At 61.8% G+C, this 57,671-nt stretch carries 33 protein-coding genes (2 of these 33 cut by a window edge); 23 read left to right on the plus strand and 10 right to left on the minus strand.

Going from position 1 to position 57,671, the window contains the following annotated elements:
* From BLU78_RS10685 to BLU78_RS10695, 3 genes are all read left to right on the plus strand, one after another.
* On the plus strand, window positions 1–443 hold the 3' portion of the coding sequence (locus tag BLU78_RS10685) for a response regulator transcription factor (RefSeq protein ID WP_010265346.1). It extends 238 nt beyond the left edge of the window; only the last 443 of its 681 coding nucleotides appear in the window; its start codon lies off the left edge, out of view; it ends in the stop codon at window positions 441–443.
* Window positions 421–1,869, plus strand: coding sequence for a sensor histidine kinase (locus BLU78_RS10690; protein WP_010265348.1), 1,449 nt, complete (start codon window positions 421–423; stop codon window positions 1,867–1,869). Before BLU78_RS10685 ends, BLU78_RS10690 begins: the two co-directional genes overlap by 23 nt.
* 97 nt (window positions 1,870–1,966) lie before the next feature.
* The gene (locus BLU78_RS10695; protein WP_010265350.1) at window positions 1,967–4,192 is read left to right on the plus strand and encodes an inorganic phosphate transporter; all 2,226 of its coding nucleotides are present in this window, start codon (window positions 1,967–1,969) and stop codon (window positions 4,190–4,192) included.
* A 190-nt stretch (window positions 4,193–4,382) separates the two neighbouring features.
* Here the strand turns inward: BLU78_RS10695 and BLU78_RS10700 are convergent, their stop codons facing one another.
* Entirely contained in the window at window positions 4,383–4,778 is a 396-nt protein-coding gene (locus BLU78_RS10700) for a DUF2721 domain-containing protein (RefSeq protein WP_026020819.1), read from the minus strand.
* Window positions 4,779–5,094: 316 nt separating this feature from the next.
* On the opposite strand from BLU78_RS10700, the gene pflB reads away from it, so the two are divergent.
* Window positions 5,095–7,323, plus strand: a complete 2,229-nt coding sequence (gene pflB, locus BLU78_RS10705) for a formate C-acetyltransferase (protein WP_010265355.1) — start codon at window positions 5,095–5,097, stop codon at window positions 7,321–7,323.
* A gap of 2 nt (window positions 7,324–7,325) precedes the next feature.
* A complete protein-coding gene (gene pflA, locus BLU78_RS10710) occupies window positions 7,326–8,051 on the plus strand; it encodes a pyruvate formate-lyase-activating protein (protein WP_010265358.1) in 726 nt (241 codons plus the stop codon).
* 77 nt (window positions 8,052–8,128) lie between these two features.
* Here the strand turns inward: pflA and BLU78_RS10715 are convergent, their stop codons facing one another.
* Complete coding sequence (locus BLU78_RS10715) at window positions 8,129–9,040, minus strand: endonuclease/exonuclease/phosphatase family protein (protein WP_044106664.1); 912 nt, start codon at window positions 9,038–9,040, stop codon at window positions 8,129–8,131.
* A gap of 23 nt (window positions 9,041–9,063) precedes the next feature.
* A complete protein-coding gene (locus tag BLU78_RS10720) occupies window positions 9,064–12,447 on the minus strand; it encodes a DUF5689 domain-containing protein (protein ID WP_044106666.1) in 3,384 nt (1,127 codons plus the stop codon).
* 243 nt (window positions 12,448–12,690) lie between these two features.
* On the opposite strand from BLU78_RS10720, the gene BLU78_RS10725 reads away from it, so the two are divergent.
* The 4 genes from BLU78_RS10725 to BLU78_RS10740 all read left to right on the plus strand — a co-directional run bounded on the left by BLU78_RS10725 (window position 12,691) and on the right by BLU78_RS10740 (window position 20,907).
* Window positions 12,691–15,813 carry a SusC/RagA family TonB-linked outer membrane protein gene (locus BLU78_RS10725; RefSeq protein ID WP_231290957.1) on the plus strand — a complete coding sequence of 1,041 codons (3,123 nt, stop codon included), beginning with the start codon at window positions 12,691–12,693 and terminating at the stop codon, window positions 15,811–15,813.
* Between the two features lie 24 nt (window positions 15,814–15,837).
* A complete protein-coding gene (locus tag BLU78_RS10730; RefSeq protein ID WP_010265371.1) occupies window positions 15,838–17,724 on the plus strand; it encodes a RagB/SusD family nutrient uptake outer membrane protein in 1,887 nt (628 codons plus the stop codon).
* A gap of 82 nt (window positions 17,725–17,806) precedes the next feature.
* Entirely contained in the window at window positions 17,807–19,957 is a 2,151-nt protein-coding gene (locus BLU78_RS10735; protein ID WP_244886507.1) for a DUF6259 domain-containing protein, read from the plus strand.
* A gap of 2 nt (window positions 19,958–19,959) precedes the next feature.
* Window positions 19,960–20,907 carry an aldose epimerase family protein gene (locus tag BLU78_RS10740; protein WP_026020821.1) on the plus strand — a complete coding sequence of 316 codons (948 nt, stop codon included), beginning with the start codon at window positions 19,960–19,962 and terminating at the stop codon, window positions 20,905–20,907.
* A 15-nt stretch (window positions 20,908–20,922) separates the two neighbouring features.
* On the opposite strand, the gene BLU78_RS10745 is transcribed toward BLU78_RS10740, so the two are convergent.
* The 6 genes from BLU78_RS10745 to BLU78_RS10770 form a co-directional block, all read right to left on the minus strand.
* The gene (locus BLU78_RS10745) at window positions 20,923–23,754 is read right to left on the minus strand and encodes an FAD-binding and (Fe-S)-binding domain-containing protein (RefSeq protein WP_010265381.1); all 2,832 of its coding nucleotides are present in this window, start codon (window positions 23,752–23,754) and stop codon (window positions 20,923–20,925) included.
* A gap of 77 nt (window positions 23,755–23,831) precedes the next feature.
* The gene (locus tag BLU78_RS10750) at window positions 23,832–24,746 is read right to left on the minus strand and encodes an ROK family protein (RefSeq protein ID WP_010265384.1); all 915 of its coding nucleotides are present in this window, start codon (window positions 24,744–24,746) and stop codon (window positions 23,832–23,834) included.
* Window positions 24,727–26,586, minus strand: coding sequence for a class I mannose-6-phosphate isomerase (locus BLU78_RS10755; protein ID WP_020692134.1), 1,860 nt, complete (start codon window positions 26,584–26,586; stop codon window positions 24,727–24,729). Before BLU78_RS10755 ends, BLU78_RS10750 begins: the two co-directional genes overlap by 20 nt.
* 21 nt (window positions 26,587–26,607) lie before the next feature.
* A complete protein-coding gene (locus BLU78_RS10760) occupies window positions 26,608–28,053 on the minus strand; it encodes a hypothetical protein (protein ID WP_010265392.1) in 1,446 nt (481 codons plus the stop codon).
* The gene (locus BLU78_RS10765) at window positions 28,046–29,308 is read right to left on the minus strand and encodes an MFS transporter (RefSeq protein ID WP_010265395.1); all 1,263 of its coding nucleotides are present in this window, start codon (window positions 29,306–29,308) and stop codon (window positions 28,046–28,048) included. Before BLU78_RS10765 ends, BLU78_RS10760 begins: the two co-directional genes overlap by 8 nt.
* 15 nt (window positions 29,309–29,323) lie before the next feature.
* Window positions 29,324–30,796 (minus strand): GH39 family glycosyl hydrolase, encoded by a 1,473-nt coding sequence (locus BLU78_RS10770; protein WP_010265398.1) that lies wholly within the window; start codon window positions 30,794–30,796, stop codon window positions 29,324–29,326.
* 161 nt (window positions 30,797–30,957) lie between these two features.
* Here BLU78_RS10770 and BLU78_RS10775 point away from each other — a divergent pair, with 161 nt between their 5' ends.
* From BLU78_RS10775 to BLU78_RS10790, 4 genes are all read left to right on the plus strand, one after another.
* Window positions 30,958–31,992 carry a GntR family transcriptional regulator gene (locus tag BLU78_RS10775; RefSeq protein ID WP_010265401.1) on the plus strand — a complete coding sequence of 345 codons (1,035 nt, stop codon included), beginning with the start codon at window positions 30,958–30,960 and terminating at the stop codon, window positions 31,990–31,992.
* Window positions 31,993–32,003: 11 nt separating this feature from the next.
* Window positions 32,004–33,158, plus strand: coding sequence for an acyltransferase (locus BLU78_RS10780; protein ID WP_010265405.1), 1,155 nt, complete (start codon window positions 32,004–32,006; stop codon window positions 33,156–33,158).
* A gap of 279 nt (window positions 33,159–33,437) precedes the next feature.
* Window positions 33,438–36,173, plus strand: a complete 2,736-nt coding sequence (locus tag BLU78_RS10785; protein WP_231290965.1) for a PCMD domain-containing protein — start codon at window positions 33,438–33,440, stop codon at window positions 36,171–36,173.
* Window positions 36,174–36,190: 17 nt separating this feature from the next.
* Window positions 36,191–37,018: a porin family protein gene (locus BLU78_RS10790; RefSeq protein ID WP_010265584.1), complete on the plus strand. Its 828-nt coding sequence runs from the start codon at window positions 36,191–36,193 to the stop codon at window positions 37,016–37,018.
* 58 nt (window positions 37,019–37,076) lie between these two features.
* Here BLU78_RS10790 and BLU78_RS10795 read toward each other — a convergent pair whose 3' ends face one another.
* The gene (locus tag BLU78_RS10795; RefSeq protein ID WP_044106679.1) at window positions 37,077–41,033 is read right to left on the minus strand and encodes a hybrid sensor histidine kinase/response regulator transcription factor; all 3,957 of its coding nucleotides are present in this window, start codon (window positions 41,031–41,033) and stop codon (window positions 37,077–37,079) included.
* A 202-nt stretch (window positions 41,034–41,235) separates the two neighbouring features.
* Between BLU78_RS10795 and BLU78_RS10800 the strand changes: the two genes are divergently transcribed.
* The 10 genes in view from BLU78_RS10800 to BLU78_RS10845 are tightly spaced (at most 56 nt apart) and all read left to right on the plus strand, a layout consistent with a single transcriptional unit that may run on beyond the window.
* A complete protein-coding gene (locus tag BLU78_RS10800) occupies window positions 41,236–43,077 on the plus strand; it encodes a hypothetical protein (protein ID WP_010265588.1) in 1,842 nt (613 codons plus the stop codon).
* A gap of 10 nt (window positions 43,078–43,087) precedes the next feature.
* The gene (locus BLU78_RS10805) at window positions 43,088–44,947 is read left to right on the plus strand and encodes an alpha-1,3-galactosidase-related protein (RefSeq protein WP_010265590.1); all 1,860 of its coding nucleotides are present in this window, start codon (window positions 43,088–43,090) and stop codon (window positions 44,945–44,947) included.
* Window positions 44,948–44,955: 8 nt separating this feature from the next.
* A complete protein-coding gene (locus tag BLU78_RS10810; RefSeq protein ID WP_010265591.1) occupies window positions 44,956–46,068 on the plus strand; it encodes a glycoside hydrolase family 43 protein in 1,113 nt (370 codons plus the stop codon).
* A gap of 56 nt (window positions 46,069–46,124) precedes the next feature.
* Window positions 46,125–49,202, plus strand: a complete 3,078-nt coding sequence (locus BLU78_RS10815; protein ID WP_010265593.1) for a SusC/RagA family TonB-linked outer membrane protein — start codon at window positions 46,125–46,127, stop codon at window positions 49,200–49,202.
* Window positions 49,203–49,205: 3 nt separating this feature from the next.
* A complete protein-coding gene (locus BLU78_RS10820; RefSeq protein WP_010265597.1) occupies window positions 49,206–50,813 on the plus strand; it encodes a RagB/SusD family nutrient uptake outer membrane protein in 1,608 nt (535 codons plus the stop codon).
* A gap of 18 nt (window positions 50,814–50,831) precedes the next feature.
* A complete protein-coding gene (locus BLU78_RS10825; protein ID WP_010265599.1) occupies window positions 50,832–51,950 on the plus strand; it encodes an FISUMP domain-containing protein in 1,119 nt (372 codons plus the stop codon).
* 19 nt (window positions 51,951–51,969) lie between these two features.
* On the plus strand, window positions 51,970–53,673 hold the full coding sequence (locus BLU78_RS10830) for a right-handed parallel beta-helix repeat-containing protein (RefSeq protein ID WP_010265601.1): 1,704 nt from the start codon (window positions 51,970–51,972) through the stop codon (window positions 53,671–53,673).
* A gap of 11 nt (window positions 53,674–53,684) precedes the next feature.
* Window positions 53,685–55,832 carry a SusE domain-containing protein gene (locus BLU78_RS10835; protein WP_010265604.1) on the plus strand — a complete coding sequence of 716 codons (2,148 nt, stop codon included), beginning with the start codon at window positions 53,685–53,687 and terminating at the stop codon, window positions 55,830–55,832.
* Window positions 55,833–55,882: 50 nt separating this feature from the next.
* Complete coding sequence (locus BLU78_RS10840) at window positions 55,883–57,076, plus strand: SGNH/GDSL hydrolase family protein (RefSeq protein ID WP_010265608.1); 1,194 nt, start codon at window positions 55,883–55,885, stop codon at window positions 57,074–57,076.
* Between the two features lie 13 nt (window positions 57,077–57,089).
* Window positions 57,090–57,671, plus strand: the beginning of a protein-coding gene (locus BLU78_RS10845; protein ID WP_010265611.1) for a beta-N-acetylhexosaminidase. It continues 996 nt past the right edge of the window; 582 of the gene's 1,578 nt are visible here — the first part of the coding sequence; it begins with the start codon at window positions 57,090–57,092; its stop codon lies beyond the right edge, outside the window.

The raw sequence follows: 57,671 nt of genomic DNA on the forward strand, positions 1-57,671 counted from the left end.
TCTTCTGCACGGCGAAGGACACCGAGGACGACACGGTCGCGGGGCTGAACCTCGGGGCCGACGACTACATCGCCAAGCCGTTCTCGGTACGCGAGGTGCTGGCCCGCGTGCGGAGCGTCCTGCGCCGCACGGCCGAAACCCCGGCGGAGCAGGAGACGATCGCCTTCGAAGGGCTCGAAATGGACCTCCGGCGCAAAGTCTGCACGCTGGACGGCAAAGAACTCGCGCTCACCAAAAAGGAGTTCGAAATACTGGCCCTGCTGCTCACGCACCGGGGCGTGATCTTCTCGCGCGAGGAGATGCTGCGCCGCATCTGGAGCGACGAGGTGATCGTGCTCGACCGCACCGTCGACGTCAACATCACGCGCCTGCGCCGCAAGATCGGCCCCTACGGCGAACACATCGTAACACGGCTGGGCTATGGTTACGGCTTTGAAGAATAGGCTCTCCTACCACCGGCGGCTGTTCCTGCTGCTACTGGCCTTTTCGTGGACGCTGGTGGCATGCTTCGTCCTCTTCCAGTACGGCCGCGAAAAACATTTCAAAGCCGAGCAACTCAACGCGCGGCTGCAGCTCCTCAACCTGCGGATGCTCGACGCCGTGGACGAGGGAACTCCCCCCGAGGCTTTCATCGCCCGCCAGAACAATGACTTCGGCGACCTGCGCGTGACGGTCATGGACCGCAACGGGAGCGTCCTGTTCGACAACTCGCTCGACTCGCTGCCCGCTTCGAACCACCTCGACCGGCCCGAAGTGGCCGAAGCCGTGGCCCGCGGCACGGGTTACACCATCCGCCGCCACTCCGAGAGCACCCATCGCAACTATTTCTACTCCGCCATGCTCGGCGAGGAGCATATCGTCCGCACGGCCGTACCCTACTCCCTGCCGCTGAGCGAGGTGCTGGCCGCCGACCGTGAATTTCTCTGGTTCATGCTGGGGGTCACGCTGCTGATGAGCGTCGCGGGGTATTTCGCCACCCGGCGCCTGGGGCAGAACATCACGCGGCTCAACGAGTTCGCCCAGCGCGCCGAACGGGGCGAGCGGATCGACACGCCCGGGGCATTCCCACACGACGAGCTGGGCGAGATTTCGAGCCACATCATCCGCCTCTATGCGCGGCTGCAGAAGACCACCGCCGACCGCGACCGCGAGCACGCCCTCGCCCTGCACGAGGAGCAGGAGAAGATACGCATCAAAAAACAGTTGACGAACAACATCAACCACGAGCTGAAAACCCCCGTGGCGGCGATTCAGGGCTATCTGGAGACTCTGCTGGCCAATCCCGGGCTCAATGCGGAAAAGCGCACGGACTTCCTGGAAAAGAGCGCCGCGCAGACCGGGCGGCTGCGCAGCCTGCTGGCCGACATTTCGACCATGACGCGCATGGACGAGGCGAGCGAGCTGATCCGGAAGGAGCCCGTGGTGCTCAATGACCTGATTGCCGAAACGGCCGCCGACATGGAGCTGAAGCCCGCCGAACAACGGCTGCGGGTGAACGTCGACTTTCCCCGGCAGGTCGAGGTCGTGGGAAGCCCCTCGCTGCTGGCATCGGTGTTCCGCAACCTCGCGGACAACGCCGCCGCCTACTCCGGGGGCCGCGACATCTTCATCCGCCTCGTCGACGACACCCCCGAGGAGTGCACGATCCTCTTTGCGGACAACGGCATCGGCATCGGCGAGGAACACCTGCCGCATATTTTCGAACGCTTCTACCGCATCGACAAGGGGCGTTCGCGCAAGCAGGGCGGCACGGGACTGGGGCTGGCGATCGTCAAAAACGCCGTCGCCATCCACGGCGGGACCATTACGGCACGCAACCGCGACCGCGGCGGGCTGGAGTTTGTCTTTACGCTGAAAAAACAGGGCTGACCCGTTTCATTTCACAAACCCGCAACACTCCTGTAACATCTCTGTAACATCCGTTTCGGACCTTTGCAACGACAAGGAACCAAACCGGATAAATCATATGTCCCCACTTTTCACCGCAATCGTCGTCATTCTGGCCCTGCTGGCCGTGATGGGCATCGTCGTAGGCGTCGCCAACGACGCCGTCAATTTCCTCAACTCGGCCCTCGGCTCGAAAGTCGCACCGCGCCGCGTGATCCTCTGGGTCGCGGCTGCCGGCATCCTCGTCGGCACGCTCACCTCGAGCGGCATGATGGAGGTCGCCCGCAGCGGCGTCTTTTACCCCGGGCAGTTCTCCTTTCAGGAGATCATGATGCTCTTCCTGGGCATGATGCTGGGCAATGTGCTGCTGCTGGACCTCTACAACACGCTGGGACTGCCCACCTCGACCACCGTGTCGATGGTCTTCGGACTGCTGGGCGCCGCCGTCGCCGCCGCGCTGTTCCGCATCGCCGGCGACCCGGGAACCTCGCTGCAAGACCTCTCGCAGTTCATCAACACGGGCAAAGCAATGGTCATCATCGCGGCGATTCTGTTGTCGGTGGCGCTGGCATTCATCGCGGGAACGCTCTTCATGTACATTTCGCGCCTGATCTTCTCGTTCCGCTACGCCGCCGTGTTCCGCCGCTGGGGCGCCGTATGGTGCGGCATCTCGCTGGCCGGCATCCTCTACTTCGCACTGTTCAAAGGACTGAAAAGCTCGGGGCTGATCCCGGCACACATCTCGGAGTATGTCGGCGAGCATGTCGTGCTGACGCTGCTGGCTTTCTGGGCCGCAACGTCGCTCGTCCTCTACGTCTTCCAGCGCATGCGGCTCAACATCATGCGCATCACCATCCTCTCGGGCACCTTCTCGCTGGCGCTGGCCTTCGCGGGCAACGACCTGGTGAACTTCATCGGCGTGCCCCTGGCCGGCTACGACGCCTGGCGGATCGCCGGCGAAGCGGGCAGCGAGACGATGATGATGGGAGCGCTCGAAGCCCCCGCCCGCGCGAACTTCCTGCTGCTGGGCGCCTCGGGAATCATCATGGTGCTGACGCTCTTCTTCTCGAAAAAGTCGCAGCATGTCACCGAGACCGAACTTTCGCTCGCCTCGCAGCACGAGGGCGACGAACGCTTCGGCTCGACCCTCATCTCCCGCAGCCTCGTGCGCGCCACGCTGGTGTTAAACTCCATGTGGACCGGCCTGATTCCGGCGCAGATGCAGAAAGTCATCGACCGCCGTTTCGAACCGCTGCCCGTCGAGGAGCGCTCGTCGGCCCCCTACGACATGATCCGCGCCATGGTGAACCTCACCGCCGCGTCGATCCTGATCGCCATCGCCACCTCCTACAAACTGCCTTTATCTACGACCTACGTGGTCTTCATGGTGGCGATGGGATCGTCGCTCGCCGACCGCTCGTGGGGCCGTGAAAGCGCCGTCTACCGCATTACGGGCGTGATGGCCGTGATCTCGGGATGGTTCATCACGGCGCTCGGCGGCTTTCTCATCGCGCTGGCCGTGACGGCCCTGCTGCTGTGGGGCGGCTGGATCGCCGTGACGGCGCTCACGCTGCTCTGCTTCTGGCTGCTCGTCCGCAGCCACCGCAAGAGCCCCGAACTGAAAGAGGAGGCCGACAAGGAACTGCTGCCGCTCGACACCGCCGAGACGCCCGACGAGGTGCTGTGCGCCTGCATCGGCGAGGTCTGCTCGACAATGCAGGAGGTCACGCGCATCTACAACCGCACGCTGGTCGCCGTCTTCAAAGAGAACCGCAAGGTGCTGAAAGAGATGGTCCGCGACTCGAACAAACTCTTCGAAGACGCCCGCGCCCGCAAATACAACATCATGCCCACGCTGCGCCGCCTGCAGCGCTGCGACATCGACACCGGACATTTCTACGTGCAGGTCACGGACTACCTTTCGGAAGTGACCAAGGCCCTGATCCACATCACGCGCCCCGCATTGGAACACATCGACAACAACCACGAGGGGCTGTCGAAAGAGCAGATCGTCGACCTGATGCGCGTGAACGACCAGGTGGAAGCCATCTTCGACAAGATCAACGACATGCTCTCGAGCAAAGACTTCTCGGACCTCGACCTGGTGCTCGTGATGCGCGACCAGCTCTTCGACACGATCGTCGAGGCGATCAAAAGCCAGCTGCGGCGCATCAACAGCAACCCTTCGGGCAGCACCCGCGCCAGCGTGCTCTACCTGACGATCCTCAACGAGACCAAGACGATGATACTCCAGTCGCGAAACCTGCTGAAATCACAACATTATTTCCTGGAACAGCAGAAGTAACACGAATGTAACGGGGCCGTCATTCCGCTGAAACGACGGCCCCGTATCTTTGCCATGTGAAAACCGGGGAACCGGATTCACAAGTTGGTTTTAGGTTACATAAGTAGGTTAGTGGGAGATGCAGTGACGGGACGTCGCGGCATCTTCGTTTACCGGGGATATCCCACAAACTCCTCTAAAATCCCGCTTCTTAAACGGACTCCATATCTTTCAGGTGAATGTCGAGCGCCCGGACCGAAATCTGAATCTCCCAGAGCGACACGCCCAGCGAGGCGATCAGCAGCAGCAGCGCCGCCCCGAAGACATAAGCCGAAAGAAGAAACATCCCCACATAGATCAGGAACATCGTCACCACGCAGAGGAACAGGCTCGAAACGCCCAACGCCTGCATCGAGCGCGTGAGGTGAAGCCGCCGGCGCAGGTTGTCGATCTGCGCGCGCGTCACTTTCGAGGGGTGCTGCAAATGCTGCTCTTTGAGCGTGCGCACCAGTTGTGCGTAGGAGAGAAACCGGTTCGTGTAGGCCAGCAGGATCAGCGATACGGCCGAGAACAGCAGGGCAGGGGTCGTCAAAGTCAATTCTTCCATCGTCATCGGGATTTTATGCGGTAAAGATACGCAATTTTGCCGAACAAGAAAGCCGTAAAAACGCAATATCCGCTTCCGAAGCTCTCCGACCTGCCATCGCCCCCTAAACCCCGGTGCTTAGCCGGGGCAAAAGCGGAGCCGCAACCGCCCGAAATAACGATCATATCCGAATCCGGATGCGCGGAATACCTGATCGTAGGTATTTTTTCAAAAATTTTAAGAAAATGTAAGCGTCCTTTCGTTATTGTGAAAAAAATAACATATCTTTGCGGCCGAAAAGCGACAATTTCAATCTCAATTCGAACAATAACAAGCTATGGAACTGAACAAAACCTTTATCGACGGGCTTTGGAGCAAGGAAATCAACGTTACGAGCTTCGTGCAGACGAACATCACCCCCTATCTGGGCGACGCCTCGTTCCTCCAGGGACCGACCGAGCGCACGAAACACATCTGGAATCTCTGCCTCAAGGCCCTCGAGGAGGAGCGTCAGCATAACGGCGTCCGTTCGCTGGACAACAAGACCGTCTCGACCATCACTTCGCACAAGGCCGGTTACATCGACCGCGAGAACGAGCTGATCGTGGGTCTGCAGACCGACGAACTCCTCAAACGCGCCATCAAACCTTTCGGCGGCATCAACGTCGTATCGCGCGCCTGCAAGGAGAACGGCGTGGAGGTCGACGAAAAGGTCAAAGACATCTTCACCCATTACCGCAAGACCCACAACGACGGCGTATTCGACGTCTACACCGAGGAGATCCGCTCGTTCCGCTCGCTGGGCTTCCTGACGGGACTGCCCGACAACTATGCCCGCGGCCGCATCATCGGCGACTACCGCCGCCTGGCCCTCTACGGCACCGACCGCCTGATCGAAGCCAAGCAGGAGGACCTCCGCAGCCTCACCGGCCCGATGACCGACGCCCGCATCCGCCTGCGCGAAGAGGTCGCCGAGCAGATCAAAGCCCTGAAGGACATCCGCACGATGGGCGAATACTACGGATTGGACCTCAGCCGTCCCGCGCACTCGGCACAGGAGGCCGTGCAGTGGGTCTACATGGCCTACCTGTCCGCCGTCAAAGAACAGGACGGAGCCGCCATGTCGCTGGGTAACGTTTCGTCGTTCCTCGACATCTTCATCGAATACGACCTGGCGCACGGCACGATCGACGAGTCGTTCGCCCAGGAGTTGATCGACCAGTTCGTCATCAAACTGCGCATGGTGCGCCACCTGCGCATGCAGTCCTACAACGACATCTTCGCCGGCGACCCCACGTGGGTGACCGAGGCCATCGGCGGACGCTTCAACGACGGCCGCACGAAGGTCACGAAGACCTCGTTCCGCTTCCTGCAGACGCTCTACAACCTCGGTCCCTCGCCCGAGCCCAACCTCACGATCCTCTGGAGCCCCGAGCTGCCCGAGGGCTTCAAAGCCTTCTGCGCCAAGGTTTCGGCCGACACCAGCTCGATCCAGTACGAGAACGACGAGCTGATGCGTGAGGTCCGCCACTCGGACGACTACGGCATCGCCTGCTGCGTGTCGTTCCAGGACATCGGCCGGCAGATCCAGTTCTTCGGCGCCCGCACCAACCTGGCCAAAGCCCTGCTGCTGGCCATCAACGGCGGCCGCTGCGAGAACACCGGCACGCTGATGGTCAAAGGCATTCCGGCTCTGTCGGAGGGTCCGCTGCGCTTCGAGGAGGTGATGCGCAACTACAAGATGGTGCTCTCGGAGATCGCCCGCGTCTATAACGAGGCAATGAACATCATCCACTACATGCACGACAAGTACTACTACGAGAAGGCCCAGATGGCGTTCGTCGACACCGATCCCCGCATCAACCTCGCCTATGGCGTGGCAGGTCTTTCGATCGCCCTCGACTCGCTCTCGGCCATCAAATATGCCAAGGTGACGGCCCGCCGCAACGCCGAGGGGCTCACCGAAGGTTTCGACATCGACGGCGAATTCCCCTGCTACGGCAACAACGACGACCGTGTCGACCACCTGGGTGTGGACCTCGTCTACTATTTCAGCGAGGAGCTCAAAAAACTGCCCGTCTACAAGAACGCCCGCCCGACGCTGTCGCTGCTCACGATCACTTCGAACGTGATGTACGGCAAGAAAACCGGCGCGACGCCCGACGGACGCCTCAAAGGCGTGGCCTTTGCCCCGGGAGCCAACCCGATGCACGGCCGCGACAAGAGCGGCGCCATCGCATCGCTCGCCTCGGTGGCCAAGATGCGCTACCGCGACTCGCAGGACGGTATTTCGAACACCTTCTCGATCGTTCCGAAATCGCTGGGCCCGACGGCCGAGGACCGCATCGAGAACCTCGTGACGATGCTCGACGGCTACTTCACCAAGGGTGCCCACCACCTGAACGTCAACGTGCTGAACCGCGAGATGCTGGAGGATGCCATGGAGCACCCCGAGAAGTATCCGCAGCTGACGATCCGCGTGTCGGGCTATGCCGTGAATTTCACGAAGCTGAGCCGCGAGCACCAGCTGGAGGTCATCAGCCGCAGCTTCCACGAACGAATGTAATCATGCTTCGTGTACATTCCTACGAATCGATGGGAACTTTCGACGGGCCGGGACTCCGGCTCGTCGTTTTCCTGCAGGGTTGCAATTTCCGCTGCCTCTACTGCGCCAACCCCGACACGATCGAGGCCGGGGAGGGCAAACCGACCGACCCCGCCGAAATACTGCGCATGGCCGTCGACCAGAAACCGTTTTACGGCAAACGCGGCGGCGTGACCTTCTCGGGCGGCGAACCCACGTTCCAGGCCGCGGAACTCGTCCCGCTGGTCCGCGCGCTGAAAGAGGCCGGCATCCACGTCTGCGTCGACACGAACGGCGGGGTGTGGAACCCGGCCGTCGAAGAGCTGCTGGGGCTGGTCGATCTGGTGCTGCTGGACGTGAAGCAGGCCGATCCGGAACGCCACCGCGCACTCACCGGCCGCGAGAACGCCCAGACGCTCCGCACGGCCGCCTGGCTCGAAGCCCACGGAAAACCGTTCTGGCTGCGCTATGTGCTCGTCCCGGGTTACAGCGATGCCGAAGCCGACATCCGCACGCTGGGCGAACGCCTCGGAGGTTACAAATCCGTGGAGCGGGTCGAACTGCTACCCTACCACACCCTCGGGGTCCACAAGTACGAGGCAATGGGGTTGGAATACCGGCTCCGCGACGTGCGGGAGAACACCCCCGAACAACTCGACCGCGCCGCGGCCCTGCTGCGGGAGTATTTCCCGACGGTCATCGTCAACTGATTCCGTCACGAAAACACGCAAACTCCCCGGCTCTTTGAAAGAGCCGGGGAGTTTCTCATTCATATGCGTGCTTCGGGTCAGAACAGCACCGTCAGCAGGATCGGATAGTGGTCGGAAACATACGTCACGCCGTAATTGTCGGTCAGCGTGCGGAACGATACGGCCATCTTCGTATTGCGGTGGAAGATGTGGTCGAGATTGCGGGTCGGCGCCGCCGTTCCCGAACCGAAATTGTTGAAACTGTAAGCATCCCCCGCAGGAGCGATGTCGCGGCCTACTTTCATCCAGTCCCGGTAAGGCTTCAGCGCCTTCTTGCCGTCGTCGTTGGCCTCCGCGCAGTTCATGTCGCCGACGATGAAGCACATCCCCGACTCACCCGCAAGCTTCTTCATCCGCTCGACATTGAGGTTCGCGCTGTTGATACGCGCCTGGATGTACGGCTCGTTGGGAAAGCTGGAATTGGTGCGCACGGGCATGTGCGTCGAGAGGAACCAGAACTCCTTGCCGGTCTCCTTCTCTTTCAGGTGAACCCAGACTGAAGTCCGCCATTGCGTATCCCCCACATCCCAGCAGCGGGACGGCTCGTCGGGCGTCGGGCTGAGGAAAAAATAGCCGTTGTCCACCAGCGTGAACCGGTCCTGACGATAGATCAGACAGGTGTTGCCGCCTTTTCCGTCACCCGTTCCGGGAACCTCCATATAGGCATAGTTCGGGAGGTTGTTCTTCAGGAAGGTACGCTGTGCCGTGCGCGGTTCCTGCAGGCCGACCACATCGGGCTGAACCGTGTTGATCATCTTCACGACGGCCGCTTTGCGCACTTCCCAGTTCTTATCGCCCTCGTCGTTGGCGCTGTTGTAGCGAACGTTGAACGACATCACTTTCAGTGTGTTCGACGCACCTTTGCCGGGTCCGTCCCCGTCATCCTTGCTCGACGAGCACGCCAGGGCGCACATTGTAATTCCACAAAGCAGATACTTCAGTGTTTTCATAGCTTTTTTTATAGTTGTTTAGGTTAGTCCTTGGTAATCACGATGTCGTCGATAAAGTGGCGTCCGGTGCCTCCGATCGTGATCCGGGTATCTTTCGTCGCTCCGGAGATGGGTACCGAAACTTCATGCCAGCGATGGTAGGCATTCTCATACTCGGGAGCCGTCGCGTTGGTGATCTCCGTCAGATCGCTCTGAGGAAGCAGTGTGCTCAAATCCGGAGTCAACGTACCGGCAGTACCGCTACCTGTTGTCGTGATCGTAACCGTGCAGGGATCGGGAGCGTATTCGTTCTTACCTCCCAATCCGATGCCGATTTTGAATTTCAGGGTGACATTGGCAGTTGCATTGCCCAGGGCGGTCAGCGCAGGCGTGGTGATGCTGCTCGCATTATCCGTGGCACTCTTGCCGACCCGGATATAACCCGTTCCCTCGTACACGCTGCCGGCCTTCTCCCAGCCGTCGGGCATCGTGTATTCATTCGAAAGGTTGGTCCACATCTGCCATGAGGGGATGAAATAGTCGTGTGCCAGGAAAGCATCATCGAAACCTTCGGTCAGCAGCACATTCTCGCCCGAAGGCAGCATCGAAGTATGGTAAGCACGTTTTTCATGGGTTGCCAGATAGAACCCGTGCTGGAAAAGAAGCTGTCCCGCCGTAGAAATCGTCTTACCGGAAGCATGGCAGGTCGTATTGTCTGCCTGCATGATCTTGACATAGAAAAATCCACCTTGGGCAACAGCCTTACTCTCCGGAACGTTGAAATAAGCCATCCGATAGCCACGGGTATTGGCTGCAGTAGTCAGTGCAAATGTCTCCGAGCCCTCTCCCGTGAAAGGCATCTCCAACACACGCACACCATCATTCCAGGAGACATTGTCATGGCTCCAAACAACCTTCCAATTCTTGGGAACCGCTTGAGTGCTTGCCGCAAACAGGCCGAATCCGAAGCGTAAGTTACCTACAATGCGCGACGTAGCCTTAATCTTGAATACCAGCCCGTTATCCTGCCAGTTATCGCCGCCCCAGCCAGTCGTAAGAAAACGACCGTCGTAAATCGTGGCAGACCCCGTATTGGCTAAGGTACAACCTGCCACACTCTCGTTACCGATCTTGGTGATCGTACATCCCTCGGGCGACGAATAAGTCACGGTATTGTCTGCATAGGTAACATTGCGGAATCCATACACACTACCCTCTCGAGAAACCTTGATAAGTCCCGAGATCGGCGTGATGGCGTAGACGGCTTCGCCGAAGCGGGTGCCGGTCATGGCCGCGAGGTCATCCGCGGAGGTCGGCAGCAGGAACGACGCCCCGGCAAGTCCCTTCACCGCGCCGCGTTTCTGCGGAACCGCCGTCGAGGCGAACGACGCCGAAGCATAGGTCTTCATTACATAGGTGGTGCGGTCCTCGAGTTCGAGCGTAATATTGCCGCTCATGTTCTTCGCCAGATCGGCGTCGACCACCTGCGATTCGGGCAGCGAGACGAGCATCGCCTCATAGGTTCCGGCCGTCAGGTCGGCCACCGAGACGGCCCGTGCGGCGGGCACCTCGGAAGCGGCTTGGGTCTTGGTCACCTTGTCGGCGGCCGTCGGCGTCACCACCAACAACCCGTCGGCATCGGCAGCGAGCCGGGCGTCCTTGACGACCACTTCGACCTGATCGCCCACGGCAAGGCCGTGGCCTGCCAGTTTGACGAAGATACCGGCATCGGCATCCTGCACGGCGAAGCAGTCGGCCGGAACGTTGTCCACAGCCACCACGCGGGCCTGTATATAATAGTTGTCGCTGATCGTCACCTCTCCGGGGCCCTTCAGGGCGCGGATGGCCGAAACTTCCGCCTTCACGGGATCGTCGGCGCTCGGACGCTCGGGTTCACCCTCCACTTCGAGCAGAATGTCGTCGAGGAAGAAACGCACGTCGTCCGTGCTGTTCGCCATGTCGGCCGAAGTGATGGTGATCTCCGTCTCGGGTTTCGCATTGCGCACATAAACCGTGAACGGTTTGAACTCGTTGTTCGCTACGCCCGCAAGCGTACCGCCCTCGACCGTGGCGCCGCTTGCAGCGTCGGCCTTCACGACCACGCCGGGATCGGTCGGCTTGCCGTAGGCATCGATCATCGCCGAAGCGAGGAACGTGAGCTTGAGGTCGGACTTCGAAATGCGCATCGCCTCGAAACGCGGCGCCAGTTTGATCGTATAGGCGCCCTGCGTGTAGCGGGTGATGAGCGCCTCGTCGCCGCGGCCCACCTGCAGGAAGCCCGGACGGGTCCAGCAGGAGACCACGCTCACGATACCGGCCTGTTCCTTGGGAAGTGCATAGGTTCCGTCGTTCCACGACGACATGAAATCGAGCGGCAGGTCGATATACGCGGCTTTGGCGTCGATCACGTCGTCGAAACCGGTCGAGAAGACCACCTTGTCGTTGTCCATCGGCGGAACCGCAGTCGGCTCGGCCGAAGCCTTCGTGATGCAGAACGCACTCTGGTAAGCCACGGTCTTATTCGTTGCCGAGGTGCTCGCCTTGGAGCCGTCGGTGCAGCGGTGGCGAATCCACAACTTGCCGCCGGCCGGAATCTTCTTGTCTGCCGGAATCGTGAAGTCGATCGTCTTCCAGGTGGCGTCCGAAGCTCCGCCGGAGCAGGTGCCGTCGAACTCCGCCCAGTTCTCACCGTCGGCGCTCCATTCGAAGACCCACGCATGACCGGCGTTCTGGGTGCCGTCGCGGCGGCTGCCGTAGGAGTAGCGCAGGTCGCCCGAAAGCTCCTCCTTCACCGGAATCTCGAGCTGCAGGGCATCGCCCGTCTCCCACGACCCGATAACGACGCCGCGCTGGAAATACCAGTTCGACGTGGGATTGGTGTGGGTCTTGGTGCTGAACTCCAGGTTCACGGGCGAGCCCGTCCGGCGCAGGATCATGCCGTCGTCGAAGTAGCAGGCCGCTCCCTCGATAAAGGCATTGTCCAGTGCGAGGTTGGCGTCGATGCTGAACCGCTGGGCGATCGGGAAATCATACCCGTCGCCGCCGCCGACCGTGCCGGCTCCCTGCGACAGCAGGATCGAAGCCGTCGAGGACTCCGAATCGGTGGTCACGTTCACATAGGCCGAACGACCGTTGGTCGAGCGGTTGCGGGCCACGGTGAGTTTCACGTCGGCATTACCCATGCCGGTGCTCTCGTTGGGAAGCACCCAGCGAATCGATTCGCCCGTGGCGGCATCGACGAATTCGAGATGCCAATAGGCGTTGCTGGTCACATTGAGGGTCAGCACTTCACCGTCGCCGGAGGCGGTCAGGCTTTGCTGCTGAATCCCCACCCGGCCGACGCTGTCCACTTCCGGATCGTCGGTGCAGGAAGTCCCGGCAGCCAGCAGAGCCGCCGCCGTGCATATCCATAACAAATACTTTTTCATAACTGTAAGATAAGGTTCGTTTAAGGTTTCAACAATCCGGACGAAGTGCGGAAGCATCCCCGGCCCGGCGGTCCTCGTTACATTTGGATGACATTCAACGAAAAAATTCAAAAAAAATCGTCTTTTCTTTGGAATATCAAATATTACATTTATTTTTGTACCACACCAAACCACACTAATCCGTCCATCCTATCTGTTGTGTGGTGTGGTGTACAGCGCAAATATACTACTAATTCTAAAAAGATGAAAAAAAGTTACGATGAATTTCAAAGAAAGTGCGATTTTCGGATGATTGCGGCTTTCTGTGCGCTTCTGGCAGCGATTCTATTTTCGCCATCGTACGCTTCGGCCCAGAACTTCACCCTTCAGGGAAGCGTAAAGACCGAGAAAGGAGAGCCGGTTCCCGGCGCCACCATTATCCTCTCGGGGACCCAACAGGGCGTGACAACCGACGCCCAGGGCAACTTTCTCCTGCGACTGGCCAAAAAGCCCGCCGCGGATGCGTCGCTCCTCGTCTCCTACCTGGGCTACAAGTCCCAGACCCTTCCCATCGGCAGCCGCACCTCGTTCGACATCGTGCTCCAGGAAGAGAGCACCTCGATGGACGAGGTGGTCGTCGTAGGTTACGGCACCATGCGGAAAAAGGACCTGACGGGATCGCTCTCCTCGATTGGAGGCGAAGCGATCCTCAACCGCCAGAGCCCGACCATCTCGCAGGCCCTTCAGGGCGCCATGCCGGGCGTGACGGTCACCCGCACCAACTCGGCGCCGGGCGGTTCGGCCACGATCCGCATCCGCGGCATCACCTCGATGACCGACGGCGCATCCGACCCCTACGTGCTGATCGACGGCGTGGCCGGATCGATCGACGACGTCAACCCCAACGACATCGAGAACATCACCGTGCTGAAAGACGCCGCATCGGCTTCGATCTACGGATCGCAGGCAGCGGCGGGCGTCATCCTGATCACCACCAAGCGGGCCGGCAAGTCGGGCGCGAGCGTTACCTATAACTATACGCTCGGACTCGACTTCCAGTCCCAGGAGCCGAAGTACATGAACGCCTCCGACTACATGGCGGCGGTCAACGAACTGCGTTACAACGACCTGCCCTCGGGCGGCTGGTACCAGGACTACTCCCGCGAATACGTCGAGAACTACACGCTGCTCAACCGGGAGAATCCGGACCTCTATCCGAACGTAGACTGGATGGATCTGATACTCAAAGACGTGGGCGTGCGCCATTCGCACAGCCTCACGATCCAGTCGGGCGGCGACAAGCGCAGCTCGGTGCTGAGCCTGGGCTTCGACGACGTCGACGGCCTGTTCCGCAAGAACCTCTCGTGGAAGCGTTACACGGCCCGCCTGAACAACGACATACAGGTATTCAAATGGATGAAGGCTTCGGCCGACATCTCGCTGCGCTACACCGACCAGGTCAATCCCCACGCTTCGCCCTCAGGCACCATGCGCTACATCCCGCCCATCTACCAGGCCGTGTGGAGCGACGGGCGCTACGCCCCGGGCAAGGACGGTGTGAATCCCTATGCAGCCCTGATGTCGGGCGGCGAGAAGGACACCGACAAGTACCTGGCCAACGCCAAGTTCCAGCTGGACATCACCCCCGTCAAGGGACTGACCGTCACGGGCATCTTCTCGCCCCAGTTCTCCTACACCAAAATCAAGGATTTTCAGCGCCAAACCTCCTATTTCAGCTATCAGGAGGAGAGTCTCACCAGTTCGAAATACATCAGCAACGCCCTGACTACGGAACTCGAAGAGAGCCGCGGCGACACCTTCGCCCACACCACGCAGGTCTATGCCAACTATCAGCACACGTTCGGCCTGGACCACAATTTCAGCGCCATGGTCGGTTACGAGAACTACTGGTATCAGGAGGGTACGATCGTGGCCAAGAACACGTCGTTCGCCCACTCGCTGATTCCCGACCTGGCCGCCGGCAACTCCGACGGAGTCACGGCCAACTCGAAGGACATCAACGAACTGGCCCGCCGCTCCTACTTCGGCCGCCTGATGTACAACTACAAGTCGAAATACTACGTTCAGGGCAATATCCGCCGCGACGGCTCCTCGCGCTTCGCGCCCGACTGCCGCTGGGGTACGTTCCTCTCGGCCTCGGCCGGCTGGGTCTTCACCGAGGAGAAATTCATGGAGGGAGTCCGCAAGGTTCTCGACCACGGCAAACTGCGCCTCTCCTACGGCGAACTGGGCAACGAGCGCATCAAAGGTTACTACCCCTATCAGGCCGTGCTGGCCAACAATCACACGATGGGTTACATCGGTTCGACCCTGACGGGCCTGTCGGGTTATGCACAGGCCGCCGCCATCGTCACGGACATCACCTGGGAGACCACTTCGACCATCGACGTGGGCGTCGACCTCTCGATGCTCCGCAACCGGCTGTCGGTCACGGCCGACTGGTACTACAAGAAGACGCGCGACATGCTCCTGCAGGTCCCCATCGCCCCGATCATGGGACTTTCGGACCCCTATGACAACATCGGCGACATGCATACCAAAGGCTGGGAGATCACCCTCGGCTGGCGAGACCACGTCGGCGACTTCAGCTACGGGCTCTCGTTCAATCTTTCGGACGACGTTTCGAAGATGGGCTACATCGGCAACAAGGAGGTCATCTCGGGCGGCAAGATCATCCGCGAGGGCGAGGAATACCAATCGTGGTACGGCTACGTCAGCGAAGGTCTCTACCAGAGCCCCGAAGAGGTGAGGAATTCGGCGACCCTGGGTTCCTACGTCTCGCCGGGCGACATCCGCTACCGGAACTTCGCCGACGGCGACCCGAACAATCCGCTCATCTCGACGGACTACGACCGCCGGGTGCTCGGCTCCTCGCTCCCGCACTTCAACTACGGCGGTTCGGTCGATCTGGCCTGGCGCGGCATCGACTTCAACCTGACGTTCCAGGGCGTCGGCCAGCGCAACTCCTATCTGACGGACGAGATGGTACAGCCGCTCCGCGGTCAGTGGTATAACTTCGCCACCTACATCGGGGGGGGGAATTCGTGGAGCCGTAAAAACACCATCGAACAGAACAAGCGTGCCAAATACCCGCGCTATTCGTGGGCCAGCGCGAACAACAACTATGCGATCTCCGACTACTGGCTTTTCGACGGTTCGTACTTCCGCGTGAAGAACCTCTCGCTGGGCTACACCCTGCCCCAGAAATGGATGAGCAAAATCCATGTCAAAAGCCTCCGCTTCGCCGTGACGCTCACCGACTTCTTCACCCACAGCCACTTCCCCGAGGGCTGGGACCCCGAGGTCGGCACCACCGGCTATCCCATCACCAAATCGGTGCTCTTCTCCGCACAGCTTAAATTCTAACGTCGTATCAAAGAACGAAAAGATATGAAAACCATTAAAATCGCATTATTCGCACTGGCCGGAAGCCTTGTGGTTTCGTGCAGCGACCTGGACCTTTCGCCCAGGGACAAGGCGGCCAGCGGCTCCTGGTTCCAGACGGCCGAGCAGTTCGAGTTGAACCTCAACGCCCTGCTCCACCACACCTACTGGCCCATGGAGCGCAACGAATGGACCTCCGGCAACCAGACCGAGCTGGACATGCTGACGGACGACGGACAAAACCGCAACTCCCCGGGCCGTTTCCTCATCGACGGCGTGAACTCCGACTTTCCGCTCTCGGTCCGCATGTGGGACATCACCTACACGGGCATCAACCGCTGCAACAAGATCATCACCGAGCTCCGCAAACACGAAGGCCGGATCGAGCAGGCCCGCTACGACCGCATCATGGCCAACGCCCGCTTCTACCGCGCCTGCTTCTACGCCCGCATCATGATCCACTTCGGCGATCCCGTCGTGGTTCCGGAAGACATGGACATGGACTCCGAACAGGGCCGCGAAAGCGCCTATGAACTGACCCGCAGCGATATGTGGACCGTTCTTCCCGACATTCTCAAAGAGTTCGACGACGTAGCGCCGATCCTGCCCGTATCCTACGGAGGCGAGATCGAGCGGGCCACGCGCGGCGCGGCCTACGGCATGAAAGCCCGCTTCGCCCTCCACTTCGCCTCGATCCGCAAATGGGATTCGGTCGAACGGGGCGGGTTCGGCGACGACGATCCTGCCGAAGCCGAGAAGCTCTTCAAGGAGGCCCGCGACGCCGCCTGGAACTGCATGCAGCTGAATGCCTACACCCTGCATTCGGATTTCGGACAGCTGTTCCGCAACGCGACGAAGCATTCGCCCGAGGGCATCTTCAACATTCCCCGCTCGAAGGCCCTGTCGAACGACTCGAAATACCAGTATCTCGGCGGTCAGGCCTGCACGGCCAAACTGCCCCGTCTGTCGGGGGCCCCGACCTGCACGACCTGCCTGCCGTCGTGGTACCTGCTCTGCGCATTCCTCGACGACCAGGGCAAACCCATCGACGAATCGACGGTCTACGATCCCCACAAGCCGTTCGAGCACCGCGACCCGCGCTGCACCTACACCATTGTGGAACACGGCACGCAGCACTTGGGCGTAATTTTCGATCCGCATTTCGACCGGGACAAGGTGTACAGCGCCCGCGAAGGAACGGAAGTGGTCAACAACGACTCGCGCTCCTACAAAATCCAGGGCACCTCGAACCAGTACGCCTCCTACAACGGTCTGGTGCTGAAGAAGCACGTCGACGAGGACTGGCTGGCTCCGTTCGAACCCGAAAACGACAAACTGATCCTGCGCTACGCCGATGTCCTGCTGATGTACGCCGAGGCGAAGATCGAACTGAACGAGATCGACGACACGGTGCTCGACGCCATGAACCAGGTCCGCGCCCGCGCCTACAAGGCGGCCGTCACGGCCACCTCCGACTATCCGGCCATCACCGAGCGGTCGCAGGACAAGCTCCGCACGATCCTGCGCATCGAGCGCCGCATGGAGTTCGCCTTCGAAAACCTGCGCCTGTACGACATCTGGCGCTGGCGCATCGCCGAAAAGGTGCTCAACCGCCCCTGGATCGGACTGCCCAAGAAAGACGAAAAACTCCAGCGCGCCTACATCGACAACGGCATGTGGTTCCACGGAGCCGTGCCCGAGATCGACGAGGACGGATGTATGGATTTCATGGCCCCCGTAGCCAAAGGCGCCGCCGACTTCTTCAACAGCAACGCCTACGCCCAGGTTCTCGCCGAGTGCAAGTTCGTGGCCCCGAAGAGCTACCTGTGGCCCCTCCCGACCACCACGATGCAGGTGATGAAGAACATCAAAGAAAACAATCCGGGCTACTAACCCGCCAACGCGAGCCCCGCCGGGCGCCCTTCGCGGGGCGTCCGGCGTTCGCGCCGCAACAAACGAAGAGACAATGAACAAAATGGTGAAATTGCTGCTCGCATGCACGGGCATCCTGCTGTTCCCGTCCGCCGGGGCAGCTCCGAAAGAGAGTACGCTCCGCAACGACAAATTGCAGGTCACGGTCGACGGCCGGGGCCGCCTGACCAGCATCAAAAACCTCGAAACCGGCCGGGACTACGCCGGAGGCGACTACCTCTGGCGCCTCTACTACGACACGCAGAAGGCCAAGGAGATCGAAGTGCTGCCCGACGAGCAGACGCCCCGCATCTCGCGCAGGGGCGACACGATCACGGTGATCTACGACCGCCTGAACGCCACCGACTTCAGCACCCGCGAGGCGGTGACGCTCGACATGCGCCTCACGCTCGACATCACGCTCGAGGGCGACGAGGTGCGCTTCGCGTCGAAGATCGAGAACCGCGAGCCCCACACGATCGTCCGCGAACTGCACTACCCGCTGGTGGGCGGCATGCCGCTTCCCGAAGACCACAAACTGCTGCTCACCCACACCGGAGGCCAGCTCTACGACAATCCCAAAGCGGTGATTTTCCGTCACAGCAACGCCTCGCCCTACAAGGCCCCGGCGCAGAAGTTCCGCCAGATGGACGCCAAATACCCCATGCGCACCGTCACGGGCGGCACGGGCGGCTGCATGGCCTCCAACTGCTTCGCCTACGTGGGCGACAGCGAGGGAATCTATTTCGGCAGCCACGACACGACGTTCCAGGACACGGGACACGGTCTGCGCCTCTACCCCGACGCCGAAGGCGAATTCACGCGGCTGGAATCCGGATTCTACAAATTCCCGCAGTGCTTCGCCGGCGAAACGTGGACGTGCGACGCCAACGTCATAGCCCCCTACACGGGTTCGTGGCACGAGACCTCGAAACACTACCGCCGCTGGGCCGACACGTGGTGGGACCACCGCGACGCGCCGATGTGGGTCAAAAAGATGCGCAGCTGGCAGCGAATCATCTTCCGCCACCAGTACGGCGAACTGCTGTTCAAATACACCGACCTGCCGGGCCGCATCAAGGATGTCGGCGAGAGCGTCGGGGCCGACGCCGTCTTCACCTTCGGATGGTGGGAGACGGGCATGGACCACGGCAATCCCCACTACAACGCCGATCCCGCACAGGGCGGCGACGCGGGCTGGAAAAAGGCCATCGCCGACTACAAGAAGGACGGCGGCAAGGTGCTGCTCTACTTCAACGGCAAGCTGATCGACCGCGAGAGCGAGTTCTACAAGAGCGGCCGGGGCAAGGAGATCTGCTACCGCGACAACACGGGCGCCGAACTCTTCGAACAGTACCGCTTCACGGGTCAGGGCACGTTCCTGGCCGACTACAACGCCCGCACGTTCGTCGTGGCCGACACCCGTGCGCCGATCTGGCGCAAGATGCTGCTCGAATGGGCCGACCGCGCCCGCGAGTACGGAGCCAACAGCGTTTTCTACGATCAGCTCGGATACGGCGAGCGCGCCACCAACTGGGACCTGAGCCGGGAGTTCCCCGTGCCCAACATGCGGGTGATCGCCGACAAGGCCGAGGTGCTGAAGATGGTCCGCGACCGCAACGTCAGCTTCGACCCCGAGTTCGCGCTCGGCACCGAGTGGCTGACCGACGTCACGGCGCAGTACTGCGACTACATCCACATTTACCAGACTACCGCCGGCAAGTACAGCTTCATCGACTGGTTCCGCTACACCTTCCCCGAGATCATCGTCTCCGACCGCGAGATCCGCGACGACACGGACATCGAACGCCGTGTGAACAACACGCTGCTGAAGGGTCTGCGCAACGACATCGAAATTTACCGCTGCCGCGACCTGATCGACAAAACGCCGCACTACCAGGCCTATCTGGCCCAGGTGAACGCCATCAAAGGCAAGTACGAAGACCTGCTGCTGGTCGGCACCTACCGCGACACGGAGGGCTTCACGCTGTCGAATCCCGGCATCGAGGCGCGCGCCTACACCAACGGCGACGGCATGGCCATAGTGGCCACCCGCACCGAGGAGGGGGCGGCCGTGAAGGGTGCGATCGAGGTTCCGGGCTACCGTTTCACGGAGGCTTCGACGCTGGGCGGCGCACAGGTATCGCCCGACGGCCGCGAGGTGACGCTGGGCCAATACGACCTCGCCGTGCTGATTTACGAAAAGACGAAGTGACCATGCGCGGGCTGCAACCAGATGCAACGACGAGAGCTTCCGCCACCCGCGTGTCGGAAGCTCCCGTCCTGCGTATCGCCAACCGCCACGTCTCGGCCCTGGTATGTCTCCCCGATGCCGAACGCGGCTACTACCGGGGCACGCGCTTCGACTGGGGCGGCGTCGTGCGCGACCTGCGCAGCCGGGGCCACCGCTACGTCTCGGAGTGGCAGCCGCGCCACGATCCCCTGCGGCACGACGGCCTGACCGGCCCCGCGGACGAATTTACCCAGATCGGTTACGAGCGGGCACGCCCCGGACAGGAGTTCCTCAAAATCGGGGTCGGCACGCTGCGCAAGTTCTCCGACCACCCCTACGACCGGTTCCGCCTCTACGAGATCGTCGATCCCGGCATTTGGGAGACGACCGCCGAGCGCGACCGCGTCGGGTTCCGCCACCGGCTGCTGACCGACGAATACGGCTACGACTACCGCAAGACGCTGCGGCTGACCGACGCCCCGGGCCTGCGGATCGAGTACACGCTCAAAAACCTCGGACCCGCGCCGCTCATGGGCCATGTCTACAACCACAACTTCTTCACGCCGGACCGCATGGCCACGGGTCCCGACACCTCGATCCATTTCCCGTTCCGCCCCGAGGGAACGTGGCGCGAAGCCTACGACAGCGTGGCGCTGACGCCCGACGGCGTCGCTTTCAGCCGTCCGCTGAACCCGGGCGAATCGGTCTTCATGGGCGACCTTCACGGTCAGGACCCTGCGACGCCGGGGTACGGATTCAGTCTCCGCAACCTCCGCACGGGAGCGGGCGTCCGGGCCTCGGGCAGCGGACAGTTGTCGCACATGGTCTTCTGGGCCTGCCCTACGGCAGCCTGTCTCGAACCCTACATCCCGTTCCGGGTCTTCCCCGGGGAGACGGGCGTGTGGCACATCGACTACGAACTGCTGGTATAAGAGAAACCCCGGGGCTCAGGCTCCGGGGTTTTCCTTAGGTGTCGTGCAGGCATCGACCAGGTAGACGATCGAGACGTAGGGCACGCCCGAACGGGCCGAAAGCCCGATCTCACACGTGCGGCTGTTCGAATAACCCGCCTTCACGCCCGAGCGTTCGATGACGGGCCGCAGTTTGCGCAGGGCCCAGGCGTTGACCTCGGGGTGCGTGAATCCGCGGTCGCCGGCGAATCCGCAGCATCCGACCTCCTCGGGCACCACCACCTCGTCGGCACACAGCCGCGCCAGCGAAACAATCACCCCGGCCAGCCCCATGCGGCGCATCGAGCAGGTGACATGCACGGCGACAGGTCCCGGCTGGGGCCGGAACTCCAGCCGGTCGCGCAGGAAGGTCCAGATAAACTCCGCCGGTTCGTACAATTTCATGCGGCCGATCTTTTCGCGCATGCGGTGCAGGCACGGGCTCTGGTCGCACAGCACCGGCCAGCGACCCTCCCCGCTGGCGCGCCACAGCGCCTCTTCCAGCTCGGCGGTCTTGCGGTCGGCGATGTCGGCCATGCCCTTGCTCTCCCAGATCGTGCCGCAGCAGAGACGTTCCATGTTCTCGGGAAAAACAACCTCGTAACCTGCCTTGCGGAGCAGCGCGACCATCTTGCCGGCCAGCGGTTCCGCGACCGGGGTTTCACGGGCGAGGCCCATCGTCCGGTTGATGCAGCTCGGGAAATAGACCACCTTGTCCGGTTCCGGCGCGGGCGCCGTGCGCAGCGTTTCGGGCATCCGGTAGGCCCGCGGCATCGAAGGCAGCCATTGGGGAAGCCCCAGCGCATGCAGGCCCTTCGTCACGGTTGTCATCGTCCGCGTTCCGAACACCCGGTGCGTCGCATCGGCCATCGTCAGCACGGGGCGCAGGACGCTTTTCAGTCCGGCGAAATGACGGGCAGCGAATTCCCCGGCGGCATGTCCCGCACTCCCGGGCGGCACCCGCAACGCACGCAGGGCGTGGGTCAACTCTCCCGTATTGATTCCCACGGGACAGCTCGTCGAGCAGAGCCCGTCCCCGGCGCAGGTCCGCTCCCCGGGATAACGGTAGCCGCGTTCGAGCTCCCGCACGAGGCGCGGATTCCCGCCGGAGGCTTTCAGCCGGGCGATCTCGCGGCGCACGACGATGCGCTGGCGCGACGAAAGGGTCAGCCCGCACGTCAGGCAGTTCACCTCGCAGAACCCGCATTCGATGCAGCGGTCGATCAGAGGATCGGTCAGCGGCAGCGGTTTGAAATGGGAGAGATGGCAGCGGGGATCGTCGTTGAAGATCACCCCGGGGTTCAGCAGCCCCGCGGGGTCGAACAGCTCTTTGACGGCCCGCATCACGGCACAGGCGGCGTCGCCCCACTCGCGGCGAAGGAAGGGCGCCATGTTGCGCCCCGTGCCGTGCTCGGCTTTGAGCGAGCCGTCGTACCTGCCGACGACGAGTTCCGCAACGTCGTCCATCAGCGCCTCGTAGCGGGCCGCCTCGGCCGGGGTCGAGAACGACTGGTTGATGATGAAATGGTAGTTGCCCTCGAGCGCGTGCCCGTAGATGCAGGCGTCGTCGTAGCCGTGGCGGGCAATCAACGCCTGCAGTTCGGCGGTCGCACGGGGCAGGTCCCCGATATGAAAGGCGACATCTTCGATCAGGCAGGTGGTCCCGGCGGGACGGCTGCCGCCCACCGCCGGGAAGATGCCCGAACGGAGGGCCCAAAACTTCGCCTGCTCGGCCGGATCGTCGGTGAACCGGGCGGGAACATAAAGCGCAAAGCGCCCCAGCAACTCCCCGATGCGGACGACGTTGGCGGCCAGCTCCTCGGGTGTGTGAGCCTTGGTCTCGGTCAGCAGGGCCGTCAACCCCTCGCCCGTGGCATCGCCGACCGATGCCAGCGACTTGCGGTCGAGCATCTCGGCGCTGTGCACGATGCGCTCCCCGGCGGCGTCCTGCAATTTGCGCATCTCCACGACGGCCCGGCTCGCCTCGCCGATGTCGCTGAAATAGACCATCGCGCTGGCCTTGTGTTCGTATTCGCGCTCGGTGCGCATCGTAACCCCGGCCAGAAACGCCAGCGTCCCCTCGGAACCGACCATAAGGTGGGCGATGATCTCGAACGGATCGTCGAAGCGCACCAGCGGCAGCAGGTTCAGCCCCATGACATTTTTGATCGAATATTTATGCAGGATACGCTCCGTCAGGGCCTTGTCGCCGCGAACCCGGTCGCGCAGCGCTTCAATGGCTCGCAGGAACTCCGCATGGCTCTCCGAAAAGGCCCGGCGGCTCGCCTCGTCACCCGTATCGAGCAGCGTGCCGTCGGCCAGCACCAGGCGCGCCGAAAGCAGCATCCGGTCGCTGTTGGCGTGGGTGCCGCAATTCATGCCCGAGGCGTTGTTCATCACGATACCGCCCACCATCGCGCTTCGGATCGAAGCCGGGTCGGGCGGGAAGCGGTATCCATACGATTTCAGCACCTCGTTGACCCGGGCCCCCACGACGCCGGGCTGAAGCCGCACGGCGCGGCCTCCGTCGAGCACCTCGCAGCGCTCCCAATGCTTACCCGCCACCACGAGCACCGAGTCGCTGACGGCCTGCCCCGAGAGGCTCGTGCCCGCGGCCCGGAAGGTCAGGGGCACACCCAGCCGGGCGGCCTCCTGCATGAGCCGCACGACCTCGTCTTCGCCGGCGGCACGCACGACGATCTGCGGAACGAGGCGGTAAAAGCCCGCGTCGGCGCCCCACGCCAGCCGGCGCAGATAATCGGTATAAACCCGTTCGCGGGGCATGAAAGCACGCACGGCGTGCAGAAATCTGCGGTATTTTTCGGTCATGTTTTTAGCAATTAAAAACAGGAGAGACGACCGCCTCTCCTGACAAATATACGAAATCGGACGGTTCGTTGTAACGCCTAACAGCCGCCGTCCGCCTGCGCCAGCAGTCCGTAGAAGGCCGCTTCGCCGATATGCTCCGCGGGTGCGATGCGGGTCAGCCCCGCGACGTCGCTCAGTCCGTCGCGCAGGGCCGCCTCCATATAGGAGAACGAACGCGAAATCTGACCGCCCAGCAGGAGGCATTCGACGCCGTGTTCGACGAGCAGGTCGCGCAGCGCGGCGGCCAGGATGCCCCCGACCGTTGCGAACGTCTCGCGGGCCCGGGCATCCCCTTCGCCGGCCATGCGGCCCAGGTCGGCCACCGTCAGCGCCGGGTCCGTATGTCCCGCAAGCTCGCCGTAGATGCGCAGGAATCCCCGTTTCGAGGCATAGTCCTCCAGAATGCCGTCGCGGTAGGGAAGGTTGAAGATCACCACCTTCGGGCCGCCCGCCGGGTTGCACAGCACCCGCCCGTCACGGCTCAGGGCGAAGCCCAGCCCCGTCCCGAGCGACACGAGCGCCGAAGCGCCGTATCCGGCGGCGTTGCCCCGGGCGATCTCCCCGGCCAGCGCGGCGTTCACGTCCTGCATGAAGCGTATCTCCGCATCGGCGGGAACGCCGGGCATCGCATACAGCACACTGCGCAGGTCGACACCGCAGATGCTATGGAACTTGTGCGTCATGCGGGAGATGCCGGCCGCATAGTCGAACGGTCCGGGAATGGCGATACCGATGCCGGCAAGCTCCATGCCCCGCTCGGCAGCGAAGGCCGCGCCCCTGGCCACCGCAGCGGCCAGGGAGCCTTCGATCTCCGCGCGCGAGCCCTCCGAACGGACCGGACAACTGAACTCCGATCCGGGCAGGAGCCGCCCGGCGGCATCCGCCACGGCCGATTTGAGGAACGTCCCCCCGACATCGAGCAGCAGGCGGCAGCTATTCTTTGTCAAACCCATCTTTAAGCATCGTTTTGTGGACGCTGATGGGTTCCGTGCGGAGGTTCTCGATCACGTAACGGCCCATGTCCGCGGGAACCACGACCATATCCATGTATTCGGCATCGAAATAACGTTCGGGCTGTGCGACGGAACGGATGCGGATGCGTTCGCCGTCCACGAGCGTCAGCACGTGGAACTTGCCGCAGGTGTCGTCCTCGATGCGTTTCTCGAATTCGAGGCGGCGCAGCGTGAAGTAGAGCAGGTCGTGCTCACCGACGATCTTCTCGGCCCAGCCGTCGCCCTCGCGCACCGTGCGGGGCTGCTGGACGATGTTGCTGCGCACCCAGCTGGTCGTGCGCTCGTAAGCCAGCGTCCGCTCGCCGTGCCACGTGTGGATGGGGCGCGGCTTGCCGTCGAGGTCGGCGCGCAGGTAGTCGTAGAGCTTGTAGGTATAGGAGCCGATCGTGAGGCTGCCGATTTCGAGCACCACCTGGTTGCGGCCCGACGAGTGGATCGTTCCGGCGGGAAGCATCACCTGCAGACCGGGCTTCGAATCCTCGTAGCTGACATATTTCAGGTAGTCCACGGGCTTGTATTCGGTGTCGGCCAGTTTGATATCGCGGATGAACTGCTCGGTGTCGGCTCCGTCGCGGAACCCGACGAAGGTCTTGGCGTCCTGTCCGGCCACCACCACGTAGTAGCTCTCGTCCTGACGGCCCAGTTCGCCGAAATGTTCCTGGTTGTATTTGGCTCCCGAATGCACTTGGATCGACATGTTTCCGTTGCTGTGGAACGTATCGTCGTAGTTGAAGCGGATGGGGAAATAGCCGCCGAACTTCTCGACGCACGGCCGGCCCATGATGGCCTCGCCCTCCTTCTGCACGAACGAGAAATAGGGGAAGTCTATCTTCTCGTCCCCGGCCTCGACGACGATCGACACCTCCATCGGGATCAGGTCGAAGACCCATGCGCAGTTGCGCATCGTGTCGGGCAGATTGCGCAGCTTTTTGACATAGGTGCCGCCCCACACGCCCTCGAGATAGACCGGCTTGCAGCGGAACGGATAGCAGGCCAGCGACCGGAAGATGTCGGACAGCGCCTCCATCGGAATCATGTGGATATGGTCGGGACGGTCCGAAGCCATGTAATAGTCGAGCAGTTCGCCGCGCAGCAGCTTGCCGCGGTGGCGCACACCCATCTCGAAATCGGCGTAGTAGCAGCGGCGAATCACCCGGTTGGCCGGAGCGGCCACCTTGTCGCCGAGGTTGGCGAACTGGCCGCGGCGGATGCGGAGGATCGCCTCCTTGGGCGTCACGTCGAAATAGCATTTGATGTCATAGAGTCCGCGCACCTCATCGACCAGGCATCCGCTGCCGTAGACCAACAGCACACGTCCTGTGGCGGCAGGGGCCCGGAGCGCCTCGAGGCGCTGTTTGAACGCCGCGAATTTCGCCGCGTCGAACATATCCGCGTAATCGCGCTCGATCAGGCGTCCGAACAACAGCGACGGGTCTTTCGAAGTGTCCCATTCCAGATTCGGGTTAATCATGTCGGCGATCTCCTGCTCGGATTTGAGCACCTCGGTAAAGGCCACGACATCCAATTCGATCCCTTTGCCCAGGAGTTGCTGCGAGAGCAGGTTGACCATCCGCGTCCAATCGGCTGTGGCGTAGCCGTCGAATCCGACGACGATATTCCTGCCGGGTGCGGCCTTCAGGCGGGAGACGATATCCCCGGCCAGTGCGGCGGCAGCCTTGGGGGTTCCAGCAACGACCGCCTCGACGGTCTTCTTCGGGAGTGCCGGGCGGTTGACGGCACGGGGGTCGTCATACGGGAAAGGGTTATACATGAAACTCATAAAAAATACGATTTTATAGGGTTAATTGTTTATCTCGTGATATTCGAAATCCATGATCTCGGCCAGCATGCCCAGCTCGCGCAGGTAGTCGCCGTCGACGATGGCGAAATGCTGCGTGGTGCCGATCTTCAGAATCTCCTCGAAGAGCCGCTCGACGGGGACCACCGGGCGGAAAATGCTGTGCGAATAGGTGGCCAGGATGTGATCGCCTTCGAGCGAATCGACCAGCGTGGCGACCAGCTTGTAGCGGCCGTCGCACTCCACCAGCTGCGCCATGGTCTTGCGCCCCGGCGAGATGCGGTACCAGGCGAACGGAGCTCCGGCATACTTGTAGGAGGTCTTGGCGAAGCGCACGTCGCGGGCGATCACCACGTTCTGCTGCCAGGCGGGGTCGTTGTGGTCGTTGGGACCGGCATGCCCGCCGGCGAAGGTGCCGTAATCGGATTCGATGTGGAACGGCTCGAGGAAGTTGACGTTCTTGCCCGAAATCAGTTTCAGCAGGTAGGTGATGAGCCCCGCGCCGATGTCTGCCTCGGGAACCAGCACCGAGCAGTTGTCGTTGAACCACGGGTGATAGAACCCGGCGCGCAGGCCCACCAGCTCGAACATGGCCCGGTCGATGTCGTTGAAGACCATCACGTCGATATCCGATCGTTCGGCCATCTTCTGCAGGCCGATCGAGGCGCGCACCGAAGCTTCGAACTTGTCGCGCGCCACGTCGTCCATCATCTTGTAGCGCGAGGTCAGCTCGCCGCAGTACGCCTGCAGCTCCTTGTCGCTCACCGCGTCGATCACCTCGCCGTAGACCGAATAGGGCAGGAAACGAATCTCGGGCCCCAGTTTGGTGAACAGGTCATAGGGGTCGATGTAGGTCGACCACATGGCCTCGTTGTAGTTGGCCAGCAGTCCCACGTTCGACTGGCGGAGAATGGCGCGGGCGCGGGCCGCCGAAGCGAAGAGGCGGATCTGCTCCGTGACCTCCTCGCGCGAACCCATCACGACCTTCACGTGCCGGCGTCCCGTACGGGGCACCGATCCGGAGGCTTCGAGCGAGCCGACGAGCGTCCCGGCGCAAAGGTAGTCGATGAAGTCGTCCTCGTCCAGCGTGTCCCGGAACGAAACATGGTCTTTGGCGACGTTGACGAAGAGGATCGGCACCTCGGGCATGTCCCGCAGGAAGCGTATCCACGCGAAGTCCTCGGACCACGAAAGGAACTCGGCGATGACGAAGTCGACCTTCTCCATGTAGAAATGGTCCATGGCGTCCATGGCCTCCTGCTTGTCGTAGACGATCCCGGGGAACACGACGTCGAGGAATCCCATCGTCGCAAGTATCTTTTTCACATCGGCGTCCTTGCGCTGGGCATACGTGCCCCGCCGGAGCCCTTCGCCCAGCGTCTTGAAGCGGGGCGACGCGATCAGCAGCAGACCTGCTTTCGCTTTTCTGGTTTTCTGGTTACTATTCATGTCTGATCTTGTTATAATCCCTCATATAGAAATATTTGGCTCCGAGAAGCATCACCACGCCGCACACGAGCCACACGACGGCCAGCATCGAGATGCCGAACGACAGCCCCGCGGCCTGCTTCACCATACCCAGCACCAGCGGAGCCAGTGCGCCGATGGCGAATCCGGTCATGATCATCACGCCCGAAGCCGAGGAGTGGTACCGGGGCGGGATGACGTCGTAAAGCACCGTGTAGGTGTTGGCGTCGAAGAACGCACGGGCGAAGCCGAAGCCGGCAAAGCCGATATAGATGACCCACAGCGTAGCCGAATTGCCCATCAGGACGATGAACGGCACGGCGGCCAGCAGTCCGAAGCCCTGCATGGCCATGCGCCACGCGGGATGCAGGCTCCCGAGCTTGTCCGAAAGGCGTCCGGCCAGCAGCACGCCGACAAAGGCGAACAGGTGGGTGTAGAACATCGAGTGAAATCCGGCGCCCGCGAGGTCCATGCCGAAATTCTCGTAGAGATAGGTCGGCATCCACGTAAGGTAGCCCGTCAGCACGAAGATCAGTCCGGCGAAGCAGACGGTGAGGATCAGGGCCGTGGGGGTCGTGAAGACCATGCGGAAGCCCTCCATCAGCCGCGGCTTGGGTTCCGCGGCCTCCGCGGCGGCGACGGCGGCCGGCTCCTTCTTGTCCTTCAGCCGCACGGCCATGACGATGCCGTGCACGACGCCGATGGCGCCGAAGATGTAAAAGGCGCTGCGCCAGCCCCACAGCTGTCCGATATAGCCCGCGGCATAGCCGCTGATGATGATGCCGATGTAGTAGGCCGTCTGGTGGACCGACATGGCGAAGGCCCGCGTCTTGTCGTGGTACTGCGCCAGCAGCGAATAGTTGGCCGGTCCGAAGAAGGCCTCGCCGCCGCCCGTGGCGACGCTGCGCATCAGCACGAGCATCACGAAACCGTTGCAAAGGCCCGTGAACATCGTGGCCACGCTCCAGAACAGGATGCTTCCCGTGACGATCCACTTACGGCTGAAACGGTCGCCCACCAGTCCGCCGATGGGCACCAGCAGGGCGTAAAAAAGGTTGAAGACCGTGGCGATGGAGCCGATGGCCACATCGCTCAGCCCCAGATCCTCGCGGATGAGCGGAAGCACCACGTTGAAGACCTGCCGGTCGGCCTGGTTCAGGAGATAGGCGACCCACAGCAGGGCCAGCACCTCCCATTTGTACTTCGGGTTTTTCTTCCCGGCGGTTGCAGTTGTCATTGGTTATAGCTTAGGTTAATAGAGCATATCCTGATTGGTTCCGGCGGCCTTGCGTTCGACGGCTTCGCCGCGGAACGGCACGGCGCTGCGCTCCATCAGCAGCATCGGGGCGTCCCACACCGGACAGCCGGTCAGTTTCATACGGCCTCCGTCGCGGCTGCCGTGGGGCAGCGGCAGGTCGAAGATGCGGCCCGTGACGGCATCCACGAGTACGGGGTCTTTGAGCGAAAGTCCCTCGACGCTCAGCTCGACCTTGTCCCAGGCCAGTTCATCGCCCGGAATCCGGTCGGAGTACCAGAACATCACGCCGATCGGCTTGTCGTCGGCATCCGAGAGCCCCACGAGCGCAATCTCACGGGCCGTATTGGCCGTGAATGCCGGCCTTCCCGCGGGTTTCACCCCGCTGTGCAGCAGGTTGACCATGTGCTGCATGGCATGGTACGACGGCCGTTTGTAGACCACCTGTTTCAGCAGGTTCGTGCGCAGCAGCCCGAACGACTGCAACATATTGGGATACTGGTTGTCGACGATGGCGAAGATCGACGAACGGATGCCCAGCGCAAAATCGTTGGCCAGACGCCGTGCGACCCATTTGGCCTGGCTGTACTCGCTCCACTCGTGGTAGCGCAGCGCATGGGCCCATTCGAGAATCGACGGACAGCCGCTCTCGCCCTGGAACAGGCGGATGCGCGGATCGTACGAGGCGACGAGCTCGGCCAGCGCTTCGATGCCGGGCGTGGCGTCGTCGGGATTTTCGTGGTAGGGATGGAAGCTCACATAGTCGATGAGGCCCAGTTTGCCGCGCTCGCGGAGAATGTCCAGCACGCGGCCCGTGAAGCCGACCGGCATGCGCGAAAGCCCGAAGCCGATGATGACCGCCCCGGAATCGACCTTGCGGACGGCTTCCGCCGTGCGGATCAGCAGTTCGGCATAGGCCGCGGACTGGTCGGCGCCCCGGAGGTTCGGCTCGTTCCACACCTCCCACTCGCTGACGCGCCCTTTGTAACGACGCGCCACGGCCGTCACATAGCGCTCCCAGGCCTGCAGCGTCTTTTCATCGGTAAAGATGCGCGATCCGAGGCTCTTCTGCGCCCCGTAAACCGGATTTCCGTAGGCGAGGCACATCCACGGGCGGATGCCCTGCCCGCGAAGTCCGTCGACCGCTTCGTCGAGCCACTCGAATTCGTATTTGCCCTTCTCTTTCTCGCAGCGGGCCCAGCCGCTCTGGATACGCGCGGCGCCTACTCCCAATTCGCCCACATAGGGTTTGTAAGCCGAGAAATCGGCATATTCGCGGTCGAGACACTCGCAGCCCACCGACCAGCGCGGATTGGCCAGCTCACGCGAGGAGGCTGTCGACACCAGGCCGATCTGTTCGAGCCCGGGGGAGACCGTCTGCAACTTTTTCCAGGTCAGCGACCAATGCTGTGCAGGGGCGGCCAATGCGAGCATGAGGCCCGACAAGCTGAGAAAGAAAGTTTTTTTCATTTTAAAAAAGTGGTTAGCGGTTTTTTTCCTATATTTGTGTCTCCACAACATAAAAGTTGTGAGGTGTGGTAATTGCCCTGATTGGTGTTGTGTAGTGTGGTGCAAATATACGCAAAAAAACAAACAAACCAATAATTATTTCATTTTTTTAAACGAGAGACATGCCGGAAACGATTAAAATAGACCACGAGAGCCAAATACCGGTTTACAAACAGATCGTAGGACAGGTGGAAGAATTGGTACGCAGCGGCGAATATCCCGACGGATGCCTGCTGCCGTCTATGAACGAGCTCTCGGCCGCACTCGACATCTCGAAGGAAACCGTCAAAAAGGCCTATTCCATACTCCGGAACAAAGGTTTTATCGACGCCAGGCAGGGCAAAGGGTTCTATGTTTCGGCCGCAGGGGTGGCCGACAAGCTGAGCGTCCTCGTGCTGTTCGACAAGTTGAGCAACTACAAGCAGGTGCTCTTCAACTCGTTCGCCGAGGAGATCGGCGACGCGGCCGAAATCACCATCCGGCTCCACAACCAGAATGTCGACCTGCTGGAATATTACGTCGAGGAGAACCTCGACCTGTTCGACTACTACGTCATCACGCCCCACTTCCCGCTCGACGCCGCATCGCAGAAACGGGTGCTGAAGATACTCACGCGCATCCCCAACCGCAAACTGATCATGGCGGACCACTGGATGAAGGAGCTTCCGGGCAACTACGGCGCCGTCTACCAGGATTTCGCCAACGACGCTTACGAAGGGCTGGGGTACGGGCTCAAAAAACTCAAAACCTGCTCCCGGTTCAACGTCGTGACGCTGCCCTCGAGCCTCTATTACGCCTCGGTGGGCGAAGCCGTGGAGCGGTTCTGCCGTGACAACGACATCGCCGTAGAGTTCCACACGGAGATCACCCCCGAGATCATCCGCGAGAAGGAGGTTTACCTGATCCTCAACAGCCAGTACGACCTGGGACTGATCGAGCTGGTGCGCCGGGCGCGCGAGCTGAACTTCCGCGTGGGCCGCGACATCAGCATCATCTCCTACAACGAGTCGCCGATCAACGAGATCATCCTCAACGGCCTGACGACCATCTCGACCGATTTCCGGCAGATGGGCGTGCTGGTGGCCCGGATGATCCTCGAAAAATCGCTCTCTAAGGTCAAATGCGATTTCCAGATGATTCGCCGCAACACTTTTTAGGCACGACAACAATGGAGAGCCGATTCCCCGACCTCAACGTCCCGGCCCGCGAACGCATCGGCTGGGTGGACCTCCTGCGCGTGATCGCGTGCTTCCTGGTGGTCTTTTCACACAGCTGCGACGCCTTTGTCGCCGTGTTCGACAGCGATCGTGCGACATTCCTGCAGGGAGCTTTGGCCGGAAGCCTCGTCCGGGCCTGCGTGCCGTTGTTCGTGATGATGTCGGGCGTACTGCTGCTGCCCGTGCGGACCGACGCCGGGAGTTTCTTCCGCAAGCGCATCGGCCGCATCCTCGTAGCACTGGTCTTCTGGTCGCTGGCGCTGCCCGTACTCTATTTTCTCTACATGCGCTACGTCGGCTCGGCCAGCCCGTCGATCGACCCCGCGCTGTTCACCGGCGAAGCCACGCTCCGCAAGATGTGGACTTTCGTATTCAACTTCACCTACGACACCACACCGCTCTGGTATCTCTACATGCTCCTCGGACTCTATTTCATCCTGCCGATCCTGAGCGCCTGGCTCGAACGGGCCTCGCAGCGCGACCTGCGGATCATGCTCGGCATCTGGGGCCTGACGCTGCTGCTGCCCTACGTGAAGATGCTGGCCCCGATGCTGGGCTATGCCGGCAATTACGGCAACATGGGTCTCTACGGCGTCTGCGACTGGAACGAATTCGGAACGTTCTACTACGTCTCGGGCTTTGCGGGCTACCTCGTGCTGGCTTTCTACCTCGTGAAATTCCCGCCCGCGTGGAGCTGGCGCAGGACGCTGGGCATCTGCATCCCGGCTTTCCTCGTCGGCTACCTCATCACGGGGCTGGGCTACGTGATGATGCAGAAAGCGTTCCCGGGCAACTACGCCTATCTGGAGATCGTCTGGTATTTCGCCGGCATCAACGTCTTCCTGATGACCGCCCCGCTCTTCATCCTCGTACAGAAGGCCGCCGCACGGCCCCGCGCATGGCTTTCGCGGCTGGCGGGCGCCACGTTCGGCATCTACCTCTGCCACTTCATTTTCGTACAGGCGGGCTATGACCTCGTGCAGCGGATTCCGGGCCTCCCGGCGCTGGTGCGCATCGCGCTGATCGCCTGCGGAGCCTTCGCCGTGAGCTGGCTCGTGGTATGGCTCATGCAGCGCTGGCGCGTAACCCGGCGGCTCGTGGAGTAACCAAGCATTAATAAAAAATACCCGCCGTCCGGCGGGTATTTTTTTACCGGCCGTCGAAACAAACATCCCAGTCGCAAAAACGGCCCGACTCTATTCGGGAAAGATGGCCACGTTCGTGATGACAAATCCCCGGTTCGTTGAAATTCGGGCCTGCAAGGTTGTTTTTACGAGGGACAGTCGGTATCTTTGATCGATTTTTGCCGATTGTGCAACGGCCCGCGGACAACCCGAATACCCGCCGCGGGCCCCATAACAGAAACTATTTTGAATATGACATTTATGACTTCCCGATTACTTCGCAGCCTGTGCCTGGTGATTGTCGCGAGCGCTTGGCTCGCATCGTGTGAAAAGGTAGCACAACTGAGCGATTCGGCCCGGGTGGAGAAATTCACCATTCTCACGGCCGATCCCGACCGCGTAATCTTCGACCAGCCCGTCATCAAAGGCGAAGTCATCGAACTGCCGCTCGTTTACGGCAAATACCTCTTCCCCATCACCATTACGGTGGATGTCAAAACCGAAGCGGGGTGTAAGCAGATACTCGGATTCGACGGGGGGGGGAAAGAATTCACCTTCGACAATCAGAACCACGTTCGTGAACTCTACACCGTAGCGGCCAGCGGCGCCACCACGCGCTGGAAACTGCAGATCGTCGACGCCCAGTCGAACGAATCGGCCGAGATCGCCCGGGTCGGCGTCACGGCCGGAGAGGGATCGGATATGCTGGCCGCGCCGTATGCCCGCATCGACCGGATCAACTCCGAAATCATCTTCCAGGCGTTGGGGACCGCCGCCTATCCGCTGACGTTCGTACCGGAGTTCACGCTGGCCGACGGCGCCGACTGGGCCGACGGAACCGACGCCCCTGCGGAGACGCTCACCTTCGAGGAGAAGGAGAGCTCGATGAAATACACCGTCGAAGCCGCCAGCGGCCTCACGAAGAGCTGGACCTTCCGTTCGGAGATCGTGGCCCAGACCGACAACACGAGTTCGCTGACCGAGGATCAGGTCGAGCGCCTGACGCCCGATGTCTCGAAAATCAAATTCCAGTCGGAAACGGCGCAGCTCACGGGGGCCACCACCGAATTCAACGTATCGAAAATCGGCGGGCGCATCAACCTGATGCTCCGCCCCGCAGCCCGTGCCATGACATTCCCCGTCAAGGCCACCGTCGAACTGCCCGTCCATGCCAGTTCGGTGCTTTTCGGAGCTTCCGCCGACAACAGCTACACATTCGAGTCGTACGCCGACACCAAGCAGGTCTGGATCGTGGACAAAACATCGGGACTGGCCAAGAGCTGGACGATAGCCCCGGCCCCGGAGCTGAACACCGATATTCTCAGCTTCACGATCGCAGACAATTACACCAGCAAACTGGGCGACAAACTGGTTGTGGGGATCGATCAGGTGGAAATCGACCACGACAACAGCCGCATCATCATCCCGGTGGAAAAGACCGACGGATCGGCCATCGGGGCGAAAGAGCAGCTGACGCTGAAACTCAGCATCACGGTGGAATATCCCGAAGGCTCCACCTCCTCCTCGTCAAAGTCCCCGAGCTTCACCTATATTACGAATACCGCATTATTCACGGTGAAGAGCACCAACGGCCAGCAGAGCCGGAACTGGACGCTCTATCTCAAAGACAAGAACGCCGAAGCATCCTCTGACACCAATATTTCGAACTTCTCGTATACGTACACCTCGAAGGACAACCGGATGAAGCTGTCATCGACATCGATCGTCGCGGACAATAACAATCATCGTATCACACTGAAGATCACGGCCGGTCCCAAAGCCTTCCCGCTCACGCTGACCAACAAGATCATGAAGCTCGGCAACCCGTCGGCAACCATCGTCGAACAGGAGATCGCCGATTACGACACCCCGCTGACGTTCGAGTCGCTGACCTCGGCCAAGACATTCACGGTACGCGCCGAGGACGGAACCGAGCAGCAGTGGACCATCGACCTCGAGTCGCAGGCCAAAGGCCACACGGCGGAGATCACCAGCTTCCTGGTCGGCAAGATCACAGGCGGTTCGCTTACCGCGGTGAAGATCGAACCGGAAACCCAACGCATCCGGATGGAGGTCGAGGGCGTTCCGCCGTTCTATGCGACCGTCTCGATCGAGACTTCGGACAACGCCACCGTCACCGGGCTGGAAAACGGCATCCTGACGGTCAACAACTACAACCACGAGATTCCGCTGACCGTCACGTCGCAGGACGAAGAGGTGACGAAAACCTGGACGGTCTATACCGACAAGCCCGTGGAAGTGCAGATCGACAACAGCGAATTCGAGCTCTGGGGCGAATTCAAAAACATCAACGGCGGCACTTACACCATCGACCCGACGCCCGGCGCCGGCTACGGATGGGGAACGGCCAATCTGGAACTGCTCGGCATCGGCGTATTGGGCACCATGCCCGTCGAACGTGCCGACGGCACGCTGGCCGCCGAAATGACCACTTCGGAGCAAAACACGATACTCAAAGGTTATATCGTGGCGGCCGGAACGCTCTATACGGGTCTGTTCAACCTCAACATCAATTACATCACCCAGCCGCGCAAGATGACCAAGTTCGGCATCCCCTACACGGCGCGTCCCACTTCGTTCTCGATGGAGGTGAAATACGCCCCGGGAGCCCAGATGAAGCAGGCGACGGCCGACGACAAGGGCAAATACTCGATCCATGACATCGCCGGCGTGGACAAAGCCCATATCTGGGTGGAGCTGCTGCAATGGAGCGGCAGCGGAGCCATCGACTACGACGGGTCGGAAGGAGCGGCGGACATCACCGTCCTGGGCCGCGCCGAACTCGTGATCGACGGTGCGAACAACCCCTACAAGGAGTGGTCGAAAATCACCCTCCCGATGGTATACAACCCGCAGTACGCCGACATCACGCCGACGCATATCGCCGTGGTGATGTCGTCGAGCAAGGACGGAGACAAGTTCATCGGCGCAATCGGCAGCAAACTGTCGGTAGACCACTTCGTGATTAATTACTAAAATACAGTCAGCAAGTTATGAAACTCAAACATATCACAATCCTCGCCTGCACGTTCGCCCTGCTCCCGGGCCCGGCCGCAAAAGCGGAAAATTCGTCGTCGAAAGCGGCGAAAACGGGCACCCGGACCGAAGAACTGAAACCCGCCCGCCAAAAACTGATTTCGTCGGACCGCAATATTTTCCGCGCGGGCGTGCTGATCGGCACCGACATCGGCGGCGCCGTCCCCGTACCGTTCAAATATATCCCCAGCACGTTCAACCCCTATCCGCAGCTGAACCTCGACATGGGCGTCTTCGCCGAATTCCGCCTTCACGACCGGTGGAGCCTCGGGGCCAACTTCATCTACAAGACCGTGGGGATGAAGGCCGACGCCCGCGTCTCGAACCAGAAATACGAAGACCAGGAAGCCGGACTGCTCCAGTACTACACGGGTACGGCCAAAATGGACATGTCGTTCACGATGTTCGAGGTGCCGTTCTACGCCAAATACACCTTCAACAACCATGTATCGCGCCTGCTGTTCGGCGGCTACTTCTCCTACAACCTGAAAGCGGAGTTCGAGACGCTGGCCACAAAGGGCTATTCGGGCGGCGAACCGGACAAGGTGGAGGTGATTATCGAAAAGGGCGACGACCCGCTGAACATGTCGTTCACCTCCTCGCTGCGCGATTTCGACGCCGGCGTGATGGTGGGTTACGAGCACACGGTCTACAACCGCCTGAACATCGGCATCCGCCTGAGCATGGGTTTTCTGGACATCTTCCAGCGGGATACCAAGTTCTTCGACTACAAGATGCTGCACATGCGCGGTTCGATCATCGTCGGCTATCGGCTCTTCCATTGATGCCGGGCCGGAACGGAACGGCCGGGAACCTTGTGGTTCCCGGCCGCTAACTGTCGCTTCACGCTCCGGGTTTCGCATGCCGGCGCCGGTACTCGCCGGGCGAAGCGCCGTGATACTCCTTAAACTGGCGGCTGAAGTGGTTCGGATTGCAGTAACCCAGTTTATAGGAGATTTCCGACGCGGTCATCGCCGTCGTCCGGAGCCATTCGGCCGCCTCGCGCATTTTGATCTGCAGGATAAAATCCGAAGGCGTCCGGTCGGTCAGCCGTTTGATGCTGAGATAGAGCTGCGTGCGGCTGATATTCGCAAAACGCGCCAGCTCGTTGACCGACAGCCCCGGATCGTCGAGATGGGCATGGATGTAATCCGTCACCGAGAGAATGAACCGTTCATCGGTGTTGTTCAGCTCGGGAGTCGTGATCCCGACACTGCCCGCCGTCATGTAATAGTCGCGCAGCACGTCCTTCGTCCGTAGCAGGTTGTTCAGCCGCAGGAACAACTCCTGCAGGTTGATCGGCTTCTGGAACATGGCGTCGGCACCGCATTGCAACGCCCGGATGCGGTTCTCGCCCGAAAGTTCGAAACTCTCCAGGATCACCGGGATATGGCGCGTGCGGTTCGAGTTCTTAATCATGCTGCACAGGTCGAAGCCGTTCGTGTCGGCAAGCTGCATGTCACTGATCACCACGTCGATGCTCTGGGATTTGAGCAACAGCAACGCCTCATCGCCCGTCGCGGCGCTCGACACGTGAAAATGTTTCTGCAGGCGCTTTTCCAACACCCGCTTCGAATCCGCATCGTTCTCTACAAGCAGGATACGGAACTTACGGTGCCCCTCGGCATCGAGGAACCGGGGCTGGGAGACATCCTCGAAATAACTCGTATTGTCGACGATCCGCCCGACGATGCCCGTCGCGGCATCGGGCCGTTCGGTCACGGCCCCGTCATCCTGTCCGACGGCCATCTCCACCCGGAAAACATTGCCGCGCTGCGGCACCGACTCCACCGAAAGACGGATGTCGAACAACCGGGCGATACTCTTCACCAACGCCAGTCCGATACCGCCATTGGGCAGCCCCGCCGAGTTGTAGGGCTGGAAAATGGCCTTTTTCTGCTCTTCGGTCAGGCAGGGGCCGCTGTTGAACAGTTCGATAACAGCCAGCCGCCCATCGAACGTGAGTTTAAGGGTGCTTTCACCGCCCGGCTGCACCGATTTGAACGAGTTGTCGAGCAGGTTGCCCACCAGCATCTCCATCTTGGCGGCATCGAAAAGCATCGGCAGCGACTCCACCCCGGCATGAAATCCGTGCGTGATCTGCTTGCGGTTGTAGAGGGGCACGAAAGTCTCGTAGATATTGCGCAGGAAAGGCACCAGGTCGTATTTGCGGATCGAAACCGAGATATTCCGCGACTCGATGTTCCGGAAGTCCAACAACTGATTGACCAGGAAATCGAGCCGTTCGATGTTGCGCCGGAAAATCGCCGAATCGCTTCCGGCATCGCCGTCCGGCGGCGGCAGCACGCTGTCCTGCAAGGTCGAAATCACCGACAGCGGCGTTTTGAACTCGTAGGAAATGCAACTGAAAAAATCCAGCTTCATGGCATTGATCCGGTCGCGGGTCTCGCGCTCGCGGCGGGCCTGCTCGACCAGTCCACGGGCATGCCGCTGCCGCCGCACCAACCGTACGAACTGCCAGACGACGAATCCCAGCACCAGCAGGTAGAGCGCAATCATCCATCCGCTGAGCAGCACGGGCGGCCGGACCCGGAGTGCGATCCGCTTCTCGGCCAGCACCTCGCCGTCGTCCGACACCAGCCTTACCGACAACTCGTAACGACCGGTGGGCAGTCCCGTGTAGGTGATCTCACCCTGCGGCCCCAGCTCGTACCAGTTGTCGTCGAAATTCTCCAACCGGTAGAGGCACGAATAGGGAGCCGTGCGGAAAATGTCATAGTCGATCACGGAGACCTCAAAGGTCAGGAAGGTCTGCTTGTGGGCCAGCGTGATCTCCTGCGTGTCGTTGACGGGGAATTTCAGCACGCCGCCCCCGATCTCCACGGGCTTGTTGAAGAGTTTCAGCCCGGAGATGAAGAGCGTCGGTTGCTGCCGGAGGTCACCCTCCAGCTTCGCAGGCCAGAAGCAGACCAGTCCGCTCGTCGTTCCGAAGCAAATCTCGCCCTCGCGGCCCACATATCCGGACCTGACATTGAATTCATTGATGCCCATGCCTTTGGCAAGACTGAAACGGCGCAGGCGGCTGGCCGTGTCGAGCCGGAACAGGTCGTTTCCCGCCGCCAGCCACAGATTGCCGGCGGCGTCGCCCTGCATCCCGACGATCCCGCTTTTGATCCGAGGATGGTCCTGCACGGCCGGGGTGAAGCGCCCCTCTTCGAACCGCCATACGTCGCCCTTGGTCGTTCCCAACCACAGACAGCCGTCGCCGTCCATCCAGCCGCACTGGAGATAGGGCCGAAGCTCCTCCGTGGCGGGCACCGGGTATTCCGACATCCGGCCCCGCCCGCGGTCATAACACAGCACCGACCCGAAATTGACGAAATAAACCTTATCCCCGTGTGTCAGGACATTGTAAAGGGCAAACTCCTCCGTCCCGCATTTGCAGACCTGGACAAAGGAATCCGTGGCATAACGGTAGATGTCGACCCCCTTTTCGTGCGCCACGAACAGCGTGTCGGCATTGAGCGGACAGAGCAGCTGCACGTTGCCTCCCGAGAGCGACGCCTCATCGCCGGCATGGTGGGTGTAATGGCGGAGCGCCCCGCCGGGGGTCAGGCAGTAGAGGCCGCTGGAGAGCGATCCCGCCCACAGGTTGCCGCGGACATCGCGCTGCAAGGTGAGGATGTTGTCGTTGATCCCCCGGCTGCGGCTCGAAATGCGCCGCAGGAAATTGCCCGACGGATCGAGCACGTTGATTCCCGTACTGTTGGTCGCCACCCACCAGTTCCGCTGTTCGTCACGCAGGATGCCGTTGGCCGCCACGCTCTGCGAACGGAGATGCTCCCCGGTCGAGCCGAGCGTATAGTACTCCACCCCGGAATCGAGACCGCCGACCGAGAACAACCCCGAGAAATAGGTTCCCAGCAGCATGTCCTGCCGGCGGGTCCGGAAGATGGAAACCACGGTGTTGAGCACGGCATTGTCGTTGTGCTCGCAGACATAATTGCAGAAAAAATCGTTGTTATAGTCGTAAACCGAAACGCCGTTGTTATGGCCGATCCACAACCGGTCGTAACGGTCTTCGCTCAGGCTGGCGATGTTCTCGATCTCCGGAACGCCGAACTGCCGGGCAACCTGCTCACGACGGAATTCGTCGGCCACCCGGTTGTAGCGGAAAAGTCCGTCTTTGACAGTTCCGACCCAGACGCATCCTTTCGAATCGGCATAGATGCACACCCCCACCAGCGGCGACTGGTCCGCGCTGGAGAGTTCGTAGACGGCCGCCACGCCGAATGTCTCGTCGATCCGGCAGACGCGGTCCTTCGCAAGTCCCCACAATTGTCCGAACTTGTCGCAACAGAGATAATTGTAGGGAGTATGGTCGGCGACAAGCGTCAGGCGATCGCCGTCGCAGCGAAACAGCCGGGTCTGCGTTTTGAGCAGGATTTCACTGCCGACCTGCAGGATCGTGCGCACATACCCGACATCCTCCCCCTCCCAGGTCAGCCGCGAAAAACAGCCGCCGGCATAGTCGTAAACCCCGACGAAAAGAGCCGAGCCAATGAATATCCGTTCGCCCGCATCGTACAGCGAACAGATTTCCAATCCGGCAAACTCTTCGATTTTACGCAGGTGACGGCTGTCGTAAATATCCAACCCCTGCGAAGTCCCGATCCATATCCGACCGTACATATCGTCGCACAATGCCGTGATGCGGTTGCCCGAAAGCCCGTCGTTGCGGCTCAGGTGTTCGTAGTTCCAGATAATGCCGTCATGCTGGGCCGATGCGGGCGTTTGCAGCAGCAACATCCACGACAAAAGGGTCAGAAGTCGTCTCATGTATCCTCATTTTTCCGAAAGTTAACAATATATATTTGTATTTACAGCGGCCCGTGCTTGCATTTTTGTTCACAGAACCTATATATTCGTTTAAATCAGCCGGCTCGTTCCGCCGCTAACCCAGCCTGCACGATTTCTTAACATCGGGATAGCCGAAAGTGGCGGAGTTCGGTTACTTTTGTTACAACCGAAACAACGACCCATGAACCGACTGATCCATCTTATCGCCCTCCTGCTCCTCACGACAACGTTCGAACCGTATGCCGCAGACGCCGCACGCCGCATCGTGCGGGTGTCCGACTACGGGCTGCAGCCCGGAAGCGGCAGGGACGCCCTGCCGGTCATCCGGCGGATCATCGAGGAAAACGAGGGTGTCCGGGGCTTGCAGATTCGTTTCGACAAGGGGCGTTACGATTTCTACCCCGATGCGGAGCGGCAGGCCGCCGGCAAGCCGACCACGGTCTTCGCCCTGACGCGGACGGAGAACGTGGAGATCGACGGCGGCGGATGCGACTGGATCTTCCACGGACTGATGAAGCCCGTGCGGCTCTCGGAGTGCCGCAACACAACGCTCCGCAACGTGCGCATCGACTGGCAGCAGCCCTACAACTCGCAGGCGACGATCGTCTCGGCAACGGACACCTATTTAGATATGGAGATCGACGCCGAACGCTATCCCTACGTCGTGGCGGGCGACTCTCTCGCTTTCGTGGGCGAATACGGCCTGCAACGAATCGTCCCCGAATACACGAACCTCTACGACGGCACGACGCACGAACTGCTCTACCAGACACGCGACGTACCGCTGGGCCGCGACATGTTCCGGGCCCGAGTCACCGACCTGGGGAACAACCGGGTGCGTTTCCACTACCGCCCGGCCATGAAACCCGCCCCGGGAACCGTCGTCGTCTTTTTCCACGGACGCTACATCACCAACGGCATCGAAATCGTCGACTGCCGGCAAACCCGCATCGAGCAAGTGACGATCCATCACACGCTGAGCTGCGGCGTCTTCGGCATCCGTTCGCACGACGTTGCGATGGTCGGCCTCGATATCGTGGCCGACGAGCGGTCGGGACGCGTTTTCAGCACCATCGCCGACGCCACGCACTTCATCGGCTGCACGGGCGACATCCTGTTCGACGGCTGCACGGTAAGCGGCTCGGGCGACGATTTCACGAATGTCCACGGCATGTACGCCCCTGTCGCGGAGGTCTGCGGCGAACGCTCCGTGCGGATCACGCCCACGAGCCGCGATCAGGGATTCCGCCCGGGCGAACGAGTCTGGCCGCTGGATACGGCGACCATGCAGCGCGGCCGCCCGCTGACATCGGCAGGCTCGGAGCGCATCGAGGGTTCACGGGACCTCCTGTTACATTTCCGGGAACCGGTGGCCGGACGCATTGCTGCGGGGAACATGCTGGAAAACGCGACGCTCTGCCCCCGGCTCACCGTACGCAACTGCCGGATGCTGAAAAAGAACCGAGGCCGCTCGATTCTGGTGACCACTCCGGCCAAAGTCCTCATCGAAAACAACTATTTCCGGTCGGCCGGGGCCGCGGTCCTCATCGAGGGCGACACGGACCTCTGGTTCGAATCGGGCGCCGTTTGCGACGTCACGATCCGGAACAATCTTTTCGAAGATTGCTACACCTCGGGCAACAACATCGTCGACGGCCCCTGGGGATGGGGCGAAGGGGTCATCTCGATTTCACCCTCCTTCCGACCGCAGGACGCCGACGCGGAGGCCTACCACCGCAACATCCGCATCGTGGGGAACACGTTCCGCCATTTCGACTGCGCCGTCCTGTTCGCCCGCTCGGTCGAAGGGCTGGAGTTCAGCCGCAACCGCCTCGAACGCACCCGGACCTACGAGCCTTTCTACCGCCCTTACAACCTCTTTCTGGACGGATGCCGCAAAGTGCGGGTCGAGAACAACGCCTTCGAACCGGATTTTCCGGGACACAACATCGCAATCGAACACATGCACCCCTCGGAGATCACCCAGCGCGGCGGCCAGCCCCTCGCAATCATCTGCAAATAACGTTTAACCCATGAATACGAAACTACTGACCCCGATCCTCGCCGTCCTGCTCTCACTCTTTGCACAGGGCTGCGGCACGCGCTCTTCGCACATCCGCATCCCGCTCGACGGCCGGACCGACTACACCGCCCAGGTGCGGGAGATCCTCCGCGCACACCCCGAAGGCCGGCTTACGCTGGAATTCGGACCGGGCGTCTACGACTTCTATCCCGAGCAGGCCGAAGAACAATTCCTGCGCGTATCGAACAACGACAACGGGACCAAACGCATCGCATTCCGCATGGAGGGAATGCGCCGTGTCACCGTCTGCGGACACGACACCGAGTTCCGTTTCCACGGCGAACTGGTTCCCTTCTACATCGACAGCTGCGAGGAGATCACCCTCCGGGGCATCACGCTCGACTACGACGTGCCGTTCGTGCTGGAAGGCCGCGTGATCGCACAGGATGCCGCAACGCGCAGCATCGACCTGAAAATCACCAGCGGCAACCCCATCCGGGTCGAGGACGGGGAGCTGATCTTCTCAGGCTACGGCTGGGAGCAGACCCAGGGCGACAACATCGTCTTCGACCCCCGGACCAACGCCCCCTACTACAACACGGCCCGTTTCCTCCATCCCTACTGGCAGCGGAAACTGACGGCCGCGATGCTCGGTCCCGACACCGTGCGGCTGACGGGGTTCCTCTCCCCGGAACTGCCGCCCGTCGGCTCGGTCTACGCCGACAAAGGCCCCTTCCGCAGCAACCGCCGCTGTCCGGGCATCGTCGTACACCGCACGCGCGACCTGCGAATCGAACGGACGACCGTTCACGCCTCGGGCGCCATGGCGCTGATCTGCGAGAACACCGAGGACGTGACGCTCGACCAATACGACGTCCGTCTGCGGGAGGGGTCCGGACGCTTCATCTCGGCGTCGGCCGACGCCTCGCATTTCGTCAACTGCCGGGGTGCGATCCGCTTCGACGGCTGTCTGTTCGAGAACATGCTCGACGACGCCACGAACGTCCACGGAACCTACATGGCCGTCGACACGCTTTCCGGCGACCGGCTGACCGCCCGCTTCGGGCATGTCCAGCAGCAGGGATTCGACTTCGCCCGCGCCGGCGACACCCTGCGGCTGATCGACCGCATCAGCCTCCGCCCGCTGGAGACCTTCGTGGCGGCCGAAGCCCGGCCCCTCGGCGACGAGCGGTGGACGATCCGCGCGGCGGGCCCCCTCGCCACCCCGCCGTCGGAACACCTCGCCGTCGAGAATCCCCGCAACATGCCCGCCGTCGAGATGCGCCGCTGCACGGTGCGCAACAACCGCGCACGGAGCATCCTGATCTCGACACCGCGTCCCGTGACGGTCGAGGACAACTGGTTCTCGTCGATGATGGCCGGCGTGCTGATCGCCGGCGATGCCAACTCGTGGTTCGAATCGGGCAGCGTCGGCGACGTCGTCATCCGCCGCAACACCTTCGTCAACATGGGCACGGGCGGCGAAAATCCCCAATCGGTATTGCAAATCTCGCCCGAAATCCCGACCTCGGGCCGCGGCGGCGACTTTCACTACCACGGACGCATCGTCTTCGAACAGAACACCGTCCGCACGTTCGACTCGCAGGTGATCTACGCCCTGAGCGCCGACCGGCTGGAGATCCGCGACAACCGCTTTATCCAGAGCGACTATCCGCCGATCTTCGGCGGGCTGTCGTACATCGACCTGCAGCACTGCCGGGAGGCCGAGATTTCGGGCAACAGCTTCGAAGGCGACCGCACGGCCGAGGTGAGCGCCGTCGGCTGCGGCAGCGTCCGGATGGCCCCCGGACAGCCGGGATTCGCCGACGCGACGGTCGAGAAACCCAACACCTACTACTACAAACAATAACAACTCCCATGCGCACTTCCACCCTGATCACAGCCCTGTGGCTGATTCTTGCCGCCGCGGGCTGCTCCCGCCCGGAATTCCGTCCCGGAGCAGTCTGGACCGACACCGACGGCGCCGTCATCAACGCCCACGGAGGCGGCATCCTCTACGACGAAGGCCGCTACTACTGGTTCGGCGAACACAAGACCGCAGGCGAGGCGGGCAACCTCGCACAGGTCGGCGTACACTGCTACTCCTCGGAGAACCTCTACGACTGGCGCGACGAAGGCATCGCCCTGGCCGTGGCTCCCGAAGGCTCGGGCAGTCCGATCGAAAAGGGCTGCATCCTCGAACGCCCGAAGGTGATCCGCAACGCCCGCACGGGCAAATACGTCATGTGGTTCCACCTCGAGCCCAAAGGGGCCGGTTACACGGGCGCCCTGAGCGGCGTGGCGGTCAGCGACCGTGCAACGGGTCCCTACACCTTCCTGCGGGCCGGGCGTCCCGACGCCGGGGTCTACCCGGTCAACGCCCTGCCGCAGCATTTCGGCAAGAGCCGCGCCGCGGGGATGCGCTTCGACGGCGGCAGCCTGCCCGAACACCCCGACTCGCTGAACCTCGTGGGACGCGACGCCGCGCAGGGCCAGATGGCCCGGGACATGACGCTCTTCGTCGACGACGACGGCCGCGCCTACCACATCTACTCCTCGGAGGAGAACAGCACGCTCCACATCTCGGAGCTGACCGACGATTACCTTGCCCACAGCGGCCGCTACGCGCGGTTCTTCGCCGGACGATTCATGGAAGCCCCGGCGCTTTTCAAGCGCGGCGGGCGTTATTACCTGATGATGTCGGGCTGTACGGGCTGGGCCCCCAACGCCGCCCGTTCGGCCGTCGCCGAGTCGATCTGGGGTCCGTGGCGGGAGCTCGGGAACCCCTGCGAAGGCCCCGGAGCCGAGACCACCTACGATTCGCAGAGCACCTTCGTCGTCCCCGTGGCGGGCACCGACCGCTTTATCTACATGGGCGACCGCTGGAACCCGGCCGACGCCGCCGACGGACGCTATGTGTGGCTGCCCGTGCGGTTCGAAGGGGACGGATTCCGCGTCGAATGGTGCGACCGCTGGCGCTGGGAAGAGTGACGAACGCAAAACCTACCGCATATGAAACAAACTTACCAACCTAAAAACCGTTGAACATGAAACACAGCTATCGCACCCATTTGCGTCTGTGGCTCACAGCGCTGGCCGGATTCTTCCTCCTGGCCGTGCATGCGCAGTCCGGCGCAGAGGTCCGCATCCAGGGAAAGGTCACGGACAAACAGCACAGCCCGATCACGGGCGTCGTCGTAGCTGTCCAGGGCCGGCAGGCCGGAACGACGACCGGCACGGACGGTACGTTCACCATCACGGCCCGTGTCGGCGAAACGCTCGAGATATCGTATCTCGGCTACAAGAAACAGCAACTCAAAGTGACGCAGGCCATGACCCGCGCCGACATCACGCTCGAAGAGGACGCCCTCGCCGTGCAGGACGTCGTGGTCATCGGCTACGGCACGACCAGCAAGGAGAAGCTCACGGGCGCCGTGTCGACGGTCTCGACCGCCGATTTCAAAAACCGCCCGATCACCGACGTATCGCTGGCCCTGCAAGGCAAGATCACGGGCGTGCAGGTGACCCAGACCTCGGGCCAGCCCGGCGCCGACGGCGGCACGATCACCGTGCGCGGCATCGGCACGCTCAACGATTCGTCGCCGCTGGTCATCATCGACGGATTCGAATCGTCGTTCGACAAGGTGGACCCCAAGGACATCGAGTCGATGTCGGTCCTGAAAGACGCCGCCTCGGCCGCCATCTACGGCAACAAGGCCGCCAACGGCGTCATCCTCATCACCACGAAGAAGGGCCGTTCGGGACGCCTGCAGGTCGAGTACAACGGCTACGTCTCGGTCCAGCAGGTGACCCGCTATCCCGACCTGCTCGGATCGGTCGACTACATGAACCTCTACAACGAGGCGTGCCTCAACTCGGGCCAGCAGCCCCGTTACAGCCAGAGCTACATCGAGCATTTCCGCAAGGGCGACGATCCGGCGCTCTACCCCGACCGCGACTGGGCCGACTTCTACTTCAAGCCCGCGATCCTGCACAACCACTACGTGAAGCTCAACGGCGGTACGGACCAGCTCGCCTACACGCTGTCGATGGGCTATCTGGGGCAGGACGGCATCCTCGAAGGCACGGAATACGACAAGTATAACTTCCGCATCAACACGACCAGCTCGCTGCTCAAAGACCGGCTGAAAATCTCGACCAACGTCGCCGGGTATTCGGGCGTCAAAAACGACCTGGTGGACGGCACGGGCAACACGCTCTACCGGATCGTGGCCATGAGTCCGATGGTCAACGCCAAGATGGAGGGTTACGGCTGGACCGACTGGTTCTACGACGACGCCGTGCGCGAAGCCGGAGGTTTCAACAAGACCAAAACCGGGAATTTCAGCGGCAATATCAACCTGCAACTGTCGCTGCTGAAGAACCTGCGGCTGGAAGGCGCCGTCAACTACGACCGCACGACCGAAACAGGGCAGATATACGCCCCGAACGTGGATCTCTACAAGGTCTTCACGGGAGCCGACGGTACGCAGACCATCGGCAAAAGCACCTCGCGCGAGTCGTCGATCACCGAATCGACCTACCGCTACGGCAACCTTTCGAGCTACGTCACCCTCTCCTACTGGGCCACGGCCGGAGACCACCACAATTTCAAAGTGCTGGCCGGATGGCAGCAGGGGCAGTGGGACAACAAATACTACAAGGCTTCCCGCACGCGCCTGACCACCAACCTGCCGTCGCTCGAGGTGGGCGACCCCTCGACGCAGAAGAATTCGAGCTGGGAGACCGAAGTCAAAAGCATGTCGCTCTTCGGGCGTTTCAACTACGACTACAAGGAGAAATACCTCGTCGAGGCCAACATCCGCTACGACGGCTCGTCGAAATTCGCCGAAGACCACAAATGGGGCGTCTTCCCGTCGTTCTCGGCCGGGTGGCGCATCTCGCAGGAGGCGTTCATGCGCAACGTGCGGTGGATCGACGAACTGAAACTGCGCGCCTCGTGGGGCCAGCTCGGAAACGAGAAGATATGGAGCTCCTACGCCGGCATCGACATTCTTTCGATCGGTTCGTGCAACTACATCTGGGAGAACCAGCAGGTCACCGGAGCCGCCACCTCCTACATCGCCGACAAGAGCCTCACATGGGAGACCACCACGCAGTACAACGTCGGTCTGGACCTGCGGCTGTTCGGCTCGCTGACCTTCACGGGCGACTTCTACGTGAAGGAGACCGACGATATCCTGATGCGACTGCCCGTGTCGGGTATCTTCGGCTTCACCGAAGACCCGTGGAAAAACGCCGGGCGCATGCGCAACACCGGCTGCGAATTCGCACTCTCCTACTTCAAGGCCTTCCGCAAGTGGGAGTTCAGCGCCGGAGCCAACCTCTCTTTCAACCGCAACAAGATCCTCGACCTGAAGGGCCAGAGCCCGATCCTCAACTCCACGACGGGCATTCTGCTCGAAGAGGGACGCCCCATCAATACGCTCTACGGCTACGAGGTGGAGGGCATCTACCAGAGCGACGAGGAGATCCACAACCACCTGACGACTTTCGACCGCAACGGCAACCCCGTGAACTCCTACTCGGGACTGGTAGCCGCACCGGGCGACATCCGCTTCAAGGACCAGAACGGCGACGGGATCATCGACATGGACCACGACCGGGTGGCGCTGGGCGATCCCAACCCCGATTTCCTCTTCTCGTTCAACCTCGGGGCCCGCTGGAAAGGCTTCGACCTGACGGCCTTCTTCCAGGGCGTCTGCGGCGGCGAGGGATGGAGCACGGGCGAACTGGTCTCCCCATTCTTCAACGGCTACAACTCCGCAGCCTGGATGACCGAACGCTGGACCCCCGAACGGCCCAACAACACCTATCAGCGGGTCTACATCGACAACCAGCGCGCGAAAATCAAATCGGACTATTACGTCGAGGACCTCTCCTACATGCGCATGAAGAACCTCGAACTGGGCTACACGTTCCCCAAACCGCTGGTCGGCAAGATCGGGATTTCGGGCGTCCGCGTCTTCGTCAGCGCCCAGAACCTCTTTACGCTCACCCGCTACAAGGGTTTCGACCCCGAGCGTGCGGGCGTCAACGCCACCAACATCTACGATTACCCGCTGGTCCGGACCTTCACGGCCGGCCTGAACGTAACCTTCTGAGCCATGAAAAAGTTTTCCACCCTCTTCATCGCAGCCCTGCTGCTTGCGGGATGGTCGAGCGGCTGTGCCGACTATCTGAACACCGTTCCCGTCGACAAATCCTCGCCCAACACCTTCCTCAAAGGCGTCGAGCAGGCCAAGAGCATGCTGGCGGGCATCTACTACTGCTTCTACGACGATTCGCCGGCCTATATCACCCCCTACACCTATGAAAACATGTGCGACAACTCCTACAACCACCACACCTGGGAGTTCAGCGCCGAATTCGCATCGGGGACGCAGACCGCCGCGAGCTGGTGGGCCGAGCTGAAATGGACAAAGGACTGGCAGGCCATCTCGCGCGCCAACTCCCTGATCCGTTCGATGGCCCTCGCCACGGGCATCAGCCCTGCGGACAGCCGGAAGATTCTGGCCGAAGCGCGGTTCCTGCGCGCGTGGTTCTATTTCGACATGGTGCGCTTCTACGGCCGGGTGCCGCTGGTCGACGAGAACTCCCCGCAGGAGAACGCCCCGCGCGAGGAGCTCGACAAGGTGATGGCCTTCATCAAGGGCGACGTGGAATATGCCGTCGGGAATCTCGACAACATCCCGGGCGGCGAAGTCGCCTGCCTCGGATCGGCCCTCATGCTCCAACTGCAGATTGCGCAGTATGAATACGACAACGCCACGGTCATCGCCTGCGCCAAGGCGATCAAGGAGCTCGGATACGACCTCTACGGCGATTTCCGCAAGCTGTTCCTCGACGAGGGCATCAACGACCCGTCGAACAGGGAGGTGATCTTCAAGGTCAACTACGCCGAGGACCTGCAATCGAGCTATATGACCCAATTGTGGTACAACTGGTTCTCGTTCAACACGACGCTCGAGGCGGTCAACAGCTTCTTCACGGCCAACGGACTGCCCGTCAAGCCGCTCGAGGCCGACAACGGCGCCTCGATCCCGGCCGATCCGGCCTACGACAAGGATTATCCCTTCGAGAACCGCGACCCGCGCCTGAAACTCTCGGTGCTCTGCCCCGGCGACGAATACCGCTGCGACGGCACCTCCCGCTACCAGGTCCACTGGCAGCCCGCCAACTGGGACAACAAGACCGGCTTCGCAGCCAAAAAGGGCGCCAACGAGACACTCGTGAACCTCAACAACGACGGCGGCGACAAGATCCTGATGCGCTACGGCGAGGTGCTGCTGGCGTGGGCCGAGGCCGAGAACGAGGAGAACGGCCCCAAGGGCGCCTACGAGATGATCGACCAACTGCGCCGCCGCGTGGGGATGGTCACCCTCACCGAATCGCTGCCCAATCTCACGAAGGAGACCATGCGGGCGCTGATTCGCAACGAGCGCCGCGTGGAACTTTTCCACGAGGGCCAGCGCTGGCACGACATCCGCCGCTGGAAGATTGCCGAGAAGGTGATGACCGACGCCCACGGCCTCGACGTTTCGAAATTGCAGTACTACCCGTCGAGCGGCGCCACGTCGCCCTACTGGCAGTACGAGGAGATCGTCGTCGACAAGCGTTCGTTCAACAAGGACCGCGACTACCTGTGGCCGATTCCGCTCAAAGAGCTGAACGCCAATCCGCTGATCCGCGACGACCAGAATCCCGGTTATTAACCCCAAATGCCACTGACTATGAAACGATTCACCGCATATCTGATCCCCGCGGCCGCGGTCGTGACCGCGCTGCTGAGCCTTTCGTGCGAGCAGGAGGTCGACTACGTCGATGCGACGTGGGCGCGCCCCGTCTCCCCGGCCGAAGGCTCGACCCTGAAGATCGACTTCTTCAAACCCGACGACAAGCAGGTCTTCACCTGGGAGGTCCGTCCGGGAGCCACCTATAAGATCGCCTTCGACGTGGACATGCACTTCGAGAACGCCTGCGTCTACGACATGGGACGAAAGGATTCGCTCGTGCTGACCAATTCGGAGATGCTCGACATGCTGCGCACCGTCTGGCCCGACTTTTCGGGCGTCAAGCGCTTCTTCTGGCGCGTCGAGCAGACGCGCGGCCACGACGTGCGCACCTCGTGGCGTTATTTCAGCGCCATCCCGCTGGTCGAGAGCTTCACCGACGCCCGCGACGGCGAGGTCTACGGAGCCTGCCAGTTCATCCTCAACGACGGTTCGCTGATGACCATCATGTCCGAGAACCTGCGCGCCACGGTCTACGCCGACGGCGAACCGCTGCCCGTCGAGGCCAAGGCGGCCGCGGGCGACGGCTATTGCAGCGACCCGCTCTACGTGCAGAAGGTCGGCCGCTACTACTCGTGGGCCGCCGCCACGCGCCTGACGTGGGACGAGGCCAAAGCCGCCTACGAAGCCGGCGAGACGGTGCAGGGCGTCTGCCCCGAGGGATGGCACCTGCCCTCGATGGACGAGTTCAACGCCCTGCGCGAATACCTCGGGGCCGACGTGGGGGCCAACGCCGTGAAAGACCCTTCTTACTGGCCGGCAACCGACGGTATCACGAACAGCGCCAAGATGAACGTCGTGGTATCGGGATTCTACTGGCATGAAGGACTGACGTTCCTCACCGACCCGACCTTCACGGCGCGGTTCTGGACATCGACGCCCCGCCTGAAAGGCATGCAGTTCGCCTACGGCGACAGCGCCTCGGCCGACGATCCCACGAAGGCCGTCCTGCTCTCGATCTACGACGACGCCTCGACGCTGAACATGCAGTCGTACAGCGTCGTACCGTCGGTCGAAAACCACATGTACCCCATCCGCTGCGTGATGGACCCGATGTAAACCCAAACTGCGAAAAGCCATGAAAATGCACCTGATCATATTCGCCGCGCTGCTGAGCCTATGCCAGCTCGCGGCCTGCAAAGAGGACGAACCCCGCGCCCCGCAGGGCGGTCCGGAGGAGGTCTCCTACCCCCACCGTTACTACATCGACCCCGAAAACGGCTCCTACTACAACACCGGTCACTCCCCCTCGCAGGCGTGGGAGAGCGTCGACCGCATCCTGGAGCGATCATGGAAGGCCGGCGATACGATTCTCATCAAACGCGGCACGGTCTACAACGGGTCGCTCACGCTGCGCGGCAGCGGTTCGGCCGAGGCGCCGATCGTGCTGGGTTCCTACGGGGACGAGAGCCTGCCCCTGCCCGAAATCGCAGGCGGCGGAAGCTATGAAGCCATCCTGATCCGCAACGTTCAGTACTGGGAGCTGCAAGACCTGCGGATCACCAACAAAGGCGAAGCCCCGCGGCCCAAGATCGCCGGCATCCGCATCGAGGCCGACAACATCGAGGGCGGCGTGATGAACCACATCCACATCCGCCGCTGCGAGATCGCCGATGTCTACGGCACGAAAACCCACCACAACGAAGGCGGCGGCTCGGGCATCTTCTACTACAACGTCATCGGGGGTCCGAACCCGTCGTCGTTCCACGACCTGGTGGTCGAGGAGTGCCGGCTGACCGACTGCCAGCGTGACGGACTGACGGGTTACCTCTCGACGGGCGACCGCTCGCTGCGCAAGGCCAACACGGGCTTCGTGTTCCGCCGGAACGTCTTCGAGGGCATTCCCGGGGACCAGATCATCGTCAACGGCTGCGACGACGCCCTCGTCGAATACAACATCGTGCGCAACTGCGCGCCGGGCGATTTCGCCGACGAGAGCGTCCCCAACCGCATGGAGGCCGCCGCAGCCCTGTGGTGCATCCACAGCGACGGCACCGTCTTCCGCTACAACACGGTGCAGGACCACAAGGCCACGTGGGACGGACAGGCGTTCGACGTCGACCAGAACTGCCGCAACACGCTCTTCGAATACAACATCTCCTACAACAACACGGGCGGCTGGCTGATGCTCTGCCCGAGCGACGTGGCGTTCGACCGCAATTTCGTCTCGCAGGAGGGCACGGTGGTACGCTACAACGTCAGCATCAACGACGGCACGCGCGACTACGTGAAGGGCAACGGCCAGACCCTTTCATCGACGATCGACGTGGTGGGACGCGTGGGCGGATGCCATTTCTACAACAACACCGTCATCAAAACCCGCTCCGCCGCGACGCACGCCGACAACACGGCCATCACGTTCGACAGCTACACCAATATCGAGGGGTCGCTGGTCTTCACCAACAACATCTTCTACAACACCACCGGCACGGCCAATCCCTTCACCAAGGTCGGCACGGGCGAGTTCATCGACGACCGGGGGCTGATCCTGCGCAACAACTGCATCTGCGGCTACCAGGAGGGAACCATCCCCGGCTCGGGCGGCCACAACGTCGGGACGATCCTCACCGACCCGAAATTCGTCCGGCTCGTGGAGGAGTTCACCGCCAGCAACAACCTGGTCGACAAAGAGCAGATCCTCGCAGGGTTGCAGCTGGCCGCGGGATCGCCCTGCATCGGTGCGGGCGCCGAAATCGCCGACGAGCCGGTATTCCCGCTCACGACCGATTTCTGGGGCGAGCGCATCGGCAACGCACGCAACATCGGGGCGTATAACCATTAAAACCAAAGGCCATGAACAAAATCATCCGAAATACCGCTCTGGCAGCCCTGTTCGTCGTTCCCCTGTGGATCGGCGGCTGCAACAAGGACAACGATTTCTACGAAGTGGGACGCCAGCCGGTGACGCTGACCCGCCCGGCGATCGACACGGTCATCGTCCTCAACCACGAACATCCCGATTCGCTCTACACCTTCGCGTGGAGTTCGCGCCGTCATTTCATCGACTACAAGCTGCGCTTCGGGCTGGACGAGCAGTTCACGACCTCCTGCGAACAGAACCCCGGCGTGAGCGACTCATGGCGGCTGTCGACCATGCAGCTCGACTCGGTGCTGAGCTCCATGAACGTCGCCATCGGCGCTACGGTGAAGCTCTACTGGACGGTCGAAGTGGTCGATCCCGAGGTCGGCTGGTGCGACGAAGTGCGGCGGCTGACCGTCACGCGCTGCGAACTCCCGACAGGGCTGATCCTGCTCCAGAGCCCTGCCAGCGAGGCGAAGATCGTCCTCGACAGGAAAACCCCCGAAGCCGAGGTCGTCTTCGAATGGGAGTGCCCCTCGACCGTCCCCGATTACACGCTGCACATCGGCCTCGACGCCGGGCTTTCCGGCGAAGGGACGATGACCGTGGCCTGCCAATCGGAGACCTCGCACGCCTTCACCATGCAGGAATTGGACGACTGGCTGGCGGCGCAGGGTATCGAACGGAATGCCGAAACCCCGGTCTACTGGCAGGTAACGGGCACAGGCGACCTGAACAACCCGATCGAGAACAGCGCCGTGCGCACGGCCACCGTCCGGCGCGTCACGAAAGACCCGGTGGCGCTGACGCTCGCAGAACCCGCGACCGACGCCGAGCTGCTGCTCGACGCGGAAAAGGCCGACGAAGCGGTGAAATTCGCGTGGGCCTGCGACACGACGGGAATCACGTACACCCTGCGGCTCCACGACGCCGAATTCGACAAGAGCGCGACCTTCAGCACGGGCGAAACGACCTCCTGCGAGATTTCGCAGGGCGATCTGGACCTGCTGCTGGAACAAACCTTCGGCATGGTCGCCTCGCAAAAGAAGAAATTCACGTGGAGCGTGACACCGAGCGACGCGGAGTTCGCCGCGGCCGACGAAACCGAACGGATCGTCTACATCCGGCGCTTCGAGGCCGTGACCGCCGCCGACCCGATCACCCTCACCGAAGGTCCGGCCGACGGAACGGACTACACCCTCGACTATGCCCGTAAGGACGAAAAGCTGACTACGGCGGCATGGACCTGCAATGCCCGCGGGGTCACCTATGCGCTCGAATACAGCCTCAACGCCGACATGAGCGCCTCGAAGACCCGGCCCCTGACGGCCGAGAAATCCGCCGCGCTGACCCATTCGCTGCTCGACGACATGCTCTCCGACCTGGGCGGCGCCTACCTCACCCGCACGATCTATTGGCGCGTGACCTCGACGGTCAGCATCAAAACCGCACCGTCCGAGACCCGGAGCCTCCGGCTGACGGGCATGCTGCGCCCCTACACCGACCTGCGCGATCCGGCCAGCCCGGAGACCTACGCCGTAGTGAAAGTCGGCGAGGATATCTGGATGGCCGAGAACCTCCGGGCCATGTCGTACAGCGACGGAACGGCATTCACGACCGTCGACGTCATTTACGGAAACCCCGCGGCCAAAACTTTCTCCAACGGCCTGATCGGCGATGCGAAAGTGCGCGGCGTCTATTACAGCTGGCCGACGGCTCTGCGGACCTACGAAGAGGCCACCGAAGCCGAAGACACCCGCATGCAGGGCGTCTGCCCCAAGGGGTGGCACGTTTCGACCATGCAGGAGTGGAAAGCCGTGCAGGCCGCCGCGGATTACAGCGCCGCACGGGTCAAGTCGGCGCAGTACTGGACCGGCAGCACGGGCACGAACGACACGGGGCTGAGCATCGTTCCGGCCGGCAAGTTCTGGCACGGCAACGTCGGCGCCCCGGACAATGCCGACGACAAGGCCAGCTTTTGGACAACGACCAAGACCGATGCCACGACGGCCCAGATGTTCGAGGTGTTCGGCTGGAGCAACGAGATCGTTCCCTGGAATTTCAATTCGCGCCCGTGGAGCGAGGGCGACGGCACGGCCTCGATGCTGGTGAACGTACGCTGCGTCCGCGACCGCGACTAAACCGAAGAATCCGGGCGGAATGCTCCGCCCGGATTTTACAAAACCGTCCGATGAAACGCACACTATTTTACATCTTGCTGTTTTCCGGCCTGCTCATCGTTGCCGACTGCTGCGCCCGGCCCGTCGTCGGGTTCATCACGAACGGCGAGGGATGCAACGTCGACTGGCGGAAAGAGTTGCCGGAATACGACGTAGCGGATGCCGGGGAGAAGAATTTCCTGCTCTCGCAGCAGTCATGGAACCTCGACGAACGGCTGCTGAACCGTCGTCCGGACTGCTGCGTGGTCTATTCGGGCCTGCCGGAAATCCTGCTCGGGCAGCCGCTTCCACGCACGTTGGAGGCTTACCGCACGATCTGCGAACGACTCGATGCCGCAGGGACCAAACCCGTGATACTCCTGACACTTCCGGCATCCGGGGAGCATCCCGGTCTGAACGACCGCATCGCCCGGCTCAACGAAGCGCTGAGAGCCTTCGCCGCAAGCCGGAATTACGCCTGTTCGGCCCCCTCGGCCGGCCTGACCGAAGGGAGTTGCCTGTCTGCGGAATACACCTCCGACGGGCTGATGCTCAACGAGGCCGGGCTCGCCCGGTTCGCAGCCAACATCCGGCAGATCCTCGGCGGAATGCTCCCGTCCGGAGAGCCCCTCCCGGCCTCCGTCCGCGCGAACCTGGCCAGCGAAGTCATCCGGCGAATTCTGGCCGAATCACCCGCAAAAGTGCGGATTGTCCTGCTCGGGGATTCGCTGACGGCCAACGGCAAGGACTGGAATCCCCGGCTCGGACGGAACGACGTCCGGAACGCCGGGCAGGGCGGCTACCTGACCGGACAGATGTTGTGGATGCTGGATACCTGCGTGATCGCAGCCCGTCCCGAAATCTGTTTCGTCCTGGCGGGCATCAACGACCTCTTCAACGACATCCCTCCCGCAATCGTTTTCGCCAACCAGCGGCAGATCGTCACCCGCCTGATCGCAGGCGGCATCCGTCCCGTCGTCCAGTCGGTGCTCTTCGTCCACGACAATACGGCGCTGAATGCACGGATCGGGGAACTCAACGCCCGGCTCCGGGAGTGGTGTGCGGCGAACGGGATCGACTGGCTCGACCTGAACCCGGAACTCGCGGACGCCGACGGCCTGAAACGCGAATACACCACCGACGGCACCCACCTCACGGAACAGGGCTATGCGATCTGGTCCGGGCGGCTGCGGAATTACCTCGACAACCGAAACACGAACCTCTAAAACCCGAACGAACATGAAAAAACTGTTTTCCCTGCTGTGCGCCTGCTCGCTGTCGTGCGCGGCGCTCGGAGCCGGTCCCGAAGCGAATATCGTCCCCCGCCCCGTATCGGTCGTCCCCGGCGAGGGGACTTTCACCCTAACTGCCTCGACCGTGATCGGCACGGGCCGGGACGCCCGGCTGCGGCGCATTGCCGAACTTTTTGCCGAAACCGTCGAACCGGTGCTCGGAGGCCGCATGAAAAGCGCCGCCGGAGGTGCCGTCAGCCTGGCAACAGACGATACGCTGGCCCCCGAAGCGTATGTGCTCGAAATCACGCCGTCGGGCGTCGCAATCCGCGGCGGCACGGCGCAGGGCGTGTTCTACGGCCTGCAAAGCCTGCGCCAGCTCGTCGTGAACGGCTACGGCGTCCTGCCCGTCGTGACGGTGAAAGACCGTCCGTTCTTCGAACACCGCGGAGGCATGCTCGACTCCGGCCGCTATTTCTGGACCCCGGACCAAGTCAAAGAATTCATCGACATCCTCGCCCTGCACAAGATGAACCGCTTCCACTGGCACCTCACCGAGGATCAGGGCTGGCGCATCGAGATCAAAAAA

Origin of the sequence: Alistipes timonensis JC136 (assembly GCF_900107675.1) — a bacterium.
Classification (GTDB): domain Bacteria; phylum Bacteroidota; class Bacteroidia; order Bacteroidales; family Rikenellaceae; genus Alistipes; species Alistipes timonensis.

Coding starts and splice junctions, on each gene's coding strand:
- BLU78_RS10690 (WP_010265348.1), top strand. CDS start 421: ATGGTTACGGCTTTGAAGAATAGGCTCTCCTACCACCGGCGGCTGTTC.
- BLU78_RS10695 (WP_010265350.1), top strand. CDS start 1,967: ATGTCCCCACTTTTCACCGCAATCGTCGTCATTCTGGCCCTGCTGGCC.
- BLU78_RS10700 (WP_026020819.1), bottom strand. CDS start 4,778: ATGGAAGAATTGACTTTGACGACCCCTGCCCTGCTGTTCTCGGCCGTA.
- pflB (WP_010265355.1), top strand. CDS start 5,095: ATGGAACTGAACAAAACCTTTATCGACGGGCTTTGGAGCAAGGAAATC.
- pflA (WP_010265358.1), top strand. CDS start 7,326: ATGCTTCGTGTACATTCCTACGAATCGATGGGAACTTTCGACGGGCCG.
- BLU78_RS10715 (WP_044106664.1), bottom strand. CDS start 9,040: ATGAAAACACTGAAGTATCTGCTTTGTGGAATTACAATGTGCGCCCTG.
- BLU78_RS10720 (WP_044106666.1), bottom strand. CDS start 12,447: ATGAAAAAGTATTTGTTATGGATATGCACGGCGGCGGCTCTGCTGGCT.
- BLU78_RS10725 (WP_231290957.1), top strand. CDS start 12,691: ATGAAAAAAAGTTACGATGAATTTCAAAGAAAGTGCGATTTTCGGATG.
- BLU78_RS10730 (WP_010265371.1), top strand. CDS start 15,838: ATGAAAACCATTAAAATCGCATTATTCGCACTGGCCGGAAGCCTTGTG.
- BLU78_RS10735 (WP_244886507.1), top strand. CDS start 17,807: ATGGTGAAATTGCTGCTCGCATGCACGGGCATCCTGCTGTTCCCGTCC.
- BLU78_RS10740 (WP_026020821.1), top strand. CDS start 19,960: ATGCGCGGGCTGCAACCAGATGCAACGACGAGAGCTTCCGCCACCCGC.
- BLU78_RS10745 (WP_010265381.1), bottom strand. CDS start 23,754: ATGACCGAAAAATACCGCAGATTTCTGCACGCCGTGCGTGCTTTCATG.
- BLU78_RS10750 (WP_010265384.1), bottom strand. CDS start 24,746: ATGGGTTTGACAAAGAATAGCTGCCGCCTGCTGCTCGATGTCGGGGGG.
- BLU78_RS10755 (WP_020692134.1), bottom strand. CDS start 26,586: ATGAGTTTCATGTATAACCCTTTCCCGTATGACGACCCCCGTGCCGTC.
- BLU78_RS10760 (WP_010265392.1), bottom strand. CDS start 28,053: ATGAATAGTAACCAGAAAACCAGAAAAGCGAAAGCAGGTCTGCTGCTG.
- BLU78_RS10765 (WP_010265395.1), bottom strand. CDS start 29,308: ATGACAACTGCAACCGCCGGGAAGAAAAACCCGAAGTACAAATGGGAG.
- BLU78_RS10770 (WP_010265398.1), bottom strand. CDS start 30,796: ATGAAAAAAACTTTCTTTCTCAGCTTGTCGGGCCTCATGCTCGCATTG.
- BLU78_RS10775 (WP_010265401.1), top strand. CDS start 30,958: ATGCCGGAAACGATTAAAATAGACCACGAGAGCCAAATACCGGTTTAC.
- BLU78_RS10780 (WP_010265405.1), top strand. CDS start 32,004: ATGGAGAGCCGATTCCCCGACCTCAACGTCCCGGCCCGCGAACGCATC.
- BLU78_RS10785 (WP_231290965.1), top strand. CDS start 33,438: ATGACTTCCCGATTACTTCGCAGCCTGTGCCTGGTGATTGTCGCGAGC.
- BLU78_RS10790 (WP_010265584.1), top strand. CDS start 36,191: ATGAAACTCAAACATATCACAATCCTCGCCTGCACGTTCGCCCTGCTC.
- BLU78_RS10795 (WP_044106679.1), bottom strand. CDS start 41,033: ATGAGACGACTTCTGACCCTTTTGTCGTGGATGTTGCTGCTGCAAACG.
- BLU78_RS10800 (WP_010265588.1), top strand. CDS start 41,236: ATGAACCGACTGATCCATCTTATCGCCCTCCTGCTCCTCACGACAACG.
- BLU78_RS10805 (WP_010265590.1), top strand. CDS start 43,088: ATGAATACGAAACTACTGACCCCGATCCTCGCCGTCCTGCTCTCACTC.
- BLU78_RS10810 (WP_010265591.1), top strand. CDS start 44,956: ATGCGCACTTCCACCCTGATCACAGCCCTGTGGCTGATTCTTGCCGCC.
- BLU78_RS10815 (WP_010265593.1), top strand. CDS start 46,125: ATGAAACACAGCTATCGCACCCATTTGCGTCTGTGGCTCACAGCGCTG.
- BLU78_RS10820 (WP_010265597.1), top strand. CDS start 49,206: ATGAAAAAGTTTTCCACCCTCTTCATCGCAGCCCTGCTGCTTGCGGGA.
- BLU78_RS10825 (WP_010265599.1), top strand. CDS start 50,832: ATGAAACGATTCACCGCATATCTGATCCCCGCGGCCGCGGTCGTGACC.
- BLU78_RS10830 (WP_010265601.1), top strand. CDS start 51,970: ATGAAAATGCACCTGATCATATTCGCCGCGCTGCTGAGCCTATGCCAG.
- BLU78_RS10835 (WP_010265604.1), top strand. CDS start 53,685: ATGAACAAAATCATCCGAAATACCGCTCTGGCAGCCCTGTTCGTCGTT.
- BLU78_RS10840 (WP_010265608.1), top strand. CDS start 55,883: ATGAAACGCACACTATTTTACATCTTGCTGTTTTCCGGCCTGCTCATC.